44 protein-coding genes and 1 pseudogene (1 of these 45 running past the window's edge) are annotated in these 57,671 nt (G+C 73.0%); 19 read left to right on the forward strand and 26 right to left on the reverse strand.

All coding sequences use genetic code 11. The annotated features are described in order from the left end of the window. Nucleotides 1-180 precede the first annotated feature (180 nt). The 3 genes from ACWCP2_RS18650 to ACWCP2_RS18660 all read right to left on the reverse strand — a co-directional run bounded on the left by ACWCP2_RS18650 (nt 181) and on the right by ACWCP2_RS18660 (nt 1,925). Nucleotides 181-870 (reverse strand): DUF305 domain-containing protein, encoded by a 690-nt coding sequence (locus ACWCP2_RS18650; protein ID WP_450909667.1) that lies wholly within the window; start codon nt 868-870, stop codon nt 181-183. Continuing rightward, nucleotides 867-1,520, reverse strand: coding sequence for a DUF3105 domain-containing protein (locus tag ACWCP2_RS18655; protein WP_450909668.1), 654 nt, complete (start codon nt 1,518-1,520; stop codon nt 867-869). Before ACWCP2_RS18655 ends, ACWCP2_RS18650 begins: the two co-directional genes overlap by 4 nt. Before the next feature lie 72 nt (nt 1,521-1,592). Beyond that, entirely contained in the window at nt 1,593-1,925 is a 333-nt protein-coding gene (locus ACWCP2_RS18660) for a hypothetical protein (RefSeq protein WP_450909669.1), read from the reverse strand. A gap of 241 nt (nt 1,926-2,166) precedes the next feature. Between ACWCP2_RS18660 and glnA the strand changes: the two genes are divergently transcribed. After that, a complete protein-coding gene (glnA, locus tag ACWCP2_RS18665; RefSeq protein WP_266877237.1) occupies nt 2,167-3,528 on the forward strand; it encodes a type I glutamate--ammonia ligase in 1,362 nt (453 codons plus the stop codon). 71 nt (nt 3,529-3,599) lie between these two features. Here glnA and ACWCP2_RS18670 read toward each other — a convergent pair whose 3' ends face one another. The 4 genes from ACWCP2_RS18670 to ACWCP2_RS18685 all read right to left on the reverse strand — a co-directional run bounded on the left by ACWCP2_RS18670 (nt 3,600) and on the right by ACWCP2_RS18685 (nt 9,239). After that, a complete protein-coding gene (locus tag ACWCP2_RS18670; protein WP_450909670.1) occupies nt 3,600-3,842 on the reverse strand; it encodes a TM2 domain-containing protein in 243 nt (80 codons plus the stop codon). Between the two features lie 126 nt (nt 3,843-3,968). Next, nucleotides 3,969-4,394: a DUF2752 domain-containing protein gene (locus ACWCP2_RS18675; protein WP_450909671.1), complete on the reverse strand. Its 426-nt coding sequence runs from the start codon at nt 4,392-4,394 to the stop codon at nt 3,969-3,971. A gap of 197 nt (nt 4,395-4,591) precedes the next feature. Beyond that, complete coding sequence (locus ACWCP2_RS18680; RefSeq protein ID WP_450909672.1) at nt 4,592-6,685, reverse strand: PIG-L family deacetylase; 2,094 nt, start codon at nt 6,683-6,685, stop codon at nt 4,592-4,594. Nucleotides 6,686-6,950: 265 nt separating this feature from the next. Further along, nucleotides 6,951-9,239, reverse strand: a complete 2,289-nt coding sequence (locus ACWCP2_RS18685) for a PIG-L family deacetylase (protein ID WP_450909673.1) — start codon at nt 9,237-9,239, stop codon at nt 6,951-6,953. A 239-nt stretch (nt 9,240-9,478) separates the two neighbouring features. Here ACWCP2_RS18685 and ACWCP2_RS18690 point away from each other — a divergent pair, with 239 nt between their 5' ends. Then, entirely contained in the window at nt 9,479-12,466 is a 2,988-nt protein-coding gene (locus ACWCP2_RS18690; RefSeq protein WP_450909674.1) for a bifunctional [glutamine synthetase] adenylyltransferase/[glutamine synthetase]-adenylyl-L-tyrosine phosphorylase, read from the forward strand. Nucleotides 12,467-12,635: 169 nt separating this feature from the next. Here the strand turns inward: ACWCP2_RS18690 and ACWCP2_RS18695 are convergent, their stop codons facing one another. Both ACWCP2_RS18695 and ACWCP2_RS18700 read right to left on the reverse strand, forming a co-directional pair. Next, nucleotides 12,636-13,595, reverse strand: a complete 960-nt coding sequence (locus ACWCP2_RS18695) for a hypothetical protein (protein WP_450909675.1) — start codon at nt 13,593-13,595, stop codon at nt 12,636-12,638. Further along, a complete protein-coding gene (locus ACWCP2_RS18700) occupies nt 13,592-14,116 on the reverse strand; it encodes a SigE family RNA polymerase sigma factor (protein ID WP_450909676.1) in 525 nt (174 codons plus the stop codon). Before ACWCP2_RS18700 ends, ACWCP2_RS18695 begins: the two co-directional genes overlap by 4 nt. A gap of 175 nt (nt 14,117-14,291) precedes the next feature. Between ACWCP2_RS18700 and ACWCP2_RS18705 the strand changes: the two genes are divergently transcribed. Then, nucleotides 14,292-16,397 carry an FG-GAP repeat domain-containing protein gene (locus tag ACWCP2_RS18705; protein WP_450909677.1) on the forward strand — a complete coding sequence of 702 codons (2,106 nt, stop codon included), beginning with the start codon at nt 14,292-14,294 and terminating at the stop codon, nt 16,395-16,397. A 48-nt stretch (nt 16,398-16,445) separates the two neighbouring features. On the opposite strand, the gene ACWCP2_RS18710 is transcribed toward ACWCP2_RS18705, so the two are convergent. After that, nucleotides 16,446-17,321: an SDR family oxidoreductase gene (locus ACWCP2_RS18710; protein WP_450909678.1), complete on the reverse strand. Its 876-nt coding sequence runs from the start codon at nt 17,319-17,321 to the stop codon at nt 16,446-16,448. A gap of 110 nt (nt 17,322-17,431) precedes the next feature. Between ACWCP2_RS18710 and ACWCP2_RS18715 the strand changes: the two genes are divergently transcribed. After that, nucleotides 17,432-17,842, forward strand: a complete 411-nt coding sequence (locus tag ACWCP2_RS18715) for a winged helix-turn-helix transcriptional regulator (protein WP_450909679.1) — start codon at nt 17,432-17,434, stop codon at nt 17,840-17,842. Between the two features lie 19 nt (nt 17,843-17,861). On the opposite strand, the gene ACWCP2_RS18720 is transcribed toward ACWCP2_RS18715, so the two are convergent. The 3 genes from ACWCP2_RS18720 to ACWCP2_RS18730 form a co-directional block, all read right to left on the reverse strand. Then, nucleotides 17,862-18,602: a PP2C family protein-serine/threonine phosphatase gene (locus ACWCP2_RS18720; protein ID WP_450909754.1), complete on the reverse strand. Its 741-nt coding sequence runs from the start codon at nt 18,600-18,602 to the stop codon at nt 17,862-17,864. Between the two features lie 68 nt (nt 18,603-18,670). After that, entirely contained in the window at nt 18,671-19,345 is a 675-nt protein-coding gene (locus ACWCP2_RS18725; RefSeq protein ID WP_450909680.1) for a hypothetical protein, read from the reverse strand. Nucleotides 19,346-19,415: 70 nt separating this feature from the next. Continuing rightward, complete coding sequence (locus ACWCP2_RS18730) at nt 19,416-20,051, reverse strand: TetR/AcrR family transcriptional regulator C-terminal domain-containing protein (protein WP_450909681.1); 636 nt, start codon at nt 20,049-20,051, stop codon at nt 19,416-19,418. A gap of 121 nt (nt 20,052-20,172) precedes the next feature. On the opposite strand from ACWCP2_RS18730, the gene ACWCP2_RS18735 reads away from it, so the two are divergent. Both ACWCP2_RS18735 and ACWCP2_RS18740 read left to right on the forward strand, forming a co-directional pair. Continuing rightward, a complete protein-coding gene (locus ACWCP2_RS18735) occupies nt 20,173-21,702 on the forward strand; it encodes an APC family permease (protein WP_450909682.1) in 1,530 nt (509 codons plus the stop codon). 139 nt (nt 21,703-21,841) lie between these two features. After that, entirely contained in the window at nt 21,842-23,449 is a 1,608-nt protein-coding gene (locus ACWCP2_RS18740) for an amidohydrolase (RefSeq protein ID WP_450909683.1), read from the forward strand. 150 nt (nt 23,450-23,599) lie between these two features. Here ACWCP2_RS18740 and ACWCP2_RS18745 read toward each other — a convergent pair whose 3' ends face one another. From ACWCP2_RS18745 to ACWCP2_RS18755, 3 genes are all read right to left on the reverse strand, one after another. Further along, nucleotides 23,600-24,505 (reverse strand): phosphatase PAP2 family protein, encoded by a 906-nt coding sequence (locus ACWCP2_RS18745; protein ID WP_450909684.1) that lies wholly within the window; start codon nt 24,503-24,505, stop codon nt 23,600-23,602. Between the two features lie 176 nt (nt 24,506-24,681). Further along, nucleotides 24,682-25,722: a LacI family DNA-binding transcriptional regulator gene (locus ACWCP2_RS18750; RefSeq protein WP_450909685.1), complete on the reverse strand. Its 1,041-nt coding sequence runs from the start codon at nt 25,720-25,722 to the stop codon at nt 24,682-24,684. Between the two features lie 26 nt (nt 25,723-25,748). Beyond that, nucleotides 25,749-27,482, reverse strand: coding sequence for a glycoside hydrolase family 13 protein (locus ACWCP2_RS18755; RefSeq protein WP_450909686.1), 1,734 nt, complete (start codon nt 27,480-27,482; stop codon nt 25,749-25,751). Nucleotides 27,483-27,701: 219 nt separating this feature from the next. On the opposite strand from ACWCP2_RS18755, the gene ACWCP2_RS18760 reads away from it, so the two are divergent. The 10 genes and pseudogenes from ACWCP2_RS18760 to pulA all read left to right on the forward strand — a co-directional run bounded on the left by ACWCP2_RS18760 (nt 27,702) and on the right by pulA (nt 42,927). Beyond that, entirely contained in the window at nt 27,702-28,982 is a 1,281-nt protein-coding gene (locus ACWCP2_RS18760) for an extracellular solute-binding protein (RefSeq protein ID WP_450909687.1), read from the forward strand. A 7-nt stretch (nt 28,983-28,989) separates the two neighbouring features. After that, on the forward strand, nt 28,990-30,048 hold the full coding sequence (locus ACWCP2_RS18765) for a carbohydrate ABC transporter permease (RefSeq protein ID WP_450909688.1): 1,059 nt from the start codon (nt 28,990-28,992) through the stop codon (nt 30,046-30,048). A 2-nt stretch (nt 30,049-30,050) separates the two neighbouring features. After that, nucleotides 30,051-31,010 carry a sugar ABC transporter permease gene (locus tag ACWCP2_RS18770; protein ID WP_450909689.1) on the forward strand — a complete coding sequence of 320 codons (960 nt, stop codon included), beginning with the start codon at nt 30,051-30,053 and terminating at the stop codon, nt 31,008-31,010. Nucleotides 31,011-31,065: 55 nt separating this feature from the next. Further along, complete coding sequence (locus ACWCP2_RS18775; RefSeq protein WP_450909690.1) at nt 31,066-32,724, forward strand: glycoside hydrolase family 13 protein; 1,659 nt, start codon at nt 31,066-31,068, stop codon at nt 32,722-32,724. Beyond that, nucleotides 32,712-33,731 carry a LacI family DNA-binding transcriptional regulator gene (locus ACWCP2_RS18780; RefSeq protein ID WP_450909691.1) on the forward strand — a complete coding sequence of 340 codons (1,020 nt, stop codon included), beginning with the start codon at nt 32,712-32,714 and terminating at the stop codon, nt 33,729-33,731. Before ACWCP2_RS18775 ends, ACWCP2_RS18780 begins: the two co-directional genes overlap by 13 nt. Before the next feature lie 394 nt (nt 33,732-34,125). Next, entirely contained in the window at nt 34,126-34,497 is a 372-nt protein-coding gene (locus ACWCP2_RS18785) for a hypothetical protein (protein WP_450909692.1), read from the forward strand. A 19-nt stretch (nt 34,498-34,516) separates the two neighbouring features. Continuing rightward, nucleotides 34,517-34,768, forward strand: a pseudogene (locus ACWCP2_RS18790) (4a-hydroxytetrahydrobiopterin dehydratase); the annotation flags it as partial. Between the two features lie 124 nt (nt 34,769-34,892). Continuing rightward, on the forward strand, nt 34,893-35,405 hold the full coding sequence (locus ACWCP2_RS18795) for an immunity 21 family protein (RefSeq protein ID WP_450909693.1): 513 nt from the start codon (nt 34,893-34,895) through the stop codon (nt 35,403-35,405). Between the two features lie 341 nt (nt 35,406-35,746). Continuing rightward, a complete protein-coding gene (locus tag ACWCP2_RS18800; RefSeq protein WP_450909694.1) occupies nt 35,747-37,516 on the forward strand; it encodes a carbohydrate-binding module family 20 domain-containing protein in 1,770 nt (589 codons plus the stop codon). Between the two features lie 41 nt (nt 37,517-37,557). Then, on the forward strand, nt 37,558-42,927 hold the full coding sequence (pulA, locus tag ACWCP2_RS18805; protein ID WP_450909695.1) for a pullulanase-type alpha-1,6-glucosidase: 5,370 nt from the start codon (nt 37,558-37,560) through the stop codon (nt 42,925-42,927). 15 nt (nt 42,928-42,942) lie between these two features. On the opposite strand, the gene ACWCP2_RS18810 is transcribed toward pulA, so the two are convergent. From ACWCP2_RS18810 to ACWCP2_RS18840, 7 genes are all read right to left on the reverse strand, one after another. Continuing rightward, nucleotides 42,943-43,488, reverse strand: coding sequence for an N-acetyltransferase family protein (locus ACWCP2_RS18810; RefSeq protein WP_450909696.1), 546 nt, complete (start codon nt 43,486-43,488; stop codon nt 42,943-42,945). A gap of 39 nt (nt 43,489-43,527) precedes the next feature. Beyond that, a complete protein-coding gene (locus tag ACWCP2_RS18815; protein WP_450909697.1) occupies nt 43,528-44,271 on the reverse strand; it encodes a TetR/AcrR family transcriptional regulator in 744 nt (247 codons plus the stop codon). A 36-nt stretch (nt 44,272-44,307) separates the two neighbouring features. Beyond that, nucleotides 44,308-45,360 (reverse strand): PDR/VanB family oxidoreductase, encoded by a 1,053-nt coding sequence (locus ACWCP2_RS18820; protein ID WP_450909698.1) that lies wholly within the window; start codon nt 45,358-45,360, stop codon nt 44,308-44,310. Continuing rightward, on the reverse strand, nt 45,357-46,259 hold the full coding sequence (locus tag ACWCP2_RS18825; protein ID WP_450909699.1) for a metal-dependent hydrolase: 903 nt from the start codon (nt 46,257-46,259) through the stop codon (nt 45,357-45,359). Before ACWCP2_RS18825 ends, ACWCP2_RS18820 begins: the two co-directional genes overlap by 4 nt. Nucleotides 46,260-46,404: 145 nt before the next feature. Continuing rightward, a complete protein-coding gene (locus ACWCP2_RS18830) occupies nt 46,405-48,333 on the reverse strand; it encodes a hypothetical protein (protein WP_450909700.1) in 1,929 nt (642 codons plus the stop codon). A gap of 176 nt (nt 48,334-48,509) precedes the next feature. After that, nucleotides 48,510-49,325, reverse strand: coding sequence for a tyrosine-protein phosphatase (locus ACWCP2_RS18835; RefSeq protein ID WP_450909701.1), 816 nt, complete (start codon nt 49,323-49,325; stop codon nt 48,510-48,512). A gap of 66 nt (nt 49,326-49,391) precedes the next feature. Continuing rightward, the gene (locus ACWCP2_RS18840) at nt 49,392-50,024 is read right to left on the reverse strand and encodes a rhomboid-like protein (protein ID WP_450909702.1); all 633 of its coding nucleotides are present in this window, start codon (nt 50,022-50,024) and stop codon (nt 49,392-49,394) included. Between the two features lie 66 nt (nt 50,025-50,090). Between ACWCP2_RS18840 and ACWCP2_RS18845 the strand changes: the two genes are divergently transcribed. After that, nucleotides 50,091-50,873 (forward strand): hypothetical protein, encoded by a 783-nt coding sequence (locus tag ACWCP2_RS18845; protein ID WP_450909703.1) that lies wholly within the window; start codon nt 50,091-50,093, stop codon nt 50,871-50,873. 85 nt (nt 50,874-50,958) lie between these two features. Beyond that, nucleotides 50,959-52,506 carry a PepSY-associated TM helix domain-containing protein gene (locus ACWCP2_RS18850; RefSeq protein WP_450909704.1) on the forward strand — a complete coding sequence of 516 codons (1,548 nt, stop codon included), beginning with the start codon at nt 50,959-50,961 and terminating at the stop codon, nt 52,504-52,506. On the opposite strand, the gene ACWCP2_RS18855 is transcribed toward ACWCP2_RS18850, so the two are convergent. The 3 genes from ACWCP2_RS18855 to glnII form a co-directional block, all read right to left on the reverse strand. Further along, nucleotides 52,484-54,316 (reverse strand): serine/threonine-protein kinase, encoded by a 1,833-nt coding sequence (locus tag ACWCP2_RS18855; protein WP_450909705.1) that lies wholly within the window; start codon nt 54,314-54,316, stop codon nt 52,484-52,486. The genes ACWCP2_RS18850 and ACWCP2_RS18855 overlap by 23 nt on opposite strands. A 176-nt stretch (nt 54,317-54,492) precedes the next feature. Further along, complete coding sequence (locus tag ACWCP2_RS18860; protein WP_450909706.1) at nt 54,493-55,089, reverse strand: winged helix-turn-helix domain-containing protein; 597 nt, start codon at nt 55,087-55,089, stop codon at nt 54,493-54,495. A gap of 558 nt (nt 55,090-55,647) precedes the next feature. After that, on the reverse strand, nt 55,648-56,667 hold the full coding sequence (gene glnII, locus ACWCP2_RS18865; RefSeq protein WP_399383573.1) for a glutamine synthetase: 1,020 nt from the start codon (nt 56,665-56,667) through the stop codon (nt 55,648-55,650). A gap of 279 nt (nt 56,668-56,946) precedes the next feature. Between glnII and ACWCP2_RS18870 the strand changes: the two genes are divergently transcribed. Next, nucleotides 56,947-57,671, forward strand: partial view of a Gfo/Idh/MocA family protein gene (locus ACWCP2_RS18870; RefSeq protein WP_450909755.1) — the 5' portion only. It continues 205 nt past the right edge of the window; only the first 725 of its 930 coding nucleotides appear in the window; the start codon lies at nt 56,947-56,949; the stop codon falls past the right edge of the window.

Consider the following 57,671-nt stretch of genomic DNA (forward strand, 5'->3'; position numbering starts at 1 on the left):
GGGGCTGTGCCCCGGACCCCGTGGGGCTGTGCCCCGGACCCCGTGGGGCTGTGCCCCGGACCCCGTGGGGCTGTGCCCCGGACCCCGTGGGGCTGCGCCCCCGACCCCGCGGGGCTGCGCCCCGGGGTCCGGTGCTCAAGCGTCGGAAGGGCTGGGGCGGGTCGGCGCTCCGGCCACGGGTCAGCCCGCTCCGCGTTGCTTCAGCATGTCGGCCATCAGCTGGAGTTCCGACTGCTGGGCCTCCACCATGCCCTGGGCCAGGGCCCGCTCGGCCGGGTTCGCGCACTGGGCGGCGCATCCCTCGGCCATGGCGACGCCCCCCTTGTGGTGGTCGGTCATCAGGCGCAGGTAGAGCACCTCGGCGTCCCGGCCCTCGGCGGAGCCGAGCCGGGCCAGGTCCTCCTTGGTGGCCATGCCGGGCATCAGCGCGCCGGGCTTGGTGACGGCCCCGCCCATGGCGTGGCCCTCCATGCCGTGCTCCGCGCCGCCGGTGCCCATCCAGGACATCGGCGGCTCGTCCGCCACGACCTTCGGCAGCCCCCACAGGTCGAGCCAGCCCAGCAGCATGCCGCGCTGGTTGGCCTGGGTGTTGGCGATGTCGTAGGCGAGGACCCGTACCGGCTCGTCCTTGGTGCGGTCGCGCACGATGAAGGACATCTCCACCGCCTGCTGGTGGTGGACGGCCATGTCCCGGGCGAAGCCCGCGTCGGCCGAGTAGAGCCCCGGCGTACGGGAGGCCTCGGGGGCGGAATCGGCTCCCCCCGCGGTGGCGACCGTGGCCCCCACCGCGAAGAGCAGCGCCAGGCCGACGGCCGAGCCCGCGACCCAGTACGTACGGGACGCGGAGCCCTTGGCGGCCGTACGGGTCACTTCTCGGCCAGCCCGTTCGTGCAGGCCGCACCCGGCTCGGGGGTCTGCGGGCCCTGCACGTACTTGGTGAGGAACGCCGCCACGCGGGCGTCGTCCGCCGTGTCCACGGTCAGCTGCTTGCCCCACGCGCTGAGCATGATCGCGCCCGCCTGCTCCTTGACGGGGCTCATCAGCGTGTACGGGCGCTTGGCCACGGTGCCGGCGAGCTTCTCGACGTCGGCGGGGGCGGCCTTCTCGTTGTACGTCACCCACACGGCGCCGTGCTCCAGCGAGTGCACGGCGTTGATCTCGGGAATCGGGTTCTTGTAGACGTCGCCGTTGCAGTTCATCCAGCGGGGGTTGTGGTCCCCGCCGACCGGCGGGGTCATCTCGTACTTCACCGGGGTCTCGACGTGCTTGCGGCCGAGCTTCGCGGCGTCCCAGCTCTGCTCACCGGCCACCGGCGCCTTGCGCTTGGCCTCGTCGGCTTCCTTCTTGTTCTGCTGGTCGACCATCACCCAGGCGCCGAAGCCGATGAGCCCGGTGACGATGGCGGCCGACGCGGTGATCGCGATGGCCTTGTTGCGCCGGTCGCGCGACTGGTCGGCGCGCCGCATCTCGGCTATCCGCGCCTGACGGGAGGTGTTGGTTTCGGACTTCCTGCTGGCCATGGCCCTGAATCCTTTTGCTGAGGGGGGTGGGGTGGAGAACGCGCTGCCTGGGTGCCGCCGGACCGGGACCGGTCAGGTCCGCTGCACCTGGAGGGCGTACAGGTCGGGGCCGCGCGCGAGCGCCGAAGGGGGCCGGATCCCCCGCGCCGGGCCGGGCCGCACGGCGGGCGCGGGCGCCCCGCCGGCCATCAGGACCGCGGGCGGAGCCGGGGGCAGCAGGCCGGGGAGTACGTGCGAGAGCGGGGAGCAGCCGGGCCGGTCGTACGGCGCCGCGCAGACGGCGCGGTGCGCACCGGGGGCGTGGGCCGCGTGCCCGGCGCGTACGCCCGGGACGGCGGCGGCCGGATCCCCGGCGGAGGCGGCCCGGCACAGGAAGGCCGTACCGGCCAGCACCCCGAAGGCCATCAGGAGGACGGCACGCCGGAGGAGCGGACGTCTCCGACGTCCCTGCTCGTCCCGCGCATGGCCCCCCATGGGCGCCGATGGTAATGCTCATGACCGGCCCAAGGTCAGTCCGGGGGTGCCACCGGCTTTCCGGGGTGCGTAATCTGGCGGAAACCACCGCTGGCGATACTGGGCCGGCCCGACTGTGCCCCTGCCCTCGCGGCAGTGGTGCACAGGCCGCCTGAACTGCGAGGATGAAGCCATGGACAAGCAGCAGGAATTCGTCCTCCGGACGCTCGAGGAGCGCGACATCCGCTTCGTGCGCCTGTGGTTCACCGACGTGCTGGGCTTCCTGAAGTCCGTAGCGGTCGCGCCGGCGGAGCTGGAACAGGCCTTTGACGAGGGCATCGGGTTCGACGGCTCGGCCATCGAGGGATTCGCGCGGGTCTACGAGTCCGACATGATCGCCAAGCCGGACCCGAGCACCTTCCAGATACTGCCGTGGCGCGCGGAGGCCCCCGGAACGGCGCGGATGTTCTGCGACATCCTGATGCCGGACGGCTCGCCCTCCTACGCGGACCCGCGGTACGTCCTCAAGCGCATCCTGAACAAGACCTCCGACCTGGGCTTCACCTTCTACACCCACCCGGAGATCGAGTTCTTCCTGCTGAAGGACAAGCCGCTGGACGGCACCCGGCCCACCCCGGCGGACAACTCGGGCTATTTCGACCACACTCCGCAGAACGTCGGCATGGACTTCCGCCGCCAGGCGATCACCATGCTCGAATCCATGGGCATCTCGGTCGAGTTCAGCCACCACGAGGGCGCCCCGGGCCAGCAGGAGATCGACCTGCGCTACGCCGACGCCCTCTCGACGGCCGACAACATCATGACCTTCCGCCTGGTCATGAAGCAGGTCGCGCTGGAGCAGGGCGTCCAGGCCACCTTCATGCCGAAGCCCTTCTCGGAGTACCCCGGTTCGGGCATGCACACCCACCTCTCCCTCTTCGAGGGCGACCGCAACGCCTTCTACGAGTCGGGCGCCGAGTACCAGCTCTCCAAGGTCGGCCGCTCCTTCATCGCGGGCCTGCTCAAGCACGCGGCGGAGACGGCCGCCGTGACCAACCAGTGGGTCAACTCCTACAAGCGCATCTGGGGCGGCTCCTCGCGCACCGCCGGCTCCGGCGGCGAGGCCCCCTCGTACATCTGCTGGGGCCACAACAACCGTTCGGCCCTGATCCGCGTGCCGATGTACAAGCCGGGCAAGACGGGCTCCTCCCGCGTGGAGGTCCGCTCGATCGACTCGGGCGCCAACCCGTACCTGACGTACGCCGTCCTGCTGGCCGCGGGCCTCAAGGGCATCGAGGAGGGCTACGAACTCCCGGCCGGCGCCGACGACGACGTCTGGGCCCTCTCCGACGCCGAACGCCGCGCGATGGGCATCGAACCCCTCCCGCAGAACCTCGGCGAGGCCATCGCCCTGATGGAGAAGAGCGAACTGGTCGCCGAAACCCTCGGCGAGCACGTCTTCGACTTCTTCCTGCGCAACAAGAAGCAGGAGTGGGAGGAATACCGGAGCGAGGTCACGGCCTTCGAACTCCGCAAGATGATGCCGGTGCTGTAAGCGCCGGAAGAGGCCTGCGGCCGGCCTCCTCGGGTCTCGAGGGGGCCGGCCGCACGACGTGACGGTGCACGTCAGCCGCGCAGCACGCGGCCCTGGCTGTCGGTGCGGTCGTTCTTGACCAGGAACAGGATGCCGTCGATCAGGGCCCAGAAGCCGAGGCCGCCGCAGGTGAGCAGCTGGGCGATGGCCATGCCGGTGTGGCCGGTGTAGAAGCGGCCGATGCCGAAGCCGCCGAGGAAGATCTGCAGCAGACCGGCCGTCACCTTGGACTTCTCGGAGTACTGCTGACCGTTCGGGGCGAAGTTCTGGGACATGCGAAAGCTCCTTGTGCACTGCTGTAAGCGGGGACGTGTGCTGCGACCCTCGGGTCGTAGCGGAATGACTGACCCGCGACGGCTGTGCATGGTTGCCCTGCGGACTCCGACGTGATCAACCTGTGATCACATGACGGTATTGCGGACAACCGTCCAGGTCAGTGCCACCCCAAGGACGGCCGCCTGTCCCCGGATTCCGATCGCCGGATGGTACGTCCGCCCGCGCAGGCCTTCGGTGAACCAGCGGGCGTGGAGGAAGAGGGCGAGCGGCAGGCCCAGCAGGAACAGCACCGCGTTGTCGTGGAGGGCCGCGGCGAAGTCGCCGTGCAGGATGTCGAAACACATCCGGGTGGCACCGCAGGCCGGGCAGAGCAGTCCCGTCAGCCAGTTGAAGGGGCAGCGGGGAAGCCAGTGGCCCGGCTCGTGCGGGTTGGTGCCCCAGAGGTACGCGGCCCCCGCGCCCAGCACCGCGAGCGAGGCGAGCGGGCCGGCCGCGGGGCGGCGCAGCAGCGACGCGCGAGATCCGCGGGTGTCCGGCGGGTCGGCCGACATGGGTGCTCCTCCTCGGCTTACCCGCACGGCGGAGTGTGTGAGCAACCGGGGCCATCTTCGCACCGGGGGCCCGGCCCGTGCCCGTGGGGCCGCTCCCGGTGCCCGTAGGGCGGCTCCCGGTGCCCGTGGGGCGGCTCCCGGTGCCCGTGGGGCGGCTCCCCGGGCCCGTGGGGCGGATCCCCCGGGCCCGCCCCCGCCTACGCCTGAGGTACCGCGCGGTGCCAGGCGGCGCGGTTCGGGGTGGCGGTGGGGGTGGCGACGTGGAGTTCGGCGTCCAGGCCGAGGACCGCGACGGTCGTCGCGCCGCCCGGTTCCTGGATGCCCGCCGGGGCGCCCGCGTAGAGCATCTGGGACTCCGTCCACGCCGGCGGGCCGCCGAGCCCCGTCGTGGCGACCGTGCCCTGGTCGGCGCGGCCCGACAGGAGGCGGCCCGCCACGCCCACCGCGCCGTAACCCGCCCGGCCGCCGGTCTCCGTGACGCTGGAGACGGTGGGCTTCGGGGCGCCCGGCGCCGCCGTGACCAGGGCCGTGCGGACGACCCCGGAGTCGGGGCGGCGGAAGTACAGGCGGACACCCGCCCCCTCCGGGGCGGCGGTCAGCGGGACGGTGGTGGCGGGGAGCCCGGTCGGGAAGGGGCCGGCCAGGGGCGCGCCCGGGGCGGGCTGGATCCAGGCCAGCACCGACTGGGTGGTGGCGGCGTAGACGTGGCGGCGCCCGGCGGAGTCGATGGCCGTCACCGGGTCGGACTGCACGTCTGCGCCCCCCAGTTGCTGCCAGGCGCCGAAGGAGCCCGAGGGCCCCTGGGTGCGGGCGCGCAGGGTGCGCCGGGAGTCGCGGACGTACACCGTCAGCAGCCCGTCCGGGCCGGCGACGGCCGAGGGCGCGCTGATCGCGGAGGTGCCGGGATCGTCCTTGGGCTCCGGGGTGCCGAGGGAAACCCACGCCCCGAACGGGCCGCCGGCCACGGACTGGGCGGCGTAGACGATCTCGCGGAGGTAGTCCTGCGGCCGGCTGCCGATGACGGTGCGGGTCGCGAAGACGGCGACGCGCCCGTCGGGGAGGCGCGCGGTGGTGGCACCCGGGTCGATGCCGGTGCCCGGCAGCAGCGCCGGGCCGTGCCAGGCGGCGCCGGCGCCGGTGCCGGCCCCGCGGTTCCAGACGGCCATCTGGCCGTCGAGGACGCCGAAGGCGTACAGCCGGCCGGTCGTGCCCTGCACCAGCCAGGAGGAGTGGTCGCCGCGCGCGTACCGCAGCGACTGGGCCCAGTTGTGGCCGGTCGGGCTGCCCGCGACCTTGCGGTCGCCGCAGCCGGAGGGCGAGCCGCAGTAGTTCTGCCGGTCCTGCCAGGCGTACGTCTTCAGGTAGGTGAGCTTCGCCTGGGTCGTCTGCGGGTCCAGCGCGTGCGGCAGGGAGCCGTTGTGGTAGCCGACGTAGTTCTGCACCGTGAAGCGGGGCCGCTTGCCGACCGGGACCCGCGCGGCGTACGAGGCGGCCGCGGCCTGCGCGAACCGCGCCCCGTACATGTGGTCCTGATGGTCGGTGAGCCGGCCGGTGCCGGGGTAGCGGCCCGGCGACGGGTCCTGCATCCGTATCGTCGTCGGCTTGTACCGCTCCAGGATCCCCGATATCGCCGCTATGACCTGGTCCTTGGTGTACTTGGGCGGCATCTTGACCGGGGAGCCGGCGCTGAGCTGCGGGGTGATCGTCCGTATCCGGCCGTTCCACAGGCCGCGCAGGCTGTCCGGGCTGTCGGCGAGCGGGGCGCGGGCCTCGCGCATCTGCAGCCAGACCAGGTTGACCTGCGGCTTCGCTATGAGGACGTCGAGCTCGGCGTTGCCGCCGCCCGCGGTGGGGACGACCGTACGGCGCCACGGGCTGGTGCGGTCGCCGGTGACCATCTGCGCGTAGGCGGAGCGTATGCCGTTCTGCCGGGCCTCCGCGTAGTGGGCGCGGTCGGCGGGCTGCGCCGGGTCCTTGGCCGCGCCGCCGTTGGCCTGGTTGCGGCCGTCGGCCTCGCCGGAGGTGAGGTACAGGCTGGTGAGCGGGGTCCCCGCCCCCAGGGAGCGGATGATGTCGGGGTTCATGAAGAACAGGTCGTCGTCGGGGTGGGCGACGATCTGGACGATCGATCCGCCGGTGGCGCTCACCGGGGCGGTGGACGCGGGGCCGGATCCGGGGACGGCCTCGGCCGCGGTCTGCTGGCCGGAGGCAACGGCGAGCGCGCCGGTGACCCCGATGGTCAGCATCGGGACCACGGTCGCGAGGAGGAAGCGTCGGCGGGATACGGCCATGGGTTGCGTCGCCTTGAGGTCGTTCGGCAGGAAGAACCGGGTGAAGCTATCGGACAGTCAGTGAGAGTCCAATTCGGGCAAGTTGGTTCACTCGGATCGCCATGAATTCCGATTTGTCGAAACGGCGGCCCCGTGTGCGGCCGCCGGGCGTTTCCTACGTGACGGACATCACGCGCGTGCGCCCACCAAAAAACGCCCCCGTGGGGGGCGTTGATCGGTCCTGGTCCTCACCGGTCTCTCCGGCCGGTCTCTCCTGCCGGGGTGGTCAGGGCGCGCCGTTCGGCGGCCCCACCGGCTGCCACGGTGCCAGGTGTGCGTTCGGGTCGTCCGCCGACGAGGTCACGTACAGCCGCCCGTCCAGCCCCATGACCGCCAGGTTCACGGTGCTCTTCCCGTCCAGCGTCGAGGAGGGCGCCCCGACGAACATCAGCGCGGACCCCTCCCAGGCCCGGCCCGGGCCGATGTCCGAGCCCAGCCGGCCTCCCGCCGCCCGCCCGGCCAGCAGGGGGCCGCTCGCCGTCACCGAGCCGAAGCCCGCCTGCCCGCCCAGGTCGGTGAGGCCGGTCACCTGCAGCCCGCCGGCGCCGGTGAACAGGGCGGTGGCGATCCCGCCGGAGTCCGGCTTGCGGAACCACAGCCGTACGCCGTCCTCCCGGCTCTGCGCCGTGATCGGCAGCGCCGGCGCCGGCAGACCGGTCGCGGTGGCGCGGCCGAGCGGGGCGCCGGCCTTCGGCTGGGACCAGCCCAGTACGGTCCTGGTGGTCGCGGAGAGGACCACGCGCCGTCCGGCGGCGTCGGTCGCGGCGACCGGGCTGCCGTGCAGGTCGGAGCCGCCGTACCGGTCCCACGGGCCCCAGGCGCCCGTGGGGGACTGCACCCGCCCGCGCAGGGTGTACGCGCCGTCGCGCACGTAGACCGCGAGCTGCCCGGAGCCGTCGAGGGCCACCGCGGGCGCGCTGATGTCGGAGGTCCAGTTCTCGTCGGAGGTCTCCGGGGTGCCGAGCACCGTCCAGTCCCCGAACTCCTCCGATCCGGGAGCCCGTTGCACCGTGAAGACGACCTCGCGCCGGTAGTCGGCGGGCCGGGCGCCGAAGGAGGTGCGGGTGCCGAAGGCGGCGATCCTGCCGTCGGCCAGGGTCACGGTGGAGACGCCCTGGTCCATGGCGGTGCCGGCGGGTTCGGGGAGCAGCCGGGGCCCCCTCCAGGCGCCGAGCGGGCCGGTGCGGTGCCAGAGGGCGAGCTGCCCGTCGAGCACCTTGAACGCCCACAGCCCGTGCTCCTTGTCGGAGGCCAGCCAGGAGGTGGCGGTGCCGCGGGCGTAGTTGATGGAGGAGCTCCAGTGGTGGCCGGCCGGGTTGTCGGCGACCTTCAGGTCCCCGCAGCCGGCGGGGCTGCCGCAGTGGTTCTGCCGGTCGGTCCACGCGTACGTGTCCAGGATGTCCAGTTTGGCCTTGGCCTCGTCCGGGCCGAGGGCGTTGGGGAGCCAGCCGTTGAAGTAGCCGAGGTAGTTCTGCACGGAGAAGTGCGGGCGGTCCTTGACCTCCTTCGCGTAGGCGCCGAGGGCGACCTGGACGAAGCGGGCCCCGTAGAAGTGGTCCTGATGGTCCGTGTAGTGCCTGCCACCGTCGGGGTACCGGCCGGGCGTCGGGTCCTGGGAGCGGACGGTGGTCGGCCCGTACCGCTTCAGGATGTCGACGAGGGTCCGTACGACCTGGTCCTTCGTGTAGGTGAACTGCTGCTTGACCGGGCTTCCGGAGGCGAGCATCGACTCCAGCCGGGGGACCGTGCCGTCCCAGAGGCCGTGCAGGCTGTCGGGCCGGGGCGCCCAGACGTGGCCGGCCTCGCGCATCTGCAGCCAGACGAGATTGACCTCCGGCTTCGCCGTGAGGACGTCGATCTCGGCGCGGCCGCCGCCCGCGGTCGCCACGGCCGTGCGCTTCCAGGGGCTGTCCTTGTCGCCGGTGGCCATCTGCGCGTAGGCGGAGCGGATGCCGTTCTGGCGGGCCTCGGCGTAGGCGGCCTTGTCGGGCGGGGTGACGGCCACCTCGGCCGCGCGCGCGTTGATTCCGTCGGCCTCGCCCGAGGTGAGGTAGACCGAGGTGACGGGATGGCCCGCCGCTATGGAATAGCGCAGGTCCGGGTTCATGAAGTAGAGGTCGTCGTCGGGGTGCGCCAGGACCTGGAGCACCCGGCCGGCGCCCGTGAGGGCCGCCGGGTCGGCGGCTCCGGAAGCGGAGCCCGCCGCCTTGCCGCCGCCGCCGGGGTGGGTGAGGGCGTCGAGAGCCCCGTTCCCCCAGAGCAGCATCGCCCCGACGGCGGCGGCCGCCGCACCGGCCCCGACGGCCCTGCCGACCCGCCCGCGCCGCCTGCGGGCCAGGGCGCGGGCCCGCCGGGTACGCGTCTCGGCGCGGGTGCCCCCGGCGCCCCGGGTGCGGGCGCCCGGCCCGGCAGGGTCTCCGGACGGGCCGCCACCGGGGCTGTCGCCGGGGCCGCCACCGGGGCCGTCGTCCCGCCGGGCGGACGGTTCCTCGGCGGGGCGTTCGGGGTCGTGCATCGGGGTCCTCCGGGCCGGTGGGCGGGGAACGGGCCCCATTGCGGCGCAAGTGTGCCAAAAATCTGACAATACGCCCCATTGGGGATGCGGTGAGTCGAACGCCTGCTCCGGCTAGGCTCTCCCCGGGCGGAAGCGCGGCCCTGCCGACGGCGAAACCCGCCGAAGGCGGGCGAGACCCCGCGAAGCCGCCCGGCCAGGGCAGAGGCAAGGGCAGGCCGACGTACGCGGGAGGCGGCGGGATGACAGTCCCGGGACGCAGGAGCAGTACCTTCAGCCGGCTGCTGCGCAGCGGGTTCACCGACCCCTCGGCCGCCGCCCGGCTGCTCGACACCGACGCGCTGGCCGCCGTACGCGCCGATCCGGTGCTCCTCGACGCGCTGGGGGCCACCGCCGATCCCGACCTCGCCCTCCTCGGGCTGGTCCGCATCGCCGAGGCGCAGGCCCCCGAGGAACTGCCCGTCCTCCTCGACACCCTCGTCAGCGCCAAACCCCTGCGCGACCGCCTCCTCGGCGTGCTCGGCGCCTCCGAGGCCCTCGGCGACCACCTCGCCCGCCATCCCCGGGACTGGCAGGCCCTCGTCACCTACGAGGCCGCCGATCTGCACCCCGGACTGCCCGAGTTCGAGAGCGGGCTGGCCGGCGCCCACGACCCCGTCACCCTGCGCGTCGCCTACCGCCGCTGCCTGCTCTCCATCGCCGCCCGCGACGTCTGCGGGACCATAGACGTGGCCCAGACCGCCGCCGAACTCGCCGACCTGGCCACCGCCACCCTCCGCGCGGCCCTGCGCATCGCGACCGCCGCCGCCCCCGAGGACGCGGCCGTGTGCCGGCTCGCCGTCATCGCCATGGGCAAGTGCGGCGGCAACGAGCTCAACTACGTGTCCGACGTCGACGTCATCTTCGTCGGCGACGCGGCCCCCGGCGCCGACGAGGGCAAGGCCGTCCAGGCCGCCACCCGGCTCGCCTCCCACCTCATGCGGATCTGCTCCGAGACCACCGTCGAAGGCACCATCTGGCCCGTCGACGCCAACCTCCGCCCCGAGGGCAGAAACGGTCCGCTCGTCCGCACCCTCGCCTCCCACCTCGCCTACTACCAGCGCTGGGCCAAGACCTGGGAGTTCCAGGCCCTCCTCAAGGCCCGCGCCGTCGCCGGCGACGAAGCCCTCGGCGCCGAGTACATCGACGCCATAACTCCCCTCGTCTGGCAGGCCGCCGAGCGCGAGAACTTCGTCGCCGACGTCCAGAAGATGCGCCGCCGCGTCGTCGACAACATCCCCGCAGCCCAGGTCGACCGCGAGCTGAAACTCGGCCCCGGCGGCCTGCGCGACGTCGAGTTCGCCGTCCAGCTCCTCCAGCTCGTGCACGGCCGCTCCGACGCCACCCTGCACTCCGGCACCACCCTCGACGCGCTCACGGCCCTCGCCGCCGGCGGCTACGTCGGGCGTACCGACGCCGCCCAACTCCACGACGCGTACCGCTTCCTGCGCGCCATGGAACACCGCATCCAGCTCTACCGGCTGCGCCGCACCCACCTCGTCCCCGAGGACGAGGCCGACCTGCGGCGCCTGGGCCGCTCGCTGGGCCTGCGCACCGAACCTGTCGCCGAACTGGGCAAGGCCTGGCGCCGGCACGCCTCCGTCGTCCGCCGCCTGCACGAGAAGATCTTCTACCGGCCGCTCCTCGACGCCGTGGCCCAGCTCGCCCCCGGCGAGACCCGGCTCTCCCCGCGCGCCGCCGGCCAGCGCCTCGAAGCCCTCGGGTACGCCGACCCGGCCGCCGCCCTGCGCCACCTCGAAGCCCTGGCCTCCGGCGTCACCCGCGCCGCCGCCATCCAGCGCACCCTGCTGCCCGTGCTCCTCGGCTGGTTCGCCGACTCCGCCGACCCCGACGCGGGCCTGCTGAACTTCCGCAAGGTCTCCGACGCCCTCGGCCGCACCCCCTGGTACCTGCGCCTCCTGCGCGACGAAGGCGCCGCCGCGGAGAACCTCGCCCGCGTGCTCTCCGCCGGACGCCTCGCCCCCGACCTCCTCCTGCGCGCCCCCGAAGCGGTGGCCCTGCTGGGCGACCCCGAAGGCCTGGTTCCCCGTACCCACGAGGCCCTCGAACAGGAGGTCCTCGCCGCCGTCGGCCGCGCCGAGAACCCCGAGGCCGGGGTGGCCGCCGCCCGCGGGGTCCGGCGCCGCGAACTGTTCCGCACCACCGCCGCCGACATCATCGGCTCCTACGGTACGGAGGACAGCCCGGCCGAGGAGGACCACGGAGCCCTGGTCGACCGGGTCGGCCGCGCCGTCTCCGAACTCACCGCCGCCACCGTCGCCGGAGCCCTGCGCGCCGCCGTCCGGAGCCACTGGGGCGACACCCTGCCCACCCGCTTCGCCGTCATCGGCGTCGGCCGCTTCGGCGGCCACGAGCTCGGCTACGGATCCGACGCCGACGTCCTCTTCGTCCACGAGCCGCGCGAGGGCGTCGACGAACAGGAAGCCGCCAAGGCCGCCCAGCACGTCATCTCCGAAATGCGCAGGCTCCTCCAGCTCCCCACCGCGGACCCGCCGCTGCTCATCGACGCCGACCTGCGCCCCGAGGGCCGCTCCGGCCCCCTGGTCCGCACCCTGCCCTCCTACGCCGCCTACTACCGCCGCTGGTCCCTGACCTGGGAGTCCCAGGCCCTGCTGCGTGCCGAACCGGTGGCCGGCGACCTCGACCTGGGCCGCCGCTTCATCGAGCTGATCGACCCGCTGCGCTACCCGATGGAAGGCATCGGCGAGGACGCCGCCCGCGAGATCCGGCGCCTCAAGGCCCGGATGGAGTCCGAACGGCTGCCCAGGGGCGCCGACCCGACCCTGCACACCAAACTCGGCCGCGGCGGCCTCAGCGACGTCGAGTGGACCGTCCAGCTGATCCAGATGCGGCACGCCTGGGCGGAACCGGGCCTGCGCACGACCCGCACCCGCGAGGCCCTGGCCGCCGCGCACGCGGCCGGCCTGATCCCCACCGAGGAGGCGCAGATCCTGGACGAGGCCTGGGTCCTGGCCACCCGGGTCCGCAACGCCGTGATGCTGGTCCGCGGCCGCGCGGGCGACACCTTCCCCTCGGAGGCCCGCGAGCTGGCGGCCGTCGGCCGCTACCTCGGCTACGCGGAGGGCACGGTCGGCGACATGCTGGAGGACTACCGCCGCATCACCCGCCGGGCGCGGGGCGTGGTGGACGAGCTGTTCTACGGGGGCTGATCCACGGGGCTGATCCACGGGCCCGATCCACCGGGCTGATCCACCGGGCCGACCCACGGAACCGACCGAGCGCGGGGACCCCGCCGCCGACCCCTGTACGGCGGCGCGGTCCCCGCGCTCGGGTTCTCTTCCGGGCCTGCCTGTTGGCTCCACCCGGCTCCCTTCCCGGTTACGGGAGGGACGTGTCGTACCCCTTGTCCTGGTCGGAGTCGTAGACCTGCTTGCCCTGGGCGTCGTAGCCCTTGACCCGCGGGGCCTTGGTGACGGACCGGCCGAGGACGCCGGTCGCGGCGAACCAGCCGTGGTCCAGGGCGGCTTCGACGGTCGCGCCGCCGTAGCCGACGGTGACCCGCGCGACCCCGGGGTCGACGGTGCCGATGCTGCCCCAGCGGTAGGGGAGCTTCCACGCGCCTTCGGAGCTCAGCCTCTGCAGGTAGAGCTTGCCCCCGTTGATGTCGGGCCGGACGGGTCCGCCCTCGGGGTCCGAGCCGCCGCCCACGGAGGTGTTGAGCCCGCTGGCCTGCCCGTCCTTGATGTGGCAGATGAGCCGGACCTGCTGCGGGGCCTCCTTGACGGCGACGATGTACCGGCCGTCCCCGGGGGAGTTGTCGTTGCCGGTGCTGCGCTGCGCGAGCAGGATCCGGTAGTCGGTGGCCTTGCCCAGGTCCGCCCGCTGGAACCCCGCCGGATCGGCGTGCTGCCGGTCGTAGGCGAGGCACAGTCCGAGCCCGGCGGCCGCCTCCTGGAAGGTGATCCCGTCGGCGAGCTGCCCCGGTGTCGCGGGCGCCGCCGGTCCCGGGGGCGCCTGGGGGGTGGGCGGGGGCGCCGCGCTCCGCTTGGGGCCGCCGTCCGCCACCGGTACGGCCACCGGGCCGCCGCCGGTGCCGTTCCCGGCGAGCACCAGGGCCGTGACCGGGACGACCGCCAGCGCGACCAGGGCCGCCCCCGCCGCCGCGAGCCGGCGGGCCCGCCGCTCCGCCCGGCCCTGCCGGACGATCTCCGGATACGGCACGGCGGCGGGCCGCACGGCCTCGGCGCCCCGGGCCATCCAGTCCCGCAGGTCCAGCTCGAACTCCTCGCCGCCCCGACCGTCCTGCCCGCCCTGCCCGTCGCCGTACTGGCCGTTCACAGGACCGCCCCCTCGCTCCTCGACACGATCCGTCCCAGTCCGGGCCAGGCGCGCAGTTTCGCCAGCGCCTTGGAGGCCTGGCTCTTGACGGTGCCCTGGGAGCACCCGAGTACGTCGGCGGTCTCGGCCTCGGAGAGGTCCTCCCAGTACCGCATCACCACCACCGCCCGCTGCCGGGCCGGCAGTTGGGCCAGCGCCTCCATCAGCGCGCCCCGCTCGTCGGCCCACGCGGTGTCCTGGTCGCCCACGGACGTGTCCGGCACGCTGGCCGTCAGCCGCTCCGCGACCCGGCGCTTGCGGAACCGGTCGCTGTTGCACGTGACCAGCATCCGGCGGACGTACGCCTCCGGGCTGTCCATGCGCGACACGCGCCGCCACGAGCGGTACGCCTTCGCCAGCGCGGCCTGGGTCACGTCCTCCGCGTCGTGCGGATCACCCGTCAGCAGGTAGGCGGTCCGGACCAGATGGACCCAGCGCGCGGCAACGAACGACTCGAACTGAGCCTCTTCCTCGGCCTGCATCGGCACCTCCTCGCCCCCATGACCACCACCCGCGCCGATTCGGTTGCCCGGAGGGGCGAACGAATTTTCGCGGCCCGGCCGAGAGTCGCGATCTTGGCCTGATATAGGCTGCGCGCCTCCTTGCACGGATCTCACGCATCTGATGCATCTCACGCCCGGGGGGGGCCTTTTCCTCATGACTCCGCATTCCCGCGCGATGCTCGGCGCCGCGCTCACTCCCGTCCTCGCGCTCGCGATCGCCTCGCCGGCCGCCCTCGCGGCACCCACGGCGGCCACGGCCACCCCGGGCCCTGCCCAGGACGCGTCCACCGCCGCGGCCGCGGCCCCGCAGCTCGGTCCGTGGACCAAGCCCACCCGGCTGAACCAGTCGATCGGCAGCATGATGACGCTCAAGGACGGCTCCGTGGTGGCCTTGTCGGGCGACAGGGTGCTGCGGCGTCCCGCCGGGGCGACGGGCTGGATCACCATGGGCTTCAACCAGTCGGCGGAGTACAGCCTCGGCCCTCTCACTCCGCTGCCCGACGGCTCCGTCCAGGTGTTCGCCACCGCCAAGGACAGGACGACCTGGACCGCGATGCTCGCGCCGGGCGCCACGGAGTTCTCGGCGGTGCAGCGCCTCGAGAGGTACTACTCCACCCGCGTCGAGGGCAGCGCCTCGGGGCACGTCGTCGCCGCATGGTTCATGGAGGGCGAGGTCTACGCCTCCGAGCGGACGGCGCAGGGCATCTGGTCGGTTCCGGTCGTTCTGAACGCGCCGGAGGTTTCCGCCGGCGGCGACGTGTCCCTCGCGGTGGCCAACGACGGTACGGCGCTGGTGTCCTGGTTCATCGAGGACGAGGGCGAGGACGGCGGCCCCACGGTGCGCCGGTACCAGACCGCGGAGAAGGCCGCCGGCGCCGCGAAGTGGAGCACCCCGCGCGATCTCGCACTGACCGGCGACGAGCCCCAGGCCGTGCAGCTCTTCCCGCGCGCCAAGGGCGGGTTCCACATGGTGTGGAAGGGGACGGGCGGGCGCGAACTGTCCTACGCGCGGCGGTCCGCCGGTACCATGTCGTGGAGCCCGGCCGAGCTCATCGGCACCGGGGGCGGCAACTTCATCGCCCGCGTCGAGGCGCCGATCGATCTGCCGAACGGTGACGTCTTCCTGGTCGGTGTGGCGTCCATGTCGCCCTGGTACGGCGTGCGCTCGGAGGCCAAGGGGGCCTGGGCGACGGGTCAGCGCTTCCCGGCCTCCGAGGCCGGTACCTACTCCATGAGCAGTGTGCGCGCCGCCGACGGCACGGTGGTCGTCGCCTGGAACAGGGACGGCCGTTCCTGGGTGTCCACGTTCGCGGGCGGTACCTGGGCGACCCCCACGTTGCTCAGCGCGTCGAGCGGCCCGTACTTCGACCTGTCCCTCGACCACGAGGGCCGCCCGCTCGTGGTGTTCAGCCAGGACGAGCCGGATGCCGAAGGCATCGACCGATCCATCCGGTACCTGACGGCCACCACCCCGCGCAAGCCCCCCGTACGGCGCGACCTCACGGGCGACGGCAAGGCCGACGTCCTCGGGCTCTCGACCGCGGGCAACCTCAAGCTCCTCTCGGGAGCGGGTCTCACCAAGGCCCCGTTCACCGTGCCCGGCTGGGACCCGGCCGCCGAGGTGCTGCCCTTCGCGGACCTGAACGGCGACCGCTGCAACGACGTGTTCGTCCGGCTGCCCGGCGGCGAGGCCCGTATGTACACCCCGGTGTGCGGCGGGCTCCCGTCGCCCGGGTCGGCGTACAGGAAGATCGCCTCGGACTGGAAGGCGTACGACTCCTTCTCCGCCCCCGGGGACCTCACCGGCGACGGCCGCACCGACCTGCTGGCCCGCGAGGCCGCCACCGGCACCCTCTACCTCTACGCCGACAACGGCGCGGGCGGCTTCGCCGCGCGGGTCAAGGTCGGGCCGGGCTGGAACACGTACAAGAAGATCATCGGTGCGGGTGACCTCACCGGCGACGGCAAGGCCGACCTGCTCGCCCTCGACGCCTCCGGCGAGCTGTGGCGCTACAACGGCACCGGGAACGGCAACGGCACCGGCACCTTCAAGAGCCGGGCCCTGGTCTTCAAGGACTGGGGCGGCAGCTACAAGGACGTCGTCGGCGCCGGGGACCTGAACGGCGACGGCAAGGCGGACCTGCTGTCCCGTGACACGGCGGGCCGGCCGTGGCTGAACGCGGGCAACGGCACCGGTGGCTTCGGCAACCGGACCGCCATCGGCACCGAGCCGGTCTGGAACCACACGAAGATCTCCTAGGGCCCGCAGTCAGGCCCCGAGCCGCTTCCGGCGGCTCGGGGTCCGTGCTCAGCCCGCGTTCGGTGCCTCCGCCACCGCCTCCGCGACCGTCACCGCCAGCGGGGTCGTGGGGCGGCCGATGAGGCGGGACAGGTCGCCCGAGGTGCCGGCCAGGCGGCCGCGCTCGATGGCGAGGTCCACGTCGACCAGGATCGCGGCGAACGGCGCCGGGACACCCGCGCCGGTGAGGACGGCGTGGTGTTCCTCCGGGGCCACGGCCGTGTACGCGATCTCCTGCCCGGTGGCCTGCGCCACCGCCGCCGCGTACTCCGCGAAGGACCACGCCACGTCGCCGCTCAGCTCGTACGCGCGGCCGAGGTGGCCCTCCCCGGTCAGTACGGCCGCGGCCGCCGCCGCGTAGTCGGCCCGCGCGGCCGAGGCCACCCGGCCCTCGCCCGCGTTGGAGAGGACCGCTCCGTGCGCGAGCACCGGAGCCAGGTTGCGGGTGTAGTTCTCGGTGTACCAGCCGTTGCGCAGGAAGGTGTACGGCAGACCCGAGGCGAGGATCAGCTCCTCGGTCGCCCGGTGCTCGGCGGCCAGGTCGAAGTCCGCGTCGGGTCCGCCCAGGACACCGGTGTACGCGAACTGCGCCACCCCGGCCCCCTTCGCCGCGTCGATCACCGCGGCGTGCTGCGGCACCCGCTGGCCCACCTCGCTCCCGGAGATCAGCAGGACGCGGTCGCCGGAGCGGAAGGCCCCGGCGAGGGTCTCCGGCGCGCTGTAGTCGGCGATGCGCAGTTCGACGCCCAGGGCGCCGAGCGGGGCGGCCTTCTCCTTGTCGCGGACGACCGCGGCGATCTCCCCTGCGGGGATGCCCTGGGCGAGCAGCTCGTCGATGACGAGACGGCCGAGGGCTCCGGTGGCTCCGGTGACGACGATGCTCATGGCGGGTTCACTCCTGGATCTGTGCCTTGCTCCCCGTTTCCGGGCTGTGTACTCACCGTACGGCGGACACTAACCAAACGACAGTACCCACTTTGAAGTAAGGTACTGGCATGGGAGTGAGTGAGATGCGCGAGAAGCTGGTCCAGGCCGAGGCCATGTGCCCGCACCGGCTGGTCCTGGAGCACGTCACCAGCCGCTGGGGCGTCCTCGTGCTGGACGCCCTGCTCGACCGCTCGTACCGGTTCAGCGAACTGCGCCGGGGGATCGGGACGGTCGCCAAGGTGAGCGAGAAGATGCTGACCCAGACCCTCCAGACGCTGGAGCGCGACGGTTTCGTGCACCGGGACGCCAAGCCCGTCATCCCGCCCCGCGTCGACTATTCGCTCACCCCGCTGGGCCGCGAGGCCGCCGAGCAGGTCCGCGCGCTCGCCCTCTGGACGGGGGTGCGGATGGAGGAGGTGCAGCGGGCGCGCGAGGCCTACGACGAGGCGAAGCGGCAGCAGGCGGCCGCCCTGGAGTAGGGGGTGTCCGGGCGGGACCTCAGGCGCCGATGCGCACCAGCGCGAGGGTGATGTTGTCGGGGCCCCCGGCCTCGATGGCGGCCCTCCACAGCTCGAAGGCGGCCTTGCCGTCGTCGTGCGCCCGCAGCACCTCCTCGATGACCTCGTCGGGCACCGGGTCGGTCAGCCCGTCGGTGCACACCAGGTAGCGGTCTCCCGTGGTCAGCGGAAAGGCCGCCACGTGCGGGGTCAGGACGTGCTCGGCGCGGCTCCCGCCGAGGGCCTGGGTGACGGCCGAGGTCGTGCGGTGCCCGGGCAGCGGAGGAGGGCTGTCGTCCACGCTGATCTGGCGCAGTCCGTCATCGGTCACGTGGAACACCTTGCTGTCGCCCACGTTGAACGACAGCAGCGATTCCGCCATGACCAGGGTCCCCGCGACCGTGGTCCCCATCGAGGTCAGCTCCGGACGGCCTGCGGCGGCGCCGTGCACCGCGCGGTTGCAGAGGTTGAGCGCGTCCTCGACCGCCTCGGCTCCGTCCATCGTGGGGCCGAGCAGCGCGAGTTCCCGTACGACCAGCTCGCTGGCGACCTCGCCGGCCGGCTGCCCGCCGAGCCCGTCGGCCACCGCGACCACGAGCGGTCTGCCGAGGGGGAAGACCAGCGTCTGGGGGCTGCGGGTCGTGGTCCCGCACAACGTCCACGGTCCGATGACCAGGCTGTCCTCGTTGTGCTCGCGGACCAGCCCGACATGGCTCAGAGCGGTCACGGCTATGTACTCCACCACGCCACCATTGTCCCGCCGCCGGGCGCCCGGCGCGTGTCCGGCGGCCCGGGTGGGCCGGTGCCGCGTCAGTACCGCGTCCCGGTGGCCGAGAACGGGCCGGTCGCGGGGGCCACGCACTTGTCCGTGACGGCGGCCTCCTCGCCGCCGCCCACCGAGCCCTCCACGCAGAGCCGTCCGCCGTTCTCGCGGAGGTCGAGGAAGAAGTGCGTGGTGGCACCGGACTGCTTGAGGTCGTGGATGCGCTCGTCGGGGTAGCCGGCGGCGTTCAGGGCCGCCCTGACCTTGGCCGGGTTGGGTTCCGCGATCTTCTCGACGGTCAGGTAGACGTTCGACTCGTGCTGGACGCCCGCGCACCAGTCGCGCGTGTCCAGGTCCACCATCGGACCCGCCGTGGGCATGGCCGGCCTGGCCATGCCCTCAGGGGCCTCCACGCCCGGCGGTGCGGGCGGCGGGCTCGGCGGCCCCTCCATGGGGGTGCCCGGAGCGGGGCAGATCTCCGCGATGTCCCGCCGGACCCCCGCGAGGGCCGGCGAGGACAGGCTTCCCATGGGCTTCGCGGCCGCTGCCGGCGTGGCCGGGGCGGTAGGAGCGGCCGGCGCGGCGGGCTCGCCGCCGCCGGTCGCCTTCGCGGTGCCGCACGCGCCGAGCGCCAGCATCGCGAGGGCCGTCAGGGCCAGGGTGAGCCGGGGCCGGCGCGAGGAGCGGGCGAGGGTGCCGGTGGGGCCGTGGGTTCGGGTCATGCGCCCAGTTTCCGATCATGCCGGGACCGGCGCGTGAGTACGCGTACTCACCTGGCCCGGGGGTACTTGCTCAACCTCCTGGCGTGCGCGCGCCGCTCGCGGCGTCCCCGCCGCGCAGGTCCCGCGCGTACGCCAGGAACGCCGTCAGGCCCACCTCGAAGGCGGCCTCCGCGCGGCCCGGGCCCTGGGCGGCGAGGGCCCGGGCGAGCAGCGGGGTGCCCGGGGTCGGCTCCCACATGGCGTCCGGGGCCGCGAGGTCCAGGGCCGAGCCCAGGACCAGGTTCTCCAGGCCCGTGAGCAGCGGCATCACCTGTTCCGCGGTGAAGCCGGCCCGCAGCAGGAGGGCGACCGCCCGTTCGTACTGCGCGAGCACCGCGGGCGCCCGTACCGGGGTGGTCATCAGCAGCGGGATGGCCCGCGGGTAGGCGGCGAAGGCGGCCCGGTACGAGCGGGCCCAGGCCTCCAGGGACCGGTCCCAGGGCTCCGGCGAGGACAGGGTGCCGCCGTCGATCCCCGCGCACACCCGCTCCCGGATCAGCTCGATCACCCCGGCCCGCCCGTCCACATGGTGATACAGCGACCCGGTCTGCACCCCGAGTGCCCGGGCGATCTGGGGGACGCTGAACTCACCCTGCTCGGCGAGCAGTTGCAGGGCGGCAGTGCCGATCCGCTCCCGGTCGAGCAGTGGGGTGCGCGGCCGCGCCATCGTATTTCTCCCGCCGTCAGGTCTTCCCGTACGTCAAAACCGGAGGCTACATTGCCGCAAACCGAAAGCCTTTAGGTTTTCGATTCCCCGCCGCCTGCCGTTCGCAGAAGGGTGCTCCCGCATGCCCGAAACGCCCGAGCCGCCGAGAACGACCACCGACCTGCGCCACGGCGCCCTCGGTACGGCCGACATCTCCTTCTTCGTCGTCTCCGCCGCCGCCCCGCTGACCGTCATGGCCGGCGTCGCCCCCGTCGCGATCCTCCTCGGCGGCATCGGCGCCCCCGCCGGCTACCTCCTCGCCGGCCTCACCCTCGCCGTCTTCGCCGTCGGCTTCACCACCATGAGCCGCCACGTCCGCAGCGGCGGCGCCTTCTACGCCTACATCGCCCGCGGCCTCGGCAAGCGCGTCGGCATCGGCGCCGCCCTGCTCGCCCTCATCGGCTACAACGGCATGGAGATCGGCGTCTACGGGCTCCTCGGCACCACCACCGCCGACACCGGGCACGCCCTCGCCGGCCTCGACATCCCCTGGCTGCCCGTCTCCCTCGCCGGCCTCCTCCTCATCTGGTACGGCGGCTTCCGCTCCATCGACTTCGGCGCCAAGCTGCTCGGCGTCCTGCTCGTCGCCGAGACCGGGATCCTCGTCCTGCTCGCGGGCGGCGTGCTCATCGAGGGCGGCGCCCACGGCCTCTCCCTCGGCTCCTTCGCCCCCGGCGCGGTGCTCGTCCCCGGCACCGCGGCCGTCCTGGCCTTCGCCTTCGCCGCGTTCACCGGCTTCGAGTCCACCGTGATCTACCGCCGCGAGGCCCGCGACCCCGACCGGACCATCCCGCGCGCCACCTACATCGCCGTCGCCTTCCTCGGCCTCTTCTACGCCTTCATCGTCTGGACCGTCATCCAGGCCTTCGGATCCGAGGAAGTCCTCGCCGCGGCTGCGGAGGACCCCGCCGGGCTCTTCTTCACCGCCATCACCACCTACGTGGGCCCCTGGGCGGCCGACCTGATGCACGTCTTCATCGTCACCAGCGTCATCGCCTCCCTCCTCGCCTTCCACAACGCCATCAACCGGTACGCGCTCTCCCTCGCGGAGGAGGGCGTCCTGCCCGCCGCCCTCGGCCGGGTCCACGCGCGCCACGGCTCCCCGTACGTCGCCGGCGCCGCGCAGACCGCCCTCGGCGCCGTGATCGTCCTCGGCTTCGCCCTCGCCGGAGCCGACCCGTACCAGCAGCTCCTGCTCTGGGTGAACACCCCGGGCATGATCGGCCTCATGGCCCTGATGCTGCTCGCCGCCATCGCCGTACCCGTCTACTTCCGCCGCGTCCGGCACGACGAGGGGCCCTGGCGGACCCTGATCGCGCCCGTCGCCGCCGCGCTGCTGCTGGCCGTCGCGATCTGCCTGGTCGTCTCCAAGGTGGCCCTCTTCACCATGGCCTCCACCACCGTCAACATCGTGCTCGTGGCCCTCGTGCCCGCCGTCTTCCTCGCCGGGCTGGCCCTCGCCCAGCGGCTGAAGACCCGCCGGCCCGAGGTCTACGCCCGCTTCGCGGAGGAGCCGGCCGGGGCGGCGGCGCCCGTCGTGCCCGCCGCACCTGCCGCACCCGCGGCGCACGGGGAGTCCGCGGCGCCCGTAGCGTCGGCGGAGCCCGCGTAGCCCGCAGCACCCGTACTGCCCGGCCGGCCGGCGGCCCCGCGCCACCGGCCCGAACCGCCCCGCCGGCCCGATCAGCCCCGCCGGTGCCCGACCCGCCCCGCCAGCCCCACCCGCCCGAACCCCCGCAAGGAGCAGAGCCGTGCCCGCTGCCGACACCGTCCTCACCGGAGCCCGCGTCCGCACCCTCGACCCCGCCCGCCCCGAGGCCCGCGCGGTGGCCGTCCTCGGCGGCGAGATCGTCGCCGTCGGCGACGAGGCTGACGTCCGCGACTGGCGCGGCCCCGGCACCGAGACCGTCGACCTCGGCGGCGCCACCCTCACCCCCGGCCTCACCGACGCCCACAGCCACCCCGTCTGGGGCATCGAGATGGCCACCGGCACCGACCTCTCCGCCGTCACCGGCCTCGACCAGCTCCGCGCCGCCCTGCGCACCGCCGACCGGGGCCCGGGCGGCTGGGTCACCGGCTTCGGCCTCGACCACAACGTCTTCGGCGGCCGCCCCGTCGACAAGGCCCTGATCGAGGAGGCCCTCGCCGGGGCCCCGGCCTTCCTGCGCCTCTACGACGGCCACTCCGCGCTCGCCTCCGGCGCGGCCCTGGCCGCCGCCGGGATCACCGGCCCCCGGGCCTTCGCCCAGCGCTCCGAGATCGTCTGCGACTCCGACGGACGGCCCACCGGCCACCTGATCGAGCACGCCGCGATGGCCCTGGTCGGCTCGCTCGCGCCGAAGCCCGCGTACGGCGAGCGCCGCGAGCGCCTCACCGGACTGCTCTGCGACATGGCCGCCACCGGTCTGACCGGCGCCCACGTCATGGACCTCGGCGACGGGGACGTACCCGCCCTCCTCGCGACCGCCGAGTACGAGGGCGACCTGCCGCTGCGGCTGAACCTCTCGCCCTGGTGCATGCCCGGCGCCACCGGCGAGGACCTGGACGAGCTGATCGAGCTCCAGCGGCTCGCGGGCCGGCACTGGAAGATCGGCGGGGTGAAGTTCTTCATGGACGGCACCGTCGAGGGCGGCACGGCCTGGCTGGAGCACGCCGACTGCCACGGCCGGGGCACCGATGCCTTCTGGCCCGATCCGCAGGCCTACGCCGAGGCGGTACGGGTCCTCGACGCGGCCGGGGTGCGGACCGCGACCCACGCCATCGGGGACGCGGCCGTCCGCCACGTCCTGGACACGGTGGAGTCACTGGGCCTGCGGGGCCGGATGCGGCACCGGATCGAGCACATCGAGACGGTCCCGGACGGCCAGCTCAAGCGGTTCGCGGAGCTGGGGGTGATCGCCTCCATGCAGCCGCCGCACACCGCGTACACCCGGGCCGACCACAGCGACGAGTGGTCCAAGCGACTGGGGGAGGAACGGGCCGGCCGCGCCTGGCGCTGCCGGGACCTGCGCGAGGCCGGCGCGGTGCTCGCGCTCGGCTCGGACTGGCCCATCGCCCACTACGACGCCCGCCAGGTGCTGGCCACCGCCCGCGACCCGCGCGGCGCGGCCTCGGCCGGTACGGGGGCCTGGACCGGGGCGGCCCTGAGCGGGCTGATGGCCCTGGAGGGCATGACCTCGCACGCCGCGCTGGCGGCGGGGGAGGGAGAGGTGGCGGGCCGGATCGCACCCGGCTACCGGGCGGACCTGACCGCCTTCGGCCTGGACCCGGTGGACGCTCCGGCCGACGAGCTGGCCGCCGTCCCGATCCGGCTCACGATGTCGGGCGGCCGGATCACGCACCGCGCGGTATCGGGGTGAGCGGGTCCCGGGTCCACCGCACCGGCCCGGTCCCGGCACCGCACGGCTCCTGAAAAAGCCACCCGGGTCCGGAGGCGGCCCGCTGGAGGTGTCGGAACCCGGGCCGGCCTTCGGAGGCGGACTCCTGGGCAGGTGGCGGGTCCGCTGAGGTCAGCGCCGGAAGCGGCCGAGGGCCGGGTGGTTCAGTACGGCCGCCGCCACCGGGTGGCGGCCGGTCTCCACGGGCCGGCGCGGCAGCCGGTGCGGGAGGGACCCGTACCAGGCGCGGGAGACGGCGTAGCCGAAGGCCAGGCAGAGCATGCCGCCGACGGCGTCGAGCCAGAAGTGGTTGGCGGTGGACACGATCACGACCAGGGTCGCCGTCGGGTAGAGCAGGCCCAGGATCCGGGCCCAGGGGGCGGAGGCGACCGCGAAGATCGTCAGCCCGCACCAGAGCGACCACCCTATGTGCATGGACGGCATGGCGGCGTACTGGTTCGACATGTGCTTGAGGTTGCCCGAGGCCATGGAGCCCCAGGTGTGGTGGACCAGCACGGTGTCGACGAAGTTCTGCCCGTTCATCAGCCGGGGCGGCGCGAGCGGGTAGAAGTAGTAGCCGACCAGGGCCACGCCCGTGGTGGCGAAGAGGACGAGCCGCGTCGCCGCGTAACGCCCGGGATGAAAGCGGTAGATCCAGACCAGCACGCCGATGGTCATGACGAAGTGGAGCGTGGCGTAGTAGTAGTTCATGCCCACCACGAGCCAGGTCACCGCGTTGACGGCGTGGTTGACCTTCTCCTCGACGGCGATGCCGAGGGACCGCTCGACCTGCCAGATCCAGTCGGCGTTCGCGAGCGCGGCCGCCTTCTGCTCGGGCACGGCGTTGCGGATCAGCGAGTACGTCCAGTAGCTGACCGCGATCAGCAGGACCTCGAACCAGATCCGGGGTCGTCGCGGGACGCGCAGCCTGGAGAGCACGGTGCGCTCGGACGACGCCGGGCGGTCCTGGCTCTCGGTCACGGGGGATGACGAGACGTCCGTCCGGGTATCCAGTGTCTTCACGCTCGCTTCACCCATAGGAAAAGAGTCTGCCAGATGGCGACTCGCCTCCGATCATCCCTTGGGACGGTCTTGGGCGCAGCCCCTCCGCCCCCCGGAGGACCGGAGGCCGTGCGTCCCTAGGGGATTCCTCGGGGGTGCGGGACCGGGCCCCAGGTGCTACGGGCCCGGTCGGGCACTACGGCCCCCGCGCCTCAGGCGCGGGCGGTCCCGCGGCCCTGCTGGGGGCCCGACGCGGTCGAGCCGCGGACGACCAGTTCGGGCAGGAACACGAACTCGCTGTGCGGGGCCGGCGTGCCGCCGATCTCCTCCAGCAGGGTCCGTACCGCGGCCTGGCCCATGGCCTGCACGGGCTGGCGGATGGTGGTCAGCGGCGGGTCCGTGAACGCTATGAGCGGGGAGTCGTCGAAGCCGACCACGGACACGTCCTGCGGGACCCTGAGGCCCTGCTGGCGGGCCGCGCGGATCGCGCCGAGCGCCATCATGTCGCTCGCGCACACCACCGCCGTGCAGCCGCGCGAGATCAGCGCCGACGCGGCGGCCTGCCCGCCCTCCAGCGTGTAGAGGGAGTGCTGGATCAGCTCCTCGACCTCTTCCTCGCCGAGTCCGAGCCGCTCCTTCATGCCGAGGCGGAACCCCTCGATCTTGCGGAGCACCGGCACGAACCGCTTGGGTCCGACGGCCAGCCCGATCCGGGTGTGCCCGAGCGCCGTCAGGTGGGTCACCGCGAGCTGCATCGCGGCCCGGTCGTCGGGGGAGACGAAGGGGGCCTGCACCTTGTCGGAGAAACCGTTGATGAGGACGTACGGGACGCCCTGCCCGCGGAGTTGGTCGTAGCGGCCCATGTCGGCCGTGGTGTCCGCGTGCAGCCCGGAGACGAAGATGATCCCGGAGACCCCGCGTTCGACGAGCATCTCCACGAGCTCGTCCTCGGTGGACCCGCCGGGCGTCTGCGTGGCCAGCACCGGGGTGTACCCCTGCCGGGTCAGCGCCTGGCCGATGACCTGGGCGAGCGCCGGGAAGATGGGGTTGTCGAGTTCGGGCGTTATCAGGCCGACGAGTCCCGCGCTGCGCTGGCGCAGCCGTACGGGGCGTTCGTAGCCGAGGACGTCGAGTGCGGCCAGCACGGATTCACGGGTGCCTGCGGCCACACCGGGCTTGCCGTTGAGCACGCGGCTGACTGTGGCTTCGCTGACCCCCGCCTGGGCTGCGATGTCGGCTAGCCGTGCGGTCACGGGATTGGACTGTACCGGTCGGACGTTCACCATGACCACCACGTGCACGAATCCGGGGGAAGCCGGACGGTTCGGCCGTCCGTCTCCACCGGCGCGCTGGACAGGACGGGGCGTCCGGGCGAGGGCATTTCGAGCGGGACCGGGCGGGTGTTGAGCGTGCACGCGAAGCCGGGGCGGGTGAAGAGCAGCACCCCCTCGGGCGCGGGCAGCCACTGCATCCCGGTGGCCCCGGCGCCGGAACCGGGTACGGCCTCGGCCTCGGCCCCGGCGTGCACGGCCTCGGCCCCGGAACCGTGCACGGCCTCGGCCTCGGATCCGGACTCGGCCTCAGCGCCGGACCCGGCTCCCGCCCCCGCGGCCCCGAGCCCCGGCATCGCGCGGCGCAGTTCCAGGGCGGCGCGGTAGAGCTCCAGGGTGGAGTGGGGGTCGCCCGTCTGCGCGGCGACGCTGAGCCCGGCCCAGTCCGCCGGCTGCGGGAGCCAGCTCCCGGCCGGCCCGAAGTCGTACGGCGGCTCCTGGCCGGACCACGGGACCGGCACCCGGCAGCCGTCGCGCAGTCCGTCCTGCCCGTCGCCGCGGCTGAAGGCCGGGTCCCGCCGCGCGGAGTCCGGGAGGTCGGTCACCTCGGGCAGGCCGAGCTCCTCGCCCTGGTAGACGTACGCCGATCCGGGCAGGGCCAGCATCAGCAGCGCGGCCGCCCGCGCCCGGGCGAGGCTGCCGTAGCGGGTGCGGTGGCGCACGACGTCGTGGTTGGACAGCACCCAGGTGGTCGGGGCGCCGACGGCCGCGGTGGCGGCGAGGGACTCGTCGATGACGGTGCGCAGCGCGCGGGTGTCCCACGGGCATTCCAGGAAACGGAAGTTGAAGGCCTGGTGCATCTCGTCGGGGCGGACGTACAGCGCGAGCCGCTCGGAGGTGGGCGCCCAGGCCTCGGCGACCCCGATGCGCGGGACCTCGTAGGAGTCGAGGAGGCGCCGCCAGGAGCGGTGGATCTCGTGGACGCCGTCCTGGTCGAAGAAGGGGAGCGGCTCGGTGCCGATCAGGGTGGCCTGCGCCCCGCGGCCGATGTCCGGCATGCCCGGGGCCTTGACCATGCCGTGGGCCACGTCCACCCGGAACCCGTCGACGCCGAGGTCGAGCCAGAAGCGCAGGACGGCCTCGAACTCCGCCGCGACCTCCGGGTTCTCCCAGTTCAGGTCGGGCTGCTCGGGGGCGAAGAGGTGCAGGTACCAAGCGCCGTCCGGGGTCCGGCTCCAGGCGGGTCCGCCGAAGACCGATTCCCAGTCGTTGGGCGGGAGCTCCCCGGCGGGCCCGCGGCCGGGGCGGAAGTGATAGCGCGCGCGGGCGGCCGGCTCCCCGGCCAGCGCGGCGCGGAACCAGACGTGCTGCTCGGAGGTGTGGTTCGGGACCACGTCCACGATCACCCGCAGCCCCAGGGCGTGCGCGGCGCGGATCAGGTCGTCGGCGTCGGCCAGGTCCCCGAAGAGCGGGTCGACGGCCCGGTAGTCGGCGACGTCGTAGCCGCCGTCCGCCTGGGGGGAGACGTAGAAGGGGGTCAGCCACACCGCGTCGACCCCGAGCCGGGCCAGGTGGGGCAGGTGCTCGCGGACCCCGCGCAGGTCCCCGATCCCGTCGCCGTCGCTGTCCGCGAAGGAGCGGACGTACACCTGGTAGATGACGGCATCGCGCCACCAGCCGCCGCTCGCCGTGGCGTTGCTGGAAGCGCTTGCAAGCCGGGAGGCCGTCAACTCGTGGGTCATATCGGGTCAACGCGCGTACGCGCCCCCTGGTTGCGGGCCCGGACAGTCGAAGAGGGTTCGAACTAACAGCAAGCTGCGGCAACCGTCCGGACACACGGATGTAACGATCACCCCTTCTTGCAGAAAGTTCCCGCAAGGTCTTTCGGTCGGCTTTCAGGCTTGTTACGTTCTCGGCAACTCGGGACGCGAGGCGCGGCCGGGATCATCGAAGGAGTTCATATGCGGCGTGGCATAGCGGCCACCGCGCTGGTCGCGGCTCTGGCGCTCGCGGCGACGGCTTGCGGCGGTGACACCAAGGACGGCGGCGGCAGCGGCGGCGCCAAGGCCGACGGGGAGCTCTCCGGCACGGTCACGTGGTGGGACACCTCGAACGACGCCGAGAAGGCGTCCTTCCAGAAGCTCGCCGAGGCGTTCACCGCAAAGCACCCCAAGGTGACCGTCAAGTACGTGAACGTCCCCTACGGCGACGCGCAGAACAAGGTCAAGAACGCCTTCAGCAGCGGCTCCGAGGCCCCCGACGTGATCCGCGCCGACGTGGGCTGGGTCGCCGACTTCGCCTCCCTCGGCTACCTCGCCGAGGTCCCGGCCGACACGGCCAAGAAGGTCGACGCCGAGTTCCTGCCCCAGGCCGCAGCCAGCGGCAAGTACGAGGGCAAGACCTACGCCGTCCCGCAGGTCATCGACACCATGGGCCTCTTCTACAACAAGAAGATGCTCGCCGACGCCGGCGTCCAGCCCCCCAAGACGCTGGAAGAGGTGAAGACCGCCGCCGCGGCCATCAAGGCCAAGACCGGCAAGGCCGGCCTCTACCTGCGCGGCGACGACTCCTACTGGTTCCTCCCCCTCATCTACGGAGAGGGCGGCGACCTCGTCGACGCGAAGAACAAGACGGTCACCGTCGACAACGCGGCGGGCGTCAAGGCCTTCAAGGCCGCCCGCGACCTGGTCACCTCGGGTGCGGCGATCACCAACGCCACCGACGGCTGGACCAACATGCAGACCGCCTTCAAGACGGGCGAGGCCGCGATGATGATCAACGGCCCCTGGGCCGTGGCCGACAGCTACGCCGGCGACCAGTTCAAGGACAAGACCAACCTCGGCATCGCCGCCGTCCCGGCCGGCTCCGTCAAGGCGGGCGCCCCGCAGGGCGGCCACGACCTCGCCGTCTACGCGGGCTCCAAGAACATCGCCGCCGCGAACGCCTTCGTCGACTACATGACCTCGCAGGAGGTGCAGGTCCAGTCCGCCAAGGAGCTGAGCCTGCTCCCGACCCGGACGGCCGCCTACGAGCAGCCCGACGTGAAGTCCAGCGAGATGGTCCAGTTCTTCAAGCCGGCCGTGGACAAGGCCGTCGAGCGCGCCTGGATCCCGGAGAACGGATCCCTCTTCGAGCCGCTCAAGGTCGAATACACCAAGGCGATCACCGGGGCGTCGAGCCCGGAGGACGCGGCCAAGGCGGCCGGCGTCGAATTCCGCAAGATCCTCAAGGGTTGGAAGTAGCGAAAAGATGGCTGCTCACACCAGCCAGTCGGTGGCGAAGGCCGCGGGCGGCGAGACCGGTCCTGGCGCCGGTCCCGCCGCCCGCGGCCGGAGCCGCAGGACTGATCGCAAGGCCGCAGGCAGCGGCGCCGGGGGCAACCGCCCCGGTCTGAAGCGGGCCCTGGCCACGCACTGGTACGCCTGGGCCATGATCACCCCCGTGGTGCTCGTGCTCGGCGTGATCATCGGCTGGCCGCTCGTCCGCGGCGTCTACCTGTCGCTGACCGACGCCACCGAGCGCAACGTCGGCCGGACCATCGGCGCCAACCACATCGAGGCCACGTACCAGTTCATCGGCCTCGACAACTACGCCGAGGTCCTCGCCGACCCGGTGTTCCTGCAGCGGCTGGTGTGGACGGTGACCTGGACCGTCGCCTGCGTATCGGTCACCTTCGCGCTCGGCCTGGGCCTCGCCACCGTGCTCAACCGCGAGTTCAAGGGACGCGCCGCCTACCGGATGGCGCTCATCCTGCCCTGGGCCGTCCCCGGATTCGTCTCCGTCTTCGCCTGGCGGTTCCTCTTCAACCGCGACAACGGCATCCTCAACAAGATCCTCGAAGGCGGCGGCATCTCCGCCGTCCCGTGGCTCGACGACCCGACCTGGGCCAAGATCGCCGTCATCGCCGTCAACGTCTGGCTCGGCGTCCCCTTCATGATGGTCGCCCTGCTCGGCGGCATGCAGTCCATCCCCGGCGAGCTCTACGAGGCCGCCGAGATGGACGGGGCGAGCCCCTGGCAGCGCTTCCGCCACATCACCCTGCCGGGGCTGCGCACGGTCAGCATGACCGTGATCCTGCTCTCCACCATCTGGACCTTCAACATGTTCCCGGTGATCTTCCTGCTCACCCGGGGCGGCCCCGGCGACTCCACGGAGATCCTGGTGACCCAGGCCTTCCGCGAGGCGTTCGTGACCAGCCCGCGCGACTTCGCGGTCTCGGCGACCTGGGGCGTACTGATCCTCCTGCTGCTGACGATGTTCGCGCTGGTCTACCGGCGATCGCTGCGCAAGCAGGGAGAGGTGTGGTGACCATGACGACCGACTCCACGACCGACTCGACGACCGGCTCGGCTCGCTCCGCCGGTTCCACTCGTTCCACCGGTTCCGCCGGTTCCGCCGGTTCCACCGGTTCCGCCGCTTCCGCGAAGGCCGGCTCCGCCCGCCCGCGCGGCAAGCGCTCCGCGCTCGCCTCCGCCGGTCTGCACGGCACCCTGGCCGTCGCCGCCGTGATCGCCGTCTTCCCCGTGCTGTGGATCCTGCTGACCTCGCTCAAGCCGGCGAAGCACGCCATCTCCACGGACTTCGTCAAGGAACCGACCCTCGACAACTACCGCTACCTGGTGGAGTCGACCTCCTTCCTCACCTGGTTCGGCAACTCCGTCCTGGTCGCCGGCATCACCACCGTCCTCGGGGTGTTCATCGCCGCCACCACCGGATACGCCGTCAGCCGCTTCAAGTTCCCCGGAATGAAGCCGCTGATGTGGACCCTGCTCATCACGCAGATGTTCCCGATGGCCATCCTCATCGTCCCGCTCTACAACCTCATGGGAGACCTGGGGCTGCTGAACCAGCCGCTCGGCCTGGTGATCACGTACCTCACCATCGCCGTGCCGTTCTGCGCCTGGATGATGAAGGGCTTCTTCGACACCATCCCGGTCGAGATCGACGAGTCGGGACGGGTGGACGGGCTCAACCCCTTCGGGACCTTCTGGCGCCTCATCCTGCCGCTGGCCAAGCCCGGCCTCGCCGTCACCGGCTTCTACGCCTTCATCACCGCCTGGGGCGAGGTCGCGTACGCCTCCGCCTTCATGGTCGGCGACGAGCACCTGACGCTGGCCGGCGGGCTCCAGACCTTCGTCACGCAGTACACCTCCAACTGGGGCGCGATGAGCGCGGCTTCCATCCTCATCGCCATCCCCGCGGCGTTCTTCTTCCTCTTCGCCCAGCGTCACCTCGTCGCCGGGATGACGGCGGGCGCGACCAAGGGCTGACCACCCACCCCGCGCCCCGCCCTCGTACCACCCGGCCCGACTCCTCAAGGACGACATGACCCAGCACCTCGCCGCCGAACCCTCCCTGGACGGCCTCCCCACCTCCACCGGCACCCTGCCCGGCTGGTGGAGAGAAGCGGTGATCTACCAGGTCTATCCGCGCAGCTTCGCCGACTCCAACGGGGACGGCATGGGGGACCTCGAAGGCATCCGCAGCCGCCTGCCCTACCTCAAGGACCTCGGCGTCGACGCCGTGTGGCTCAGCCCCTTCTACGCCTCCCCGCAGGCCGACGCCGGCTACGACGTCGCCGACTACCGCGCCATCGACCCCATGTTCGGCACCCTCCACGACGCCGACGCCGTGATCCGCGAGGCGCACGCGCTGGGGCTGCGGATCATCGTCGACCTGGTTCCCAACCACTGCTCCGACCAGCACGAATGGTTCAAGCAGGCACTGCGGGAGGGGCCCGGTACGCCGCTGCGCGAACGGTTCCACTTCCGCGCCGGACGGGGGGACGGCGGGGCGGAGCCCCCGAACGACTGGGAGTCCATCTTCGGCGGGCCCGCATGGACCCGTGTCGCGGACGGGGAGTGGTACCTGCACCTCTTCGCGCCCGAACAGCCCGACTTCAACTGGGAACACCCCGCCGTCCAGGACGAGTTCCGCTCCATTCTGCGGTTCTGGCTGGACCTGGGCGCCGACGGCTTCCGCATCGATGTCGCCCATGGGCTGGTCAAGGCCCCCGGCCTGCCCGATCTGGGGCGGGGGGAGCAGCTCAAGCTGCTCGGCAACCAGGTGCTGCCCTTCTTCGACCAGGACGGCGTCCACGAGATCTACCGCTCCTGGCGCAAGGTGCTGGACGAGTACGCCGGCGACCGCATCGGCGTGGCCGAGGCCTGGACCCCGAGCGCCGACCGGACGGCCCTGTACCTGCGCCCCGACGAGCTGCACCAGGCCTTCAACTTCCACTACCTGAACACCGGATGGGACGCCGCCGCGCTGCGCGCCACCATCGACGAGTCGCTCGACGCGATGCGGCCGGTGGGGGCGCCGACCACGTGGGTGCTGTCCAACCACGACGTGGTGCGTCATGTGACGCGCTACGGGGGCGGGGAGGCGGGGCTGGCCCGGGCGCGGGCGGCCGCGCTGCTGATGCTGGCCCTGCCCGGATCGGCGTACGTCTACCAGGGCGAGGAGCTCGGCCTGCCCGAGGTCACCGACCTCCCGGACTCCGTCCGCCAGGACCCGGCCTTCGCCCGCGGCGACGGCCAGGACGGGCTGCGCGACGGCTGCCGGGTGCCCATTCCGTGGTCGGGCACCGAGGCGCCGTACGGGTTCGGCGATGGTGGTGCGGGTGTGGGTGTGGGTGCGGGTGCGGGCGGTGGTGGTGGTAGTTGGCTGCCGCAGCCGGCCGAGTGGGCGGGGCTGAGCGTGGCCGCGCAGACCGGCGACCCGGCCTCCACCCTGGAGCTCTACCGCGCCGCGCTGCGCCTGCGCCGCTCGCACCCGGAGCTGGGCGCGGGCGACGGCGTGGAGTGGCTGGAGGCGCCGGCGGGCGTGCTGGCCTTCCGGCGGGGGGAGTTCGTCTGCACCGTGAACACGACCGCGGAGCCGGTACGGATGCCCGCGCCGGGCACCGTACTGCTGGCGAGCGGGGACCTCTCCGACCCGTCGGAGCTGCCGGCCGACACGGCGGTGTGGTGGCAGGGGTGACTTCGCCCCTGCGGCTGACGGACATCGCCGCGCAGGCCGCGGTCAGCGAGGCGACCGTCAGCCGCGTGCTCAACGGCAAGGCGGGCGTGGCGTCCGGCACCCGGCACAAGGTGCTGGCCGCCATGGACCTGCTGGGCTACGAACGCCCGGTCCGGCTGCGCCGGCGCAGCAACGGCCTGGTGGGGCTGGTGACCCCGGAGCTCACCAACCCGATCTTCCCGGCGTTCGCCCAGGTCATCGAGCAGACCCTGGCCGGCCACGGCTACACCCCGGTGCTGTGCACGCAGACACCGGGCGGAGCCACCGAGGACGAGCTGGTGGAGCAGCTGGAGGAACGCGGGGTGACGGGCATCGTGTTCCTGTCGGGGCTGCACGCGGACTCCTCCGCCGACCCGTCGCGCTACCAGCGGCTGGCGGCGCGGGGGGTCCCCTTCGTCCTGATCAACGGCTTCAACGAGCAGGTCCAGGCCCCCTTCATCTCCCCGGACGACCGCGCGGCGGCGGACATGGCCGTCCGCCACCTGGAGGACCTGGGCCACCGCAGGATCGGCCTGGCCATCGGGCCGACGCGCTACGTCCCGTCGGCCCGCAAGGAGGCCGGCTTCAGGGCAGCGCTGCCGGGGGCCGAAGGGGAGGGCCTGATCCAGCGCACCCTGTTCACGGTCGAGGGCGGCCACGCGGCGGGCGGAGCCCTGATCGACCGCGGCTGTACGGGCATCGTGTGCGGCAGCGACCCGATGGCGCTGGGCGTCATACGGGCGGCGCGGGAGCGCGGCCTGCGCGTACCGGAGGACATCTCGGTGGTCGGCTTCGACGACTCCCCGCTCATCGCCTTCACCGACCCGCCACTGACCACGGTCCGCCAGCCGGTCCGCGCCATGGCCACGGCGGCGGTGGGCGCCCTCCTGGAGGCGGTCGGAGGCACCCCGGTCCAGCGCACGGAGTACGTCTTCCAGCCGGAACTGGTGGTCCGGGGGTCGACGGGGCAGGGGCCGGGGGTGGGGTAGGGCGGGGCTCGAACCCCCCTCTCACCACCACCCCCAGTCGGTGGTTGCCCACCCGCCCCCATCGGTGATGAGGCGCGGGCACGAAGCACTGCCGGTGGGGTCGGGGGTGGCCCGGGCTGCGGGCCGGTCCTTGGCTGCGTGAGGGTCCGGGGGGAGCCCGGCAGTCCAGTGTCCTTTCGGTGCGGGCCGGTCCCTCAAGGGCGCTCCCTTTGGTCGCGTCGCTTCGCGATGGCCTTCGGCCACCCTTGACCGACCGACCCACCCCGAAACGCCACAAGACTTCCGGGTTCCCCCCGGGGAACGGCCGGGAGGGAGACGTGGGGAGGAGCGGCCTCGTCGGCCATGCGCAGCCCCCTCCGGCAGGTGGGCATCCGGACACCGCCCCGGCGGGACTGTGACCTCAGCCGGAACAGGCGCGCGGGCCGCATACGCCGCGTTCGTCGGCTGGCTCGTCAACCTCGCGCAGGTGCGTACCGACCTTGGAGACGGGTACGGCGTCATCGACTTCCTCGATGCGGTTCCGGTGACTGCGCGGAGGGACCGTGGTGTGTACCTCGCCCGGCATGCCACGGCGGCTGCTGTGGCCCGGGAACCGGAACAGGCGGTGGAGATCGCTCGCGCGGCCGTGGAGATCGCGACGGAGACGCGGTCCGCGCGGATGCTGCATGAACTGCGCTCCCTGGAGGGGGAGATGAGGCCGTGGCACGATGCCCCGGTAGGCCGGGATCTGGTGGAGGTCCTGGCGCCCGTGACCGAGGGGAGCTGACAGGGGCGTACCGAGGCCGTTGTCCGATGAGGAGATTTCGGAGTACCTGGGCGGGTTGCCGGGATGGGAGCGCAAGGGTGATGAAATCACTCGCACTTATGAGATCCGCTACCACGCTGCCGTCGCTGCGATCGTGACCATCGCGGACCGGTCCCGGCGCATTCAGCACCATGCAGACCTGGACCTCCGCATCGACAGCCTGCGCGCGTCGATCACCACGCACGATGCCGGCCACCGTCTGACGCGCGCGGACTTCGATCTTGCGCAGCGCATCGACGCGATCGTGGCCGCGCACCAGGCGCTTCCACTGGACTGGCGCCGGAGACGCGACGTTCCCCTCACGGACTGCGAAGGGCCGAGAGGGGAGCTGCTGCAGTGGCCTGTAGTTTCCTCGCATGGCCAGGTATGCGGATCCGGGTGCGGTCGAGTGGGTGGAGTCCGGTGGCGGGCCGTTGATCGTTGTGCCCGAAGTGGTCCTGTCCTCGTGGTCGGGCGCAGACGGCGACGCGTCGGAAACCGACTACGACAGGGCCTGCGGAGTCGACGGGTATGCCGGCCTGGTGGCGGTGGGGCAGGTGGAGGCTCTGGTGCTTGGTGATGACCCCGCCTCGACGTCTTTTCTTCCGGAGCGTGGGCTGTTCGTGCGGTGGTGTGCCGCGGCATCGGAGGAGGAGCTGCTCGGCAGCATTGATGTCGCGCTTGCTGAGGCCGTCTGGGAGCCTGAGCAGATGTGGGACGTTCCGGGCGCGGGGGTCTTGTTCGACGCGGCCTGGCCCGGTGGTGAGTTGGAGCCGGATAACCATCTGCGGGTGGAACTCGAGCCGGGGCGCTACTCGGTGCGTGCCGCGTACGTGGAACCGAATCCGGAGACCTGGCTCTGCCTGGTGCAGCTTCGGCGGCTCCTCTAGCGATCGGCCAGGCCTGTCTGGTGCACCGAAGTCACCGGCCCATGTTCTTGGCGACCTCTTCCTGGCCCGTGGCGGTCTCTTTCATGGTCGACTCGGCGATGTCCGTCTCTGAGTAGGCGCTCAGCGCAGCAGGTGGCAGCACCGAACATGTCCTGCCCCGGGGGCCGGGCGTGTGCGGTGGCCTTCTGCCCGCGCCCCCGACTCCTTCCGGAAACAATTCTGCAATCTCTTGCGCAAGGTCTTGCAGGGGGTCCTCCTGGCACCTACGGTCGCTGCAATCCCCGACTCGGCCGTGACCGGTCCCCACCCGGTCTGCGCCTCTCCGCCAGGAGGAACGCCCCATGCCCACCCGTGCCCGCGCCGTCAGAGCCGCCGCCGCGCTGTTGTCCGTGTCCGCCGTCACCGCTGTGGCCGCCCTCGCCGTTGTCGGGGGGAGCGCTCCGCGGGCGCTTGCTGCCGCTCCGGGGGAGAAGGACGTCACCGCCGTCATGTTCGAGTGGCGGTTCGATGCCGTGGGTAAAGCCTGCGGGGAGAGTCTTGGGCCGGCCGGGTACGGCTATGTGCAGGTGTCGCCGCCTCAGGAGCACATCCAGGGGGGCCAGTGGTGGACCTCGTACCAGCCTGTCAGCTACAAGATCGCCGGGCGGCTGGGTGACCGTACCGCCTTCAAGGCCATGGTCGACGCCTGTCACGCGGCCGGGGTGAAGGTCGTCGCCGACTCCGTCATCAACCACATGGCGGCCGGGGACGGGGTGGGGACCGGGGGGAGTTCGTACACGAAGTACGGCTACCCGGGTCTCTACTCCGGTGCCGATATGGACGATTGTCGGTCCTCGGTGGCGAATTACGGGGATCGCGGGAACGTGCAGAACTGCGAGCTCGTGCAGCTCGCCGACCTGGACACCGGCGAGGACTACGTGCGCGGGCGGATCGCCGGGTATCTCAACGACCTGCTGTCGCTGGGTGTCGACGGGTTCCGGATCGATGCCGCCAAGCACATGCCCGCCGCCGACCTCGCCAACATCAAGTCGCGGATGTCGAACCCCAACGCCTACTGGAAGCAGGAGGCGATCTACGGGGCCGGAGAGGCCGTCTCGCCGAGCGAGTACCTCGGGAACGGGGACGTGCAGGAGTTCCGGTACGCGCGCGACCTCAAGCGGGTCTTCCAGAGTGAAAGCCTCGCCTACTTGAAGAACTTCGGGGAGGCCTGGGGGTACATGCCCTCCGGGCAGTCCGCCGTTTTCGTCGACAACCACGACACCGAGCGCGGCGGCGACACCCTCAGCTACAAGGACGGGTCCGCCTACACGCTCGCCAGTGTCTTCATGCTGGCGTGGCCCTACGGATCTCCCGACGTGCACTCCGGCTACGAGTGGACCGACCGCGATGCCGGACCGCCCAACGGCGGTGCGGTGAAAGCCTGTTACGCCGACGGGTGGAAGTGTCAGCACGCCTGGCGGGAGATCTCCTCCATGGTCGGCTTCCGCAACTCCGCGCGCGGCCAGGCCGTCACCGGCTGGTGGGACAACGGCGGCGACCAGATCGCCTTCGGCCGGGGGAGCAAGGCCTACGTGGTGATCAACCATGAGGGCTCGGCACTGACCCGGACGTTCCAGACCTCCCTCGCGGCGGGCGACTACTGCGACGTGCAGAGCGGGCGGACCGTGACCGTGGACTCCGGCGGGCGGTTCACCGCAACGGTCGGGGCCGGGACGGCCGTCGCTCTGCATGTGGGGGCTCGTGGGTGCGGTGCCGGTACGCCGACCCCGACCCCGACCCCGACCCCGACTCCGACTCCGACCCCGACGGCCACCGCTGTCGCCGGGGCCTCCTTCGCCGTCAACGCCACCACCGTCGTCGGGCAGAACATCTACGTCACCGGTGACCGCGCCGAGCTCGGGAGCTGGAACACCGGCGCCGCGCTCAAGCTCGACCCCGCCGCCTATCCCGTCTGGAAGCTCGACGTCACGCTCCCGCCCGGCACCGTCTTCGCCTACAAGTACGTCCGCAAGGACGCCGCCGGGAACGTCACCTGGGAGAGCGGGGCCAACCGCTCCGCCACCGTCCCCGCGAGCGGCAAGGTCACGCTGAACGACACCTGGCGCAACTGACCCTCCCGTCCCGCACCGCCCCGTACCCGAGGAGAACCGCCTTGATACGCCCCGCAGCGGGAGTGCTCGCCGCCACCCTGGCCGTGACGCTCCTGCCCGCCCTGCCCGCCGCCGCGGCGGCCGCCGCCAAGGCGCCACCGGCCCCGCCTTCGGACGCCAGGCTGGCGGCCGAGTCCGCGCGGCACGACCTGACCCGGGAGCAGTTCTACTTCGTGCTTCCGGACCGGTTCGCGAACGGCGATCCGCGCAACGACCGGGGCGGCCTGACCGGTTCCCGGCTGGAGACCGGGCTGGACCCGACGGACAAGGGGTTCTACCAGGGCGGGGACCTCAAGGGGATCACCGACCGGCTGGACTACATCAAGGGGCTCGGCACCACGGCCATCTGGATGGCGCCGATCTTCAAGAACCAGCCGGTGCAGGGGACGGGCAAGGACGTCTCGGCCGGCTACCACGGGTACTGGATCACCGACTTCACCCAGGTCGACCCGCACTTCGGGACCAACGCCGATCTGGAGCGGCTGATCGACAAGGCGCACGGGAAGGGGATGAAGGTCTTCTTCGACGTCATCACCAACCACACCGCCGACGTCGTCGACTACCGGGAGGCCTCCTACGGGTACCTGTCGAAGGGCGCCTTTCCCTATCTGACCAAGGACGGTGAGCCTTTCGACGACGCCGACCATGCGGCGGGGGAGGGGAAGTTCCCGAAGACGGACGGGGATTCGTTCCCCCGTACGCCCTTCGTTCCGGCGGCGAAGAAGAATCTGAAGTCCCCGGCCTGGCTCAACGACCCGACGATGTACCACAACCGCGGCGACTCCACCTTCGCCGGCGAATCCTCCGACCAGGGGGACTTCTTCGGCCTCGACGACCTGTGGACCGAGCGTCCCGAGGTCGTGGAGGGGATGGAGAAGATCTACGAGAAGTGGGTCAGGGAGTTCGACGTCGACGGTTTCCGGATCGACACCGTCAAGCACGTCGACACCGGGTTCTGGACGCAGTGGGCCACCGCCCTCGACGCGTACGCCGCCCGGCACGGGCGCAAGGACTTCTTCATGTTCGGCGAGGTCTACTCCGCCGACACCGCGATCACCTCCCCGTACGTGACCCGGGGCCGGCTGGACGCCACCCTCGACTTCCCGCTCCAGGAGGCGATCCGCGCCTACGCCGCCCAGGGCGCGGGAGCCGGGAGGCTGGCCTCCGTCTTCGCTGACGACTACCGGTACACCACCGACAAGGCGAACGCCTACGAGCAGGTCACCTTCCTCGGCAACCACGACATGGGCCGCTTCGGGACCTTCCTCAAGCAGGACCGGCCGGGGGCGGGGGAGCAGGAACTGCTGGACCGGTACCGGCTGGCCAACGAGCTGATGTTCCTCTCCCGGGGCAACCCGGTGATCTACTCCGGCGACGAGCAGGGCTTCACCGGCGCGGGCGGGGACAAGGATGCCCGCCAGCCCCTCTTCGCCTCCCGCGCGGCCGACTACCTGGACGACGACCAGCTCGGAACGGTGCGCACGCATGCGAGCGATGCTTACGATCCGGAGCACCCGCTCTACAAGCAGATCAGTGCTCTCTCGAAGCTGACCAAGGACCACCCGGCCCTCCGTGACGGGGTCCAGAGCGAACGCTTCTCCGACGGTTCGGCCTACGCCTTCGCCCGCACCGACCCCCGCACGCGCACCGAGTACCTGGTCGCGGCCAACAACGCCACCGCGCCCCGCACCATCGATCTCGACGCCCCGGCCGGCGTCCAGTACGCCGCCCTCTACGGCGGCACGGCCACGCTGATCCGCTCCTCCGCGGCCGGCAAGCTCACCGTCACCCTCCCGGCCCTCGGCACCGTGGTCCTCCAGGCCACCACCCCCGCCGCCAAGCCCACCACCCAGCCCGCCCTCACCCTCAAGGCTCCGGCCCCCGGCGCCACCGGCACCGTCGAGCTCTCCGCCGAGGTCACCGGCGACCCCCTGAGCCGGGTCGTGTTCGCCGCCCAGAGCGGCACGGACAGCTGGCAGGTCCTCGGCTCCGCCGACCACGCCCCGTACAAGGTCACCCAGTTCATCGACCCGGCCACCGCCGCCGGCACCCCGCTGCGCTACAAGGCCGTGGTCGTGGACTCGGCCGGCCGCACCGCGAGCGCCCTCGCCGCCTCCGTCACCGGCCGGACCCCGCCCGCCGAGGTCCCCACCGCCACCCAGCGCGACTACGCGATCGTCCACTACAACCGCCCCGACGGGGACTACACGAACTGGCGCCTCTTCGCCTGGGGCGACCTCGCCGAGGGCGAGACCACCCCCTGGCCGGCCGGCCACGACTTCACCGGCCGCGACGCCTACGGCGCCTTCGCCTACGTGCGCCTCAAGCCCGGGGCGAGCAGCGTCGGTTACCTCGTCATCGACAAGGACGGCACCAAGGACGTCGCCGCCGACCGCTCCATCGACGTGACGAAGACGGGTGAGATCTGGCTCGAACAGGGCAAGGAGCCCGCCCGCACCGACCGCCCCGCCCACCCGCCGCAGGACACCGCCAAGGCGATCCTGCACTACCAGCGCCCCGACGGCGCCTACGAGGGCTGGGGCCTGCACGTCTGGACCGGAGCGGCGGCGCCCACCGACTGGTCCAAGCCGGTCCTCCCCGTCCGCACCGACTCCTACGGCGCCGTCTACGAGGTCCCCCTCGCCGCCGGAGCCACCAGCCTCAGCTACATCCTCCACAAGGGCGACGAGAAGGACCTCCCCTCCGACCAGTCCCTCGACCTGAAGAGCAACGGGCACGAGGTGTGGATGCTGGGAGGCAAGGAGAAGTACCTCCTCCCGCAGCCCGCCGGGTCGGCCGCCGCCCTCGACCTCACCAAGGCCCAGGCCGTCTGGATCGACCGCGACACCGTCGCCTGGAACGCCCCGCCCGCCGCCGCCTCCCTCCAGCTCCTCGCCTCCCGCGAAGGCGCCGTCAAGGCCGAGAACGGCACCCTGACCGGCCGGGCGCAATGGCTGCGCCTGAGCGGGACCGAGCTGAGCGCCACCCAGAAGCAGAAGTACCCGCACCTGGCCGCGTACGCCGCCTACACGATCGACCCGCGCGACCGGGACCGCGTCCGCGAGGCCCTGCGCGGCCAGCTCGTCGCCAGTGCCCGCGCCGCCAACGGCGCCGTCCTCGCCGCCACCGGGGTCCAGCTCGCCGGGGTCCTCGACGACCTCTACGCGACCGGCGCACAGCAGGCCGCCCTCGGCCCCGTCTTCAAGGACGGCCGCCCCACCCTCTCCGTGTGGGCCCCGACCGCCCAGCAGGTCGCCCTCGAACTCGACGGCGGCCGCACCGTCCCGATGCGCCGCGACGACGCCACCGGCGTCTGGTCGGTGCGCGGGGAGCGCGACTGGACCGGCAAGCGCTACCGCTACGCCGTCACCGTCTGGGCACCGAGCACCGGGCAGGTGGTCCGCAACCTGGTCACCGACCCGTACTCCACCGCCCTGACCACGGACTCCGCGTACAGCCTGGCCGTGGACCTCGCCGATCCCCGGCTGGCCCCGCCCGGCTGGCGCGAGCTGAGGAAGCCCGCGCCCGTCCCCTTCGCCTCCGCGCAGATCCAGGAGCTGCACGTCCGCGACTTCTCGGTCGCCGACCGCACCACCACCCACCCCGGCCAATACCTGGCCTTCACGGACACCGCCTCCGCCGGCATGCGCCACCTGCGCGACCTGGCCGCCGCCGGCACCTCCTACGTGCACCTGCTGCCCGTCTTCGACATCGGCACCGTCCCCGAGAAGCCCGGGGACCGCACCGAGCCCGCCTGCGACCTGAAGGTCTACGCCCCCGACTCCGAGGAGCAGCAGGCCTGCGTGGCCGCCGCGGCCGCGAAGGACGCCTACAACTGGGGCTACGACCCACTGCACTACACGGTCCCCGAGGGCTCGTACGCGAGCGATCCGAACGGCACGGCCCGCACCGTGGAGTTCCGCCGCATGGTGCAGTCCCTCAACGGGGCGGGCCTGCGCACCGTCATGGACGTGGTCTACAACCACACGGTGGCCGCCGGCCAGTCCGACAAGTCCGTGCTCGACCGCATCGTCCCCGGCTACTACCAGCGGCTGCTGGCCGACGGCTCCGTCGCCACCTCCACCTGCTGCGCCAACACCGCGCCCGAGAACGCCATGATGGGCCGCCTCGTCGTGGACTCGGTGGTCACCTGGGCCAAGCAGTACAAGGTCGACGGCTTCCGCTTCGACCTCATGGGCCACCACCCGAAGGCCAACATCCTGGCCGTGCGCGCCGCCCTCGACGCGCTGACCCCCGCCAAGGACGGGGTCGACGGGAAGAAGATCGTCCTCTACGGGGAGGGCTGGAACTTCGGCGAGGTCGCCGACGACGCCCGCTTCGTGCAGGCCACGCAGCAGAACATGGCAGGCACCGGCATCGCCACCTTCTCCGACCGGGCCCGCGACGCGGTCCGCGGCGGCGGTCCCTTCGACGAGGACCCGCGCGTCCAGGGCTTCGCCTCCGGCCTGTTCACCGCGCCCAACGCCTCACCGGCGAACGGCACCGCCGAGCAGCAGCGCGCCCGGCTGCTCCACGACCAGGACCTGATCAAGGTCGGGCTGACCGGCAACCTCGCCGCGTACGCCTTCACCGACTCCGCCGGCCGCACCGTCAAGGGCTCCGAGGTGGACTACAACGGAGCCCCGGCCGGGTACGCGGCGGCCCCGGGCGACGCGCTCGCGTACGTCGACGCCCACGACAACGAGACGCTCTTCGACGCCCTCGCGTTCAAGCTCCCGCAGGACACCCCGGCGGCCGGCCGGTCCCGCGCCCAGGTCCTGGCGATGTCCGTCGCCGCCCTCTCGCAGGGCCCGGCCCTCTCCCAGGCGGGCACGGACCTGCTCCGCTCCAAGTCCCTGGACCGCAACTCCTTCGACAGCGGGGACTGGTTCAACGCCATCCAGTGGGACTGCGAGGACGGCAACGGCTTCGGCCGCGGCCTGCCCCCGGCGGCCGACAACCGGCCGAAGTGGACCTACGCGAAGCCCCTGCTGGCCGCGCCCGCACCCGGCTGCGCGGAGATCGGCGGCGCCTCGGCCGCCTACCGGGACCTGCTGAGGATCCGTACGACGGAACCGGCCTTCGGCCTCACCACCGCCGAGGCGGTCCAGGCGAAGCTGGCCTTCCCGCTCTCGGGGACCGGGGAGACCCCGGGCGTGATCACGATGACCCTGGGGGACCTGGTGGTGGTCTTCAACGCCGCCCCCACCGCCCTGACCCAGCGGGTCCCGGCCCTCGCGGGCACGCGGTACGCCCTGCACCCGGTTCAGGCCTCGGGTACGGACCCGGTGGTCCGGCAGGCGGCGTACGACCGGGCGAAGGGGGAGTTCACCGTCCCGGCCCGTACGACGGCCGTCTTCAAGAAGGGGTGATCACACGGACGAGGCTCAGGCCGTGTTCACCAGGGTGAGCTGGTCCAGCCGCTTCTCCAGCAGGATCACCCCGTACACCCGCCCGTCCTTGCCCTCCTTGTGGGGGAACTCCCCGACCACCCGGTACCCCGCGGACTGGTAGTACGCGAGCAGCCGGGGGTTGGTGGAGACGCAGTCCAGCCGCGCCCGTTCGCGGCCGGTCCTGGCGATGCGCCGCTCGGAGTGTTCGAGCAGCCGCCGGCCGGCCCCGGCGGGCGCGGCCTCGCGTTCGACCATGAGCCGGTGCACGTAGCCCGCCACGGGCGGCTGGATGCCCCAGGCCTCCTCGTCGGACCACCACAGTTCGTACGCCCCGACGGTGTGCCCGTTGCCGTCCGAGGCGAGCCACACCTCGCCCTCGCGCATGACCGCCAGGAAGTGCGCGGGGTCCTTCTCCCCGGGCTTCCACTGCTCGATCCCGTGCGCGGCCATCCAGCGGGCGGCCTGGTCGTACAGCGCCACCAGCGTGCCGGTGTCCTTCTCCTCGGCCTGCCGGAACACGATCCCGTCGTCAATGATCACGCGGGCATTATTGCGCGCTATTCGATCAAGAACGGTCCATCAACGCGGACCGGGCACCGCGGGGCCGGAACCCGTCGGTCCGGCTCCCGTGGGGACCAGGGCCACCAGCCGCCCCACCAGTTCCCCGAACGGCCCATCGGCCGGCTCGTCCACGAGGATCCGTACGAGAATGCCCGCCATCTCCGCGTCGTAGGCGGCGCTCACCGCGGCCAGCGCCGCGAAATCGTGCACCAGCTGCAACTCCAGCTCGGCGCGCGGGATCCGCCGGCCGTCCAGCCAGATCAGCGCCGTCGACTCGGCCAGCGACACCCACGAGCGCACCACGAGCTCCAGCCGGGCCGGCGGAGCCTGCCGGTCGACGCCCAGGTGCGCGAGGATCTGCTCGTACGCCGCCTGGCGGACCTCGTCGATCATCGCGTTGGCCCGGCTGCTGCCGACCGCCGGACCGCCCCGCATCAGCGCCGAGAAACCGGGCCCGTGGTCCTCGACGAAGGCGAAGAACCGCCCCATGACCCGGAGCAGCCGCACCCCCAGCGGACCCTCCCGGGGCTCCACGAAGCGCTGGGCGAGCTCGTCGGCCGCCCGCCGCAGCGCCGCCTCGTAGAGGCTCAGCTTGCCGGGAAAGTAGTGGTAGACCAGCGGCCGCGATATGCCCGCGGCCGCCGCGATCTCGTCGATGGACACATCGTCGGGCGACCGGTGGCTGAAGAGCTCCAGCGCCACCCCGATCAGCTGCTGCCGCCGCTCCTCGACACCCATCCTGCGCCGCACCCCGGTTGTCATGCGCAACACCCTACTGCGCACCCCCGCAGGGGCCCCCTACAGGTCCAGGACCAGCCGGTCCGAGGCCGCGCGGGAGACGCACAGCAGCATGGAGTCCTCGCGTTCGCCGTCCGTGAGGAGGGTGTCGCGGTGGTCGATGTCCCCCGACAGCACCCGGTGCTGGCAGGTGCCGCAGAAGCCCTGCTCGCAGGAGTACGGGGTGTTGGGGAGCTCCCGGCGCACGGCCGTCAGGGCGGACTCCGCGGCGCCCACCTCCACGACCCGGCCCGAGCGGTGGAGTTCCACGGTGAAGGGCTTCGCGTCCCCGCCCGCGGCCGCCGGGGCGAACCGCTCCCAGTGGACCGGGGTGCCCGCGGGCACGGCCGCCTCGACCGCCGCCATCAGCGGGGCCGGGCCGCAGCAGTAGACCGCGGTGTCCGGGCCGAGCGAAGCGGCGAGCGCGCCCAGGCCGGGGAGGCCCGCCTCGTCCTCGGCGACGACCGTGACCCGGTCCCCGTACGGGGCGAGTTCGGCCAGGAAGGGCATGGAGGCCCGCGAGCGGCCCCCGTAGAGCAGGGTCCAGTCCGCGCCCGCCGCGGTGGCCGCCCGGAGCATCGGGAGGATCGGGGTGATGCCGATCCCGCCCGCGACGAACGCGTAGGACGGGGACGGGACGAGGGGGAAGCGGTTGCGCGGCGGGCGGACCGGGAGCTCCGCGCCCTCCACCAGCTGCGCGTGCGCCTCGCGCGAGCCGCCGCGGCCGTCCGGTACGAGCCGGACCGCGATCGTGTAGCGGCCCCGGTCGGCGGGGTCACCGCACAGGGAGTACTGGCGCACCAGCCCCGAGGGGAGCTGCACGTCCAGGTGCGCACCCGGGGCCCACTCCGGGAGCTCCGCCGACTCCAGCGTCAGCAGCAGCACCCCCTGAGCGGGCTCGGTGCGGGAGACGATCAGCGCCGGGATCCACCGGCGCGGCGAGTACCCCGACACCGGGGTCTCCAGCGCGGGCAGCGGCCACAGCGGCGATCCGGAGTCGATGCGGCGGCCGATCGCGCGCTTCGCCAGCCAGGCGGCGCCCGCGAGCGCGGTCACCGCGAGGGCGCGCCTCATCCGCGGACACCGCCGTTCGCGCCGGGGGAGGAGGCCAGGTAGGCCACGGCCTGAGCCGTGGAGCCCTCCTGCGAGGGGTGGTAGGTGCGCGAGAGGTACGTCGGGATCGACTTCAGCATCGCGCCCGTGGACGGCAGGGTGCCCTTGCGGCCCGAGCGGTAGAACTGCCCCACCGAGGCCTTGGACCCCGGCGGGAGCCCGGGGTCGTGTTCCATGAAGTACCGCGAGCCGCGCTGCCACAGGAAGACCAGCGCCGTGAAGGCCGTGGCCCAGGTGCGGGCCCGGCGGCGGTAGTTGCCGTCGAGGTGCATGAACAGGTCGAAGGCCACCGACCGGTGCTCGACCTCCTCCGCGCCGTGCCAGCGCAGCAGGTCCAGCATCACCGGGTCCGCGCCGCGCCGGTCCAGCTCGTCCGCGTTGAGCACCCAGTTGCCGAGGAAGGCCGTGTAGTGCTCGATCGCCGCGATCATCGCCACGCGCTCCATCAGCCACCACCTGCGGGGCGCGCCCGGCGGCAGCGTCCGGTCGCCGAGCAGCTTCTCGAAGAGCCAGTCGATCTGCGCCGTGTAGGGCGTCGGGTCCAGGCCCAGCCGCTTGAGGTGGGGGAGCACGTCGTCGTGCGCGCTCGCGTGCATGGCCTCCTGGCCGATGAACCCGACGACGTCCTCGCGCAGCCGCTCGTCCGTGATGTACGGGAGCACCTGCTTGTAGACGTGCACGAACCAGCGCTCGCCCGCCGGGAGCAGCAGGTGCAGCACGTTGATGGTGTGGTTCGCGAAGGGGTCGCCGGGCAGCCAGTGGAGCGGGGTGTCCTCCCAGGAGAAGGACACGTTGCGGGCCTTCAGCTCTATGTGTTCGGACGCCACGGGGGCGGGCGACGCGGGCGGCGTATTAGACATGGCGTCAATGTACTGATGGGTAGAGGGGAGGGAAACCCCTCTGCCGTCACTTCCTTCGGCCCCCGGACAGGGCCGCTCCCGGGCCGCTCCCGGGCCCTCCCGGGCTCTTCCGGGCCGCGAGGGCCCGGGGGCGGCCGGGCCGGGACTACCTCAGCACGCCCGCCTTCGAACCGTCCGTCAGCTTGCCCGTCAGCTCCACCTGCGCGCCCGCCGGAGCCTTCACCGCCAGCCGGTTGCCCACCGCGACCCCGCTCACCTGGCCGCCGCCCACGGTCAGCGAGGCGAACTGCGCACTGCCCGCCGCCAGGACGTACCACTGCCCGGCCTTGGACTTCCACAGCACCCCGGCCAGCACCCGCGGCTCCCGCGGCCCGCACGCCGGCGAGCCCTCCGCCTTCGCCGCCTGGGCCGCCAGCGGGGCGCCCGGGGCCAGGAACTGCGCCTGCACCCGGTCCGCCGTGCCCTGCCAGGTCTCCGCCCGGGTGCACAGCCAGGTCGCCGTGCCGTCGCCCTCCGGCAGCGGCTGCTTCGCGTACGTCCAGGCGTTGACCGTGCGCACCCCGTGCGAACGCACCGAGGGCAGCAGGCACGCGATCCGCGACCAGTCGCCCAGCTCCGCACCCTCGGTCACGTTCCGCTCGGCGCCCGGCGCCCCCGAGGTCAGCCGGGCCGGGGTCAGCTCGCCCAGGTCGGTGAGCAGCCGGGTCGCGCCGTCACCGGTCACGGCCAGCGCGTTCCAGCTCGTACAGGTGCCCTGCGGAGCGGGGCTCGGCACCGGCGGGGTGACCCCGTCCGCCGTCAGCTCCAGTCCCGTCGGGGCGTCCCCCGGCTTCAGCAGGTCCCGCTGCGTCGCGGCCGTCACCCAGGGGGCCGTCAGATAGCGGACGTTGCCGTCGACCCGGCTGAGCACCAGGGCCGCCGCCGTGTCCGCGGAGGCGCCGTCGGTCCGGGCGAAGTCGAGGGCCGCGACGTCGGTGCCGGAGAGCGGTTCGGCGTACCGGGCCACGCGCAGGCCGTCGTACAGCAGGACCACGACGGCCTGGTCGACGGTCCCCGCGAACAGCAGCTGCGGAGGTCCCATCGGCGGCCCGGACGGGGTGCCGGGGGTGGCCGAGACCACGACCGAGCGGCCCGGCCGGGCCCAGACCGCCAGGGCCCGCCGCAGCAGGGCGGCGTCGTCGACGCGGTCGCCGCGCGCGGGCCAGCCGGAGTAGTCGGTACGGGAGGACGTACGCCAGACCGTGGGCGCGACCCGGAGCAACTGCCCGGGGTCCAGGGCCTGCTCCGCCGCGGCGTTCCTCGCGTAGAGCGGGGCGGCGGCCCCGTCGGCCCCCCACCCGCCGCCGGGCAGCGAGAGCAGGACCCCGCACACGGCCAGCGCGGCCCCGGCGGCGATCCCGGCCCGCACGAGCCGCCGGCGGCGCAGCAGGTCGGTGGGCCGGGCCTGGAGCACGCAGGGGTCGAACTCGGGGGAGGCGAACAGCTCGTCGGTGGCCGGGTCCCCGGACTCCGCTACGGCGGCGGCCGGGTTGACCACCCCCGCCTCGGCCAGCACCCGCAGCACCTCCGGCTCGGGCAGCCGCTCCAGCGCCCGCAGCACGCACGCGGCGCGGCCCGGCCCGTCGAGGGTGGCCAGCCACTGGTCGAGCGCCAGCTCCTCGGCCCCGCCCGAGCGCGGGAACAGCCGCAGCCCCCACACCTGGGGGAGCAGCGGCGGCAGTTGGGCCCGCCGGGGCAGCGCGCGGAACGTCAGCGGGATCCCGGCCTCCAGCGCGGCCCGCAGCACCCGCAGCCGTACGTACGCGTACCCGGACTCGGGACCCGCCCCGCCCCGCTGCCCCGGCACCCCGCCCTGCACCGCCGCCTGCGCGGCGGCCGCCCCGTCCCGCCGCCCGCGCGGCAGGGCGCGCTGGGCCAGCGAGTGGGCGGTGAGCACCCGCCGGTTGCGGCCGAGGGCGGGCGGCAGCACCAGGTAGGCCAACCGGACCAGCCGGGGATAGTGCTCGACGATGGCGGCCTCGGCCTGCTCGACATCGGGGGAGAGGGGGCGGGTGGCGGTATCCGGCGCAGTCACGTTCAGCAGAACGAGCGAATGGTCGGATGGTCACCGGGTCCCAGCGCGCGTGTTCGGACCGCACCTCCCGGGCGGCGCTCCCGGCACGGTCGCCGGGTCCGCCGACGGGACCCGCCGACGGGCTCGGACGACGGGCTCGGCGGGCGCGCGCAGACGACGGCTCAGCAGGCGACGGCTCAGACGACGAGGCGGGCGCGCAGCGCCTCGACCGTCTCGTCGGGGACGCCGAGTCCCTCGCGCACGTACTTCTCCATCGAGCCGTAGCGCGTGTTCACCTCGTCCAGTGCGGCCTCCAGGTACGAGGGGAAGACGCCGATCAGCGCCAGCGCGATGTCCGGGTCGCCGCCGGCCGCCGTGAAGCCCTCGATCATCGGGGCGAAGGCGATCCGCACCGCCGGGTTGACCGACAGGTACTCGCCCATCAGGGTCTCGTCGTCCGCGCCGAGCAGCGACAGGACCACGGTCGCGCCCCAGCCCGTCCGGTCCTTGCCCGCCGTGCAGTGGAAGAGCACCGGCCCCGACTGCGGGTCCGCGAGCTCGGTGAGCAGCAGCCGGTACGCGGCCTGCGCGGACGCGGAGCTGACGAGCGAGCGGTAGAGGCTGGTGAACAGGGCCTGCACCTTGCCGCCGCCCAGGTGCTCCTCCGCGACCACCGGGTCGGACAGGATGTCCTTGAGCTGGGCCGCGGGTATCTTCCCGGGGCCGCCGTCGCCCGTGCTGTCGGCCGCCATCTTGTCGGCCAGGGCGTCGGCCATGAGGAGCCGCGCGCCCGCCGGCACCCGGTCGGGGTGCTGGCCGCGCTCCACGCCGGTACGGAAGTCGATGACGGTGCCGATGCCCAGCCCGGCCACCACCGGGTCGACGTCGAGGTCGAGCTGGTCGAGCTGGCCCGAGCGCAGCACCAGACCCGGGCGGACGCTCCTGCCCCCGGCGAGCGGGGTGCCGCCGAGGTCCCGGAGGTTGGCGACGGTCTTGGCGGGAGTGACGGTCATCGTGGCGGCTCCAACGTGATCGGAGAAATCTGATCAGGGAATCGAATGATCAGAGAAACGGATGGCTCAGGACGCAGCGCGCTGGGTGACGCGTGTCATCCGTATGATTTTCGGAGATTTCGCTCCGGAAAGGTAATCGGCGGCCAGCGAGACCCCGAGACCGAGCCCCATGGCCACCAGGTGCCCGGCGTCGGTGAAGGTCCGCTCCCGCCGCAGCACCGGCCGGACGGCGAGCGCCAGCAGACCGGCCCGGGCGGCGGTGCGCACCGGCCCGCGCGGAAGCACCCCGGTCAGGGCTCCGAGCACGGTGTTGAACCCGTAGCTGGTGCCCACGTCCACCGCCCGGCGGGTCCGGGGGCCGGCCGTCCGGCGGAGCGCCCCGTGGACCAGCAGGGTGGCCGCGACGTGCCCGAACAGGAAGGCGGCCGCCGTCCACCAGGCCCCGCGGGCGTACTCGGCGTACCCGAGGACGGCCACCAGCAGGAGCGCGTAGGGCAGCGGCATCGGCTCCTCGACGAGGAGGGCGCTCGCCGCCAGGGTCTCCCAGCGGCCGGCGTCCAGGTTGTCGGCGTTGGTGGAGCAGCGGCGCAGCAGCCGCTCCCGCGCCGCCGGATCCAGCCGCTCCAGGGCGTACGCCCCGAGCTGGACCGTGCCCGCGTACACCGTGCTCAGCGGGACCGTCAAGGACAGGGGGCTCATCGCACCATGATCGGCCACGGGGGCGCCGTACGGCGAGGCGGGGAGCCGTGCCAATATGCGCTGGTCATGTCACACAGCCCCGCGCCGATGCGCGCCACGCGGGCCGCGCTCTTCGCGGCGGTGGCCGTCGCACTGGGTGCGGCGGGGCATTCGTACATGTCCGGTACGGACCTTCCCGCACTGGCCCTTCTGTCCGCATTCGGGCTGACCGGGGCCCTCGCCTGGCTCTTCGCCGGACGCCGGCGCGGACCGCTCCCCATCGCCGCCGCGCTGCTCGGCGTACAGGCGGTCCTGCACCTCGTCTTCTCCGCCTCGGCCGGGGGCCGGCACGAGGCGGAGAGAGGTGCGGGTGAGGGCGCCGGCATGGAGGGCGCGGCCGCGCACGGTGCGCACTCCATGGAGGGCATGAGCGGCATGGCCGGCGGGCATTCCATGGACGGCATGACGGGCATGACGGGCATGAGTGGCATGGACGGCATGAGCGCCATGGCCGGGATGGGTGACATGGCCGCCGGCCATGCCCACGACGGGCTCGGCATGATCGCCGCGCACGTCCTCGCCGGGCTGTTCTGCGCGCTCTGGCTGGCCTGGGGCGAGGCCGCCGTCTTCCGGCTCACCGCCGTCCTCGCGGCCGGGGCGCTGCACGCCGCCCGGCCGCTCTCCCGGGTCCTCGCCCTGCTGCGGGCGCGCGTGCTTCCCGTACCGCCGGCGCGGCCGCTGCGGCCCGCCGGGTACCCGCGGCCGCGGACCCTGCGCGGGGCCGTGCACGCCCACACCGCCGAGCGGCGCGGGCCGCCCGCGCGCGGACGGATCCGTATCACGGCCCCCGGCCGTCCTGCCCGCGCCTGACCGAACGGCGCGCCCTCCCCGTCGCGGGCGAGGGGGCGAGACCTGGGGCCGCTCACCCCTGTCTTCGCCAACACCTAGGACACCCATGTCTCTCGACGAGATCGGGCAACTCCGCGCAGCGGACCCCGGCGCATCCGACACCCCCGAAACCCCCGGGCACGTGGCCGAGCCGGCCCGCGCCCGTACGCCCGGTACCTGGGCCGCCCTGCGGCCGCTGCTGCTGCGCCTGCACTTCTACGCAGGGGTGCTCATCGCCCCGCTCCTGCTCGTCGCCGCCACCACCGGGCTGCTCTACGCCGGTTCCTGGCAGGCCGAGAAGATCCTCTACGCCGACCAGCTAACGGTCGACCGCGTCGGCGCGAGCGCGCAGCCGCTCGGCGCGCAGGTCGCCGCGGCCGTGAATGCCGCTCCCCAGGGCACGGTGACGGCCGTCTGGCCCGCGCCGGAGGCCGATGCCACCACCCGGGTGATCATGGAGAGTCCGGGACTCGCCGAGGGCGAGACCCTCACCGTGTTCGTCGATCCGTATACGGCCGAGGTCCGCGGGAAGCTCACCACCGTCGGCGACGCGCTGCCGCTGCGGGCCTGGCTGAGCGAGTTCCACTCCAGCCTCCAGCTGGGTGAGTTCGGCCGGAACTACAGCGAGCTCGCCGCGAGCTGGCTGTGGGTGGTCGCGCTCGGCGGGCTCGCGCTGTGGATCGGCCGTAGGCGCACCCGCAGGACGGGGCTGGTCCTTCCGGACCGCAAGGCGACCGGCCGGCGCAAGACGCTGTCCTGGCACGGATCCGTCGGCGTCTGGATCGCCGTCGGTCTCGTCGGCCTCTCCGCCACCGGCCTGACCTGGTCGAAGTACGCCGGAGAGAACATCGGACAGCTCCAGGACAGCCTCGGCGGCGCGACCCCGGCCGTCGCCGCCAAGGTGCCCGGCGCCCCGGCCGCGGACGCCGGCGGGGAGCACGCGGGGCACGGCGCCGGCGACGGCGCGCAGACGGCGCCGCCCACCCCGGCCGACGCCATCGGCATCGACGGCGCGGTCGCGGCCGCGCGGGCCGCGGGGGTCACCGAGTCCTTGCGGATCGCCCTGCCCGCGCAGGGCAAGGGCTACGTGGTCAAGGAGCAGGACAAACAGGTGCCGGTGCACCTGGACTCCGTCGCCATCGACCCCGCCGACGGCCGGGTCATGGACGAACTCCGCTTCGCCGACTACCCGCTCCTCGCCCAGCTGACCCGCTTCGGCATCGACCTGCACATGGGCCTGACCTTCGGTCTCGCCAACCAGCTGGCGCTGGCCGCGCTCGCGGTGCTGCTGATGTTCATGGTCGTCTGGGGCTACCGCATGTGGTGGCTGCGCCGCCCGACCAAGGAGCGCAAGCTGTCGGCCGGCCGGCCGCAGCCGCGCGGAGCGTGGCGGAAGCTGCCGGTGACGGTGCTGCTGCCGCTGGCCGCCGCGACGGCCCTCGTGGGCTGGTTCGTACCGCTGCTCGGGATCAGCCTGCTGGTGTTCCTGGCGGCTGACGTGGCGCTGGGCTTCGCCGCGTCGCGGCGCCGGCGCCGGCGTCTAGGGCATCGTCCGTGGGCCGGGGCTTTCCCAGGAGCCCCGGCCCACGGCGTCAGCCGATCTTCCAGAGTGTGAGTGCGGTGACGTAGTCCGGCATGGGGCCGATGGACCCCTTGCTCGTGTCGAGCAGGACCTCGGTGATGCGGAGCATCGCCAGGTTGTTGTCACTGGTGACGGTGCACAGCACCGTCCCCTTCGTGAGCGTCTTGCCCGTCTTCAGCTCGTCCTTGCCCACCCTGGAGGCCAAGGTGTTGGTGGCGACGGCGTCCCTGCACTCTTCCGGCGTGGTGCCGGTGCTCATGCCCATGGCCGTCAGGAAGCGCAGATCGGCGTCGCCCCAGTCCTGGTAGGTGAGCTCCATGCCCTGGGTCCTGCCGATGGCTCCTTTCGGGAAGATCTGCGGGGAGTCCAGGTCGACGTGGGTCCCGGTGCTGGAGGAGGGCGCGCGCAGGGTCAGGGGCTTGTCCTGGAAGACCGGCGTGTACGCGGACTTCGGCGAGGAGGAGGCCGAAGGCGCGGTCTTGGGCCCGGACGAGACCGGGGCCGGAGCCGGGGACTGGGCCTGCGCCTGGTCGGAGGAGGCGGGCGCGACCGGCCCCTCCTGCTTCGCGTCGTCCTTCGCGGCGCCGCCGCCGTCGAGCAGCCGGACCGCGCCGGCGCCCGCGAGGACGGCCAGTACGAGGCCGGCCCCGATCAGCACGCCCCGGAATCGCTTCGGTCCGGGGGCCGGCGCGGGCGCCGGGCCCGGCACCGGGGGGTGCGTCGGGTGGCCGGCGGCCGGCGGGGGACCCGCGGGCCGGGGCGGCGCGCCCACCGTCGGCGCCCCGTACACCCCGCCGAAGGCGCCGGCGGGACCAGCGCCCGTACCGCCCGTACCCGATCCGCCCGCGCCAACGCCCGCGCGGCCCGCGCCAACGCCCGCGCGGCCCGCACTCGCGCCCGCGTCCGCGACCGTGGGCACCGGCGGGTTCTCCGCGGCCCGCACCCGGCGGGCGATCTCCAGCCCGACCGGCTCCGGGAGCCAGCCGTCGAAGTCGTTCAGCGGCCGCCCGGCGAACAGTTCGCACATCGCGGCGAGCTCGTCCGTACCGATCCGCTCCGCCGGATCCGCGGTCAGGCAGCGCTCCAGGAGCGGTCGAAGTTCCGCCGGGTAGCCGTTCAGGTCCGGGGGCAGCCGGTCGGTGTTGGCGATCCGCACGCCGATGGCCGTGGCGCCGCCCTCCCCGTACGGATGCCGTCCGGTGGCCGCCACCGCCGCGATGAGGCCGACCGCGAACAGATCGCTCGCGGGGGTGACCTCGGCGCCCAGCGCGTGTTCGGGCGACATGTACTGCGGGGTGCCGATGACCCCGCCGGTGCGGGTGAGCTGGGTGCTGTCGGCGGCCCGGGCGATCCCGAAGTCGATGACGTACGGCCCGGCCGCGCCGAGCAGGAGGTTGGCGGGCTTCAGGTCGCGGTGCACGACCCCCGCGGCGTGGATGGAGCCGAGGGCCCGCGCCGTGCAGCCGATCAGCTGGAAGACGGCGGGGAGCGGCAGCGGGCCGTGGGCGCTCAGGGCGTCGTGCAGGGACATGCCCGGTACGAACACCGAGGCGAGCCAGGGCGAGGCGCCCGTGGTGTCGTGGTCGAGGACCGGTACGAGGTGATAGCCCTGCACCCGGCGCGCGGCCCGCACCTCCTGCTCGAACCGGCTCCGGAAGTCCGGGTCCTGCCCGAACTCCCGGCGGATCAGCTTCAGCGCGACCGGCTGCCCGCCGCGCGTGTGCGAGAGGTAGACGGTGCCCATGCCGCCTTCGCCGATCCGGGCGATCAGCCGGTAGCCGGCGGTCTCGCGGGGGTCCTGGGGCTCAAGTGGGGCAAGTACGCTGCCGGTTCCGGTGGTCACGACGGAAAAGACTACGGCAGGGACCCGCTCTGATCAGCACGGATGTACGAGGAAGTCCCCTTTGCGGCAGCCCCAGTTGATCCGTGCGGCCCATCTCGCCGGGCCTGGCCCGTACTCCCCCTCGTGAGTACGGGCCCGCCGCCCCGTCCGTGGTCCGGTCGTCGCCGGGGTCCCGGTCAGGGGGCGTACTTGTAGCCCACCCGGCGGACGGTCTGGATCGCGCCGCGGTGGGCCGCGCCCAGCTTGCGGCGCAGCCGCGCGACGTGGACGTCGACCGTGCGGCCGTCGCCGACGTGGCCGTAGCCCCAGACGGTGGTCACGAGCTGGTCGCGGCTGTGGACCCGGTGCGGGTGCGCGACCAGGTGGGCCAGCAGCTCGAACTCCAGGTACGTCAGGTCCAGGACCTCACCGTCCACCTCGGCGGTGCGCTGCGCGGGGTCGATGCGGACCAGGGAGTCCCCGGTGACGGCCGCCGCACCCGGGGCGGCCGGGGCGGCGGGAACGGCCTGCGGGGAGAAGGCGATCGGCGGCTGCTGGTCGGCCGGTACGAGCACCAGGTAGCCGACCATCGGAGGCTGGCCGGGGAGGCTGGGCAGGGTGTGCGCGGGGGCGGGCAGCCAGGTGGCGCCCGGCGGCAGGAAGTCCACGACGCGTGCCACCTCGTCGCGGTCCACGGCCCGCAGGCGGTGGCGCGGACTGGGCGGGAAGCTCGGGTAGGTCAGGGGAGAGGTCGCAGCGGAGGCGGCGGAGGCAAAGGAACGGGTGTTCGCCATGAGTGGTCAGCTCTTTCACGCGGAGTAGTCGGCAGGAGACGTGCGGAGAGGCGTCGTCTTGTGTCGTACCGCGCAGACCGAAGGCCTGGGGGAGGTCGGTTTCGAGGTCCCGGAGGCTTTAGAGGGCCGGCGCGTTCTTCGCGCGGCAACACACCCGGTCGAAATCGTGGTCCTGACGGGACGGCCAGAACGGCTCGAGGTCGCTGCGACCGGTCGAGGTGTGCGAGTGGCTGGCCATGGCCCCATTCAAGCAGACGCGGGGGCCCCGGGGCAGACCCCGTCTCACTCTATGGAGCGGAATCTCATATTCCGTGATCATGCCATGAACGGACCATTGCAATCCCGACAATCCGTCACCCTCTCAGTGGCCCGCGCCACTGCGTACGTACCGGTCGACCCGTATCGGCGCACCGGGACCCGCCGACACCACGGCGCCCGCCCTCCCCGGGGGGAGGACGGGCGCCGTGGTGATGTCAGGAAGTGACGTCAGGAAGCGGTGTCAGGAAGCGGTGTCAGGAAGCGGTGTCAGGAAGTGGTGTCAGGGATGGCCGGCCGGGATCAGACCAGGCCGTCCTTCTCCAGGGCGGTGCAGCAGGTGTCCGTGATGAGGCGGGTCACCACGTACGGGTCCACGTTCGCGTTCGGGCGGCGGTCCTCGATGTAGCCCTTGCCGTCCTTCTCCACCTGCCACGGGATGCGGACGGAGGCGCCGCGGTCGGAGACGCCGTAGCTGTACTCGTTCCACGGGGCCGTCTCGTGCAGGCCGGTCAGGCGCTCGTCGATGCCCGCGCCGTAGTTCTTGACGTGGTCCAGCGGCTTGCTGCCCTCGCCCAGGGACTCGGCCGCGCAGATGATCGCGCGGTAGTCCTCGCGCATCGCCTTCGTGGAGAAGTTGGTGTGCGCGCCCGCGCCGTTCCAGTCGCCCTTGACCGGCTTCGGGTTCAGCGTCGCGGAGACGTTGAAGTCCTCGGCGGTGCGGTAGAGCAGCCAGCGCGCGATCCACAGCTGGTCGGAGACCTCCAGCGGGCCCACCGGGCCGACCTGGAACTCCCACTGGCCGGGCATGACCTCGGCGTTGATGCCGGAGATGGCCAGGCCCGCCGCGAGGCAGTGGTCCAGGTGCTTCTCGACGATGTCGCGGCCGAAGATCTCGTCCGAGCCGACGCCGCAGTAGTAGCCGCCCTGCGCGGCCGGGAAGCCGTTGACCGGGAAGCCGAGCGGGCGGGTGCCGTCGAAGAAGGTGTACTCCTGCTCGATGCCGTAGATCGGCGCCTGGTCGGCGAACTTCTCGGCGATCGGACGCAGCAGCGCGCGGGTGTTCGACTCGTGCGGGGTCATGTCGATGTTCAGGACCTCGCACAGGACGAGGACGTTGTCGCCGCCGCGGATCGGGTCCGGGCAGGTGAACACCGGCTGCAGTACGCGGTCCGAGGCGTGGCCCTCGGCCTGGTTGGTGCTCGAACCGTCGAAGCCCCAGATCGGCAGCGCGTCGCCGTCCGCCATGATCTTGGTCTTGGAGCGCAGCTTCGCCGTCGGCTCGGTTCCGTCGATCCAGATGTACTCAGCCTTGTAGCTCACGGGCCCCATCCTTCGGTGCGTCGCTCCGGCGCAGACCCTCGGGTGCTGCGCTGCGTCCTGCGGATCGCGTACGGCGGTTCACGTCCCTGTGGCTCGCCTGCTGCGACATTCGTCCTGCGGTGTAGACCGCAGAGTGCCCGCTCGCGATTTCTCTTCCGTTGCCCGTGTGTGAACCCCGTGTTACCGAGGTTTGCGCCGCAGGTGGGCGTGGTTGTGCGGGTTGCCGTCCGGACACCCGTACGGGTGGGGCAGACTGGGCGCGTGAGCATTTCGTACGATTTGACGTCCGCCGGAGATGCCGCCGCAGAGGCCGCTTCCGGGCCCCGACCCAGGGTCGGCCTGCTGGGCACCGGCCCATGGGCCCACCGCACGCACGCCCCCGCCCTCGCCGCGCACCCCGGCTCCGAGTTCGCCGGAGTCTGGGGCCGGCGCCCCGAAGCCGCGGCCGAGCTGGCCCGCGCGTACGGGGTGAAGGTGTACGAAGACCCCGACGCGCTGTTCGCCGACTGCGACGCCGTCGCCTTCGCGCTCCCGCCCGACGTGCAGGCCCCGCTCGCCGTGCGCGCGGCCGCGGCCGGCTGCCATCTGCTGCTCGACAAGCCCGTCGCCACGACCCCGGCCGACGCCCGGGCCGTCGCCGCGGCCGTGGCCGAGCACGGGGTCGCCTCCGTCGTCTTCCTCACCCTGCGCTTCGCCGAGCCGACCGCCGGCTGGGTGGAGGAGCAGGCGGAGCGCACGGGCTGGTTCACCGCCGCCGCGCACTGGCTCGGCGCGGTCTTCCCGCCCGACGGCGAACCCAGCGCCTACGCGGACTCGCCCTGGCGCAAGGCCAAGGGCGGGCTGTGGGACGTGGGCCCGCACGCCCTGTCCGTACTCATCCCGGTCCTCGGCGACGTCACCGAGGTCAGCGCCACCCGCGGCCCCGCCGACGTGGTCCAGCTCGCCCTGCGCCACACCTCCGGCGCGGCCAGCACCGCCGTGCTCAGCCTCAGCTCCCCGCGCGC

This window comes from Streptomyces sp. NPDC002104, from assembly GCF_053593795.1.

What these genes read in the sequence shown, in the direction of transcription:
- ACWCP2_RS18655 (WP_450909668.1), bottom strand. Translation starts at nt 1,520, where the DNA reads ATGGCCAGCAGGAAGTCCGAAACCAACACCTCCCGTCAGGCGCGGATA.
- ACWCP2_RS18660 (WP_450909669.1), bottom strand. Translation starts at nt 1,925, where the DNA reads ATGGCCTTCGGGGTGCTGGCCGGTACGGCCTTCCTGTGCCGGGCCGCC.
- glnA (WP_266877237.1), top strand. Translation starts at nt 2,167, where the DNA reads ATGGACAAGCAGCAGGAATTCGTCCTCCGGACGCTCGAGGAGCGCGAC.
- ACWCP2_RS18670 (WP_450909670.1), bottom strand. Translation starts at nt 3,842, where the DNA reads ATGTCCCAGAACTTCGCCCCGAACGGTCAGCAGTACTCCGAGAAGTCC.
- ACWCP2_RS18675 (WP_450909671.1), bottom strand. Translation starts at nt 4,394, where the DNA reads ATGTCGGCCGACCCGCCGGACACCCGCGGATCTCGCGCGTCGCTGCTG.
- ACWCP2_RS18680 (WP_450909672.1), bottom strand. Translation starts at nt 6,685, where the DNA reads ATGGCCGTATCCCGCCGACGCTTCCTCCTCGCGACCGTGGTCCCGATG.
- ACWCP2_RS18685 (WP_450909673.1), bottom strand. Translation starts at nt 9,239, where the DNA reads ATGCACGACCCCGAACGCCCCGCCGAGGAACCGTCCGCCCGGCGGGAC.
- ACWCP2_RS18690 (WP_450909674.1), top strand. Translation starts at nt 9,479, where the DNA reads ATGACAGTCCCGGGACGCAGGAGCAGTACCTTCAGCCGGCTGCTGCGC.
- ACWCP2_RS18700 (WP_450909676.1), bottom strand. Translation starts at nt 14,116, where the DNA reads ATGCAGGCCGAGGAAGAGGCTCAGTTCGAGTCGTTCGTTGCCGCGCGC.
- ACWCP2_RS18705 (WP_450909677.1), top strand. Translation starts at nt 14,292, where the DNA reads ATGACTCCGCATTCCCGCGCGATGCTCGGCGCCGCGCTCACTCCCGTC.
- ACWCP2_RS18710 (WP_450909678.1), bottom strand. Translation starts at nt 17,321, where the DNA reads ATGAGCATCGTCGTCACCGGAGCCACCGGAGCCCTCGGCCGTCTCGTC.
- ACWCP2_RS18715 (WP_450909679.1), top strand. Translation starts at nt 17,432, where the DNA reads ATGGGAGTGAGTGAGATGCGCGAGAAGCTGGTCCAGGCCGAGGCCATG.
- ACWCP2_RS18725 (WP_450909680.1), bottom strand. Translation starts at nt 19,345, where the DNA reads ATGACCCGAACCCACGGCCCCACCGGCACCCTCGCCCGCTCCTCGCGC.
- ACWCP2_RS18730 (WP_450909681.1), bottom strand. Translation starts at nt 20,051, where the DNA reads ATGGCGCGGCCGCGCACCCCACTGCTCGACCGGGAGCGGATCGGCACT.
- ACWCP2_RS18735 (WP_450909682.1), top strand. Translation starts at nt 20,173, where the DNA reads ATGCCCGAAACGCCCGAGCCGCCGAGAACGACCACCGACCTGCGCCAC.
- ACWCP2_RS18745 (WP_450909684.1), bottom strand. Translation starts at nt 24,505, where the DNA reads ATGGGTGAAGCGAGCGTGAAGACACTGGATACCCGGACGGACGTCTCG.
- ACWCP2_RS18755 (WP_450909686.1), bottom strand. Translation starts at nt 27,482, where the DNA reads ATGACCCACGAGTTGACGGCCTCCCGGCTTGCAAGCGCTTCCAGCAAC.
- ACWCP2_RS18760 (WP_450909687.1), top strand. Translation starts at nt 27,702, where the DNA reads ATGCGGCGTGGCATAGCGGCCACCGCGCTGGTCGCGGCTCTGGCGCTC.
- ACWCP2_RS18765 (WP_450909688.1), top strand. Translation starts at nt 28,990, where the DNA reads ATGGCTGCTCACACCAGCCAGTCGGTGGCGAAGGCCGCGGGCGGCGAG.
- ACWCP2_RS18770 (WP_450909689.1), top strand. Translation starts at nt 30,051, where the DNA reads ATGACGACCGACTCCACGACCGACTCGACGACCGGCTCGGCTCGCTCC.
- ACWCP2_RS18775 (WP_450909690.1), top strand. Translation starts at nt 31,066, where the DNA reads ATGACCCAGCACCTCGCCGCCGAACCCTCCCTGGACGGCCTCCCCACC.
- ACWCP2_RS18795 (WP_450909693.1), top strand. Translation starts at nt 34,893, where the DNA reads ATGGCCAGGTATGCGGATCCGGGTGCGGTCGAGTGGGTGGAGTCCGGT.
- ACWCP2_RS18800 (WP_450909694.1), top strand. Translation starts at nt 35,747, where the DNA reads ATGCCCACCCGTGCCCGCGCCGTCAGAGCCGCCGCCGCGCTGTTGTCC.
- ACWCP2_RS18815 (WP_450909697.1), bottom strand. Translation starts at nt 44,271, where the DNA reads ATGACAACCGGGGTGCGGCGCAGGATGGGTGTCGAGGAGCGGCGGCAG.
- ACWCP2_RS18820 (WP_450909698.1), bottom strand. Translation starts at nt 45,360, where the DNA reads ATGAGGCGCGCCCTCGCGGTGACCGCGCTCGCGGGCGCCGCCTGGCTG.
- ACWCP2_RS18825 (WP_450909699.1), bottom strand. Translation starts at nt 46,259, where the DNA reads ATGTCTAATACGCCGCCCGCGTCGCCCGCCCCCGTGGCGTCCGAACAC.
- ACWCP2_RS18835 (WP_450909701.1), bottom strand. Translation starts at nt 49,325, where the DNA reads ATGACCGTCACTCCCGCCAAGACCGTCGCCAACCTCCGGGACCTCGGC.
- ACWCP2_RS18840 (WP_450909702.1), bottom strand. Translation starts at nt 50,024, where the DNA reads ATGAGCCCCCTGTCCTTGACGGTCCCGCTGAGCACGGTGTACGCGGGC.
- ACWCP2_RS18845 (WP_450909703.1), top strand. Translation starts at nt 50,091, where the DNA reads ATGTCACACAGCCCCGCGCCGATGCGCGCCACGCGGGCCGCGCTCTTC.
- ACWCP2_RS18850 (WP_450909704.1), top strand. Translation starts at nt 50,959, where the DNA reads ATGTCTCTCGACGAGATCGGGCAACTCCGCGCAGCGGACCCCGGCGCA.
- ACWCP2_RS18860 (WP_450909706.1), bottom strand. Translation starts at nt 55,089, where the DNA reads ATGGCGAACACCCGTTCCTTTGCCTCCGCCGCCTCCGCTGCGACCTCT.